This window comes from Peribacillus faecalis, assembly GCF_014712675.1.
GTDB lineage: Bacteria > Bacillota > Bacilli > Bacillales > DSM-1321 > Bacillus_AD > Bacillus_AD faecalis.
In genome coordinates, this window is the sequence record NZ_JACXSI010000017.1 from 1 (window position 1) to 57,671 (window position 57,671).

The 57,671-nt window shown below is 39.3% G+C and carries 58 protein-coding genes, 1 tRNA gene and 2 other annotated features (1 of these 61 running past the window's edge); of the genes, 48 read left to right on the forward strand and 11 right to left on the reverse strand.

The features are described from left to right. The 14 genes from IEO70_RS20435 to IEO70_RS08260 form a co-directional block, all read left to right on the forward strand. Nucleotides 1–70, forward strand: a 70-nt coding sequence (locus tag IEO70_RS20435) for an IS3 family transposase (RefSeq protein WP_407948906.1), incomplete at its 5' end; no start/stop codon positions are given. A gap of 83 nt (nucleotides 71–153) precedes the next feature. Next, a complete protein-coding gene (gene mutM / locus IEO70_RS08200; protein WP_190997893.1) occupies nucleotides 154–984 on the forward strand; it encodes a DNA-formamidopyrimidine glycosylase in 831 nt (276 codons plus the stop codon). A 68-nt stretch (nucleotides 985–1,052) separates the two neighbouring features. Next, nucleotides 1,053–1,706: a sporulation membrane protein YtaF gene (gene ytaF / locus IEO70_RS08205; protein WP_190997894.1), complete on the forward strand. Its 654-nt coding sequence runs from the start codon at nucleotides 1,053–1,055 to the stop codon at nucleotides 1,704–1,706. Nucleotides 1,707–1,751: 45 nt separating this feature from the next. Beyond that, complete coding sequence (gene coaE / locus IEO70_RS08210) at nucleotides 1,752–2,351, forward strand: dephospho-CoA kinase (protein WP_190997895.1); 600 nt, start codon at nucleotides 1,752–1,754, stop codon at nucleotides 2,349–2,351. 420 nt (nucleotides 2,352–2,771) lie between these two features. Beyond that, nucleotides 2,772–3,803, forward strand: a complete 1,032-nt coding sequence (locus tag IEO70_RS08215; protein ID WP_190997896.1) for a glyceraldehyde-3-phosphate dehydrogenase — start codon at nucleotides 2,772–2,774, stop codon at nucleotides 3,801–3,803. Nucleotides 3,804–4,031: 228 nt separating this feature from the next. Then, nucleotides 4,032–4,490: a transcriptional regulator NrdR gene (gene nrdR / locus IEO70_RS08220; protein WP_190997897.1), complete on the forward strand. Its 459-nt coding sequence runs from the start codon at nucleotides 4,032–4,034 to the stop codon at nucleotides 4,488–4,490. Nucleotides 4,491–4,519: 29 nt separating this feature from the next. Then, entirely contained in the window at nucleotides 4,520–5,947 is a 1,428-nt protein-coding gene (locus tag IEO70_RS08225) for a replication initiation and membrane attachment family protein (protein WP_190997898.1), read from the forward strand. A gap of 5 nt (nucleotides 5,948–5,952) precedes the next feature. Further along, nucleotides 5,953–6,882: a primosomal protein DnaI gene (dnaI, locus tag IEO70_RS08230; protein WP_190997899.1), complete on the forward strand. Its 930-nt coding sequence runs from the start codon at nucleotides 5,953–5,955 to the stop codon at nucleotides 6,880–6,882. Nucleotides 6,883–7,360: 478 nt separating this feature from the next. Further along, the gene (ytxC, locus tag IEO70_RS08235) at nucleotides 7,361–8,215 is read left to right on the forward strand and encodes a sporulation protein YtxC (protein ID WP_190997900.1); all 855 of its coding nucleotides are present in this window, start codon (nucleotides 7,361–7,363) and stop codon (nucleotides 8,213–8,215) included. Between the two features lie 65 nt (nucleotides 8,216–8,280). Next, nucleotides 8,281–8,518: a binding site (T-box leader), on the forward strand. Between the two features lie 72 nt (nucleotides 8,519–8,590). Next, complete coding sequence (thrS, locus tag IEO70_RS08240) at nucleotides 8,591–10,522, forward strand: threonine--tRNA ligase (protein ID WP_190997901.1); 1,932 nt, start codon at nucleotides 8,591–8,593, stop codon at nucleotides 10,520–10,522. 164 nt (nucleotides 10,523–10,686) lie between these two features. After that, nucleotides 10,687–10,825 (forward strand) — a sequence feature (ribosomal protein L20 leader region). Nucleotides 10,826–10,898: 73 nt separating this feature from the next. Further along, entirely contained in the window at nucleotides 10,899–11,402 is a 504-nt protein-coding gene (gene infC / locus IEO70_RS08245; protein ID WP_190997902.1) for a translation initiation factor IF-3, read from the forward strand. A gap of 30 nt (nucleotides 11,403–11,432) precedes the next feature. Beyond that, nucleotides 11,433–11,633, forward strand: a complete 201-nt coding sequence (gene rpmI, locus IEO70_RS08250) for a 50S ribosomal protein L35 (protein WP_034309070.1) — start codon at nucleotides 11,433–11,435, stop codon at nucleotides 11,631–11,633. A gap of 36 nt (nucleotides 11,634–11,669) precedes the next feature. Then, entirely contained in the window at nucleotides 11,670–12,029 is a 360-nt protein-coding gene (gene rplT / locus IEO70_RS08255; protein WP_190997903.1) for a 50S ribosomal protein L20, read from the forward strand. 462 nt (nucleotides 12,030–12,491) lie between these two features. Further along, complete coding sequence (locus IEO70_RS08260) at nucleotides 12,492–12,749, forward strand: DUF1294 domain-containing protein (protein WP_190997904.1); 258 nt, start codon at nucleotides 12,492–12,494, stop codon at nucleotides 12,747–12,749. Between the two features lie 2 nt (nucleotides 12,750–12,751). Here IEO70_RS08260 and IEO70_RS08265 read toward each other — a convergent pair whose 3' ends face one another. After that, nucleotides 12,752–13,111 (reverse strand): sigma-w pathway protein ysdB, encoded by a 360-nt coding sequence (locus tag IEO70_RS08265; protein ID WP_190997905.1) that lies wholly within the window; start codon nucleotides 13,109–13,111, stop codon nucleotides 12,752–12,754. A gap of 120 nt (nucleotides 13,112–13,231) precedes the next feature. Between IEO70_RS08265 and IEO70_RS08270 the strand changes: the two genes are divergently transcribed. Both IEO70_RS08270 and IEO70_RS08275 read left to right on the forward strand, forming a co-directional pair. Then, complete coding sequence (locus IEO70_RS08270; protein WP_190997906.1) at nucleotides 13,232–13,672, forward strand: hypothetical protein; 441 nt, start codon at nucleotides 13,232–13,234, stop codon at nucleotides 13,670–13,672. A gap of 79 nt (nucleotides 13,673–13,751) precedes the next feature. Beyond that, a complete protein-coding gene (locus tag IEO70_RS08275) occupies nucleotides 13,752–14,837 on the forward strand; it encodes a M42 family metallopeptidase (RefSeq protein ID WP_190997907.1) in 1,086 nt (361 codons plus the stop codon). Between the two features lie 125 nt (nucleotides 14,838–14,962). On the opposite strand, the gene sspI is transcribed toward IEO70_RS08275, so the two are convergent. Continuing rightward, nucleotides 14,963–15,172: a small acid-soluble spore protein SspI gene (gene sspI / locus IEO70_RS08280; protein WP_190997908.1), complete on the reverse strand. Its 210-nt coding sequence runs from the start codon at nucleotides 15,170–15,172 to the stop codon at nucleotides 14,963–14,965. A gap of 116 nt (nucleotides 15,173–15,288) precedes the next feature. On the opposite strand from sspI, the gene IEO70_RS08285 reads away from it, so the two are divergent. From IEO70_RS08285 to brnQ, 5 genes are all read left to right on the forward strand, one after another. Then, nucleotides 15,289–16,035, forward strand: a complete 747-nt coding sequence (locus IEO70_RS08285; protein ID WP_190997909.1) for a TrmH family RNA methyltransferase — start codon at nucleotides 15,289–15,291, stop codon at nucleotides 16,033–16,035. A 541-nt stretch (nucleotides 16,036–16,576) separates the two neighbouring features. After that, the gene (gene pheS / locus IEO70_RS08290; RefSeq protein WP_190997910.1) at nucleotides 16,577–17,617 is read left to right on the forward strand and encodes a phenylalanine--tRNA ligase subunit alpha; all 1,041 of its coding nucleotides are present in this window, start codon (nucleotides 16,577–16,579) and stop codon (nucleotides 17,615–17,617) included. A 21-nt stretch (nucleotides 17,618–17,638) separates the two neighbouring features. Then, complete coding sequence (pheT, locus tag IEO70_RS08295; protein WP_190997911.1) at nucleotides 17,639–20,053, forward strand: phenylalanine--tRNA ligase subunit beta; 2,415 nt, start codon at nucleotides 17,639–17,641, stop codon at nucleotides 20,051–20,053. 425 nt (nucleotides 20,054–20,478) lie between these two features. After that, nucleotides 20,479–22,893, forward strand: a complete 2,415-nt coding sequence (locus IEO70_RS20355; RefSeq protein ID WP_190997912.1) for an N-acetylglucosaminidase — start codon at nucleotides 20,479–20,481, stop codon at nucleotides 22,891–22,893. Between the two features lie 252 nt (nucleotides 22,894–23,145). Beyond that, entirely contained in the window at nucleotides 23,146–24,477 is a 1,332-nt protein-coding gene (gene brnQ / locus IEO70_RS08305) for a branched-chain amino acid transport system II carrier protein (RefSeq protein WP_190997913.1), read from the forward strand. A 46-nt stretch (nucleotides 24,478–24,523) separates the two neighbouring features. Here the strand turns inward: brnQ and rnhC are convergent, their stop codons facing one another. Then, nucleotides 24,524–25,480, reverse strand: coding sequence for a ribonuclease HIII (gene rnhC / locus IEO70_RS08310; protein WP_190997914.1), 957 nt, complete (start codon nucleotides 25,478–25,480; stop codon nucleotides 24,524–24,526). Nucleotides 25,481–25,669: 189 nt separating this feature from the next. Here rnhC and zapA point away from each other — a divergent pair, with 189 nt between their 5' ends. The 12 genes from zapA to uvrC all read left to right on the forward strand — a co-directional run bounded on the left by zapA (nucleotide 25,670) and on the right by uvrC (nucleotide 39,153). Then, a complete protein-coding gene (zapA, locus tag IEO70_RS08315) occupies nucleotides 25,670–25,930 on the forward strand; it encodes a cell division protein ZapA (RefSeq protein ID WP_190997915.1) in 261 nt (86 codons plus the stop codon). A 5-nt stretch (nucleotides 25,931–25,935) separates the two neighbouring features. Continuing rightward, a complete protein-coding gene (locus tag IEO70_RS08320) occupies nucleotides 25,936–26,481 on the forward strand; it encodes a CvpA family protein (RefSeq protein ID WP_190997916.1) in 546 nt (181 codons plus the stop codon). Between the two features lie 143 nt (nucleotides 26,482–26,624). Next, complete coding sequence (gene polX, locus IEO70_RS08325) at nucleotides 26,625–28,343, forward strand: DNA polymerase/3'-5' exonuclease PolX (RefSeq protein ID WP_190997955.1); 1,719 nt, start codon at nucleotides 26,625–26,627, stop codon at nucleotides 28,341–28,343. A 31-nt stretch (nucleotides 28,344–28,374) separates the two neighbouring features. Further along, nucleotides 28,375–30,726 carry an endonuclease MutS2 gene (locus IEO70_RS08330; RefSeq protein WP_190997917.1) on the forward strand — a complete coding sequence of 784 codons (2,352 nt, stop codon included), beginning with the start codon at nucleotides 28,375–28,377 and terminating at the stop codon, nucleotides 30,724–30,726. A 31-nt stretch (nucleotides 30,727–30,757) separates the two neighbouring features. Next, the gene (locus IEO70_RS08335) at nucleotides 30,758–31,162 is read left to right on the forward strand and encodes a DUF350 domain-containing protein (RefSeq protein ID WP_190997918.1); all 405 of its coding nucleotides are present in this window, start codon (nucleotides 30,758–30,760) and stop codon (nucleotides 31,160–31,162) included. Nucleotides 31,163–31,585: 423 nt separating this feature from the next. Further along, entirely contained in the window at nucleotides 31,586–33,283 is a 1,698-nt protein-coding gene (locus IEO70_RS08340; RefSeq protein WP_190997919.1) for a long-chain-fatty-acid--CoA ligase, read from the forward strand. 127 nt (nucleotides 33,284–33,410) lie between these two features. Next, nucleotides 33,411–34,007, forward strand: a complete 597-nt coding sequence (locus IEO70_RS08345; RefSeq protein ID WP_190997920.1) for a TetR/AcrR family transcriptional regulator — start codon at nucleotides 33,411–33,413, stop codon at nucleotides 34,005–34,007. A 105-nt stretch (nucleotides 34,008–34,112) separates the two neighbouring features. Next, nucleotides 34,113–34,886 (forward strand): enoyl-CoA hydratase, encoded by a 774-nt coding sequence (locus IEO70_RS08350; RefSeq protein WP_190997921.1) that lies wholly within the window; start codon nucleotides 34,113–34,115, stop codon nucleotides 34,884–34,886. Nucleotides 34,887–34,942: 56 nt separating this feature from the next. After that, nucleotides 34,943–35,716, forward strand: coding sequence for an electron transfer flavoprotein subunit beta/FixA family protein (locus tag IEO70_RS08355; protein ID WP_190997922.1), 774 nt, complete (start codon nucleotides 34,943–34,945; stop codon nucleotides 35,714–35,716). A gap of 33 nt (nucleotides 35,717–35,749) precedes the next feature. Further along, entirely contained in the window at nucleotides 35,750–36,727 is a 978-nt protein-coding gene (locus tag IEO70_RS08360) for an electron transfer flavoprotein subunit alpha/FixB family protein (RefSeq protein WP_190997923.1), read from the forward strand. A gap of 184 nt (nucleotides 36,728–36,911) precedes the next feature. Further along, on the forward strand, nucleotides 36,912–37,226 hold the full coding sequence (trxA, locus tag IEO70_RS08365) for a thioredoxin (protein ID WP_190997924.1): 315 nt from the start codon (nucleotides 36,912–36,914) through the stop codon (nucleotides 37,224–37,226). A 148-nt stretch (nucleotides 37,227–37,374) separates the two neighbouring features. Further along, entirely contained in the window at nucleotides 37,375–39,153 is a 1,779-nt protein-coding gene (gene uvrC, locus IEO70_RS08370) for an excinuclease ABC subunit UvrC (RefSeq protein ID WP_190997925.1), read from the forward strand. A 519-nt stretch (nucleotides 39,154–39,672) separates the two neighbouring features. Here the strand turns inward: uvrC and IEO70_RS08375 are convergent. Further along, nucleotides 39,673–40,131 carry a YslB family protein gene (locus IEO70_RS08375; RefSeq protein ID WP_190997926.1) on the reverse strand — a complete coding sequence of 153 codons (459 nt, stop codon included), beginning with the start codon at nucleotides 40,129–40,131 and terminating at the stop codon, nucleotides 39,673–39,675. Nucleotides 40,132–40,689: 558 nt separating this feature from the next. Between IEO70_RS08375 and IEO70_RS08380 the strand changes: the two genes are divergently transcribed. The 5 genes from IEO70_RS08380 to IEO70_RS08400 all read left to right on the forward strand — a co-directional run bounded on the left by IEO70_RS08380 (nucleotide 40,690) and on the right by IEO70_RS08400 (nucleotide 44,825). Then, nucleotides 40,690–41,301 carry a succinate dehydrogenase cytochrome b558 subunit gene (locus IEO70_RS08380; protein ID WP_190997956.1) on the forward strand — a complete coding sequence of 204 codons (612 nt, stop codon included), beginning with the start codon at nucleotides 40,690–40,692 and terminating at the stop codon, nucleotides 41,299–41,301. A 68-nt stretch (nucleotides 41,302–41,369) separates the two neighbouring features. After that, entirely contained in the window at nucleotides 41,370–43,121 is a 1,752-nt protein-coding gene (gene sdhA / locus IEO70_RS08385) for a succinate dehydrogenase flavoprotein subunit (RefSeq protein ID WP_190997927.1), read from the forward strand. Nucleotides 43,122–43,144: 23 nt separating this feature from the next. Further along, complete coding sequence (sdhB, locus tag IEO70_RS08390) at nucleotides 43,145–43,906, forward strand: succinate dehydrogenase iron-sulfur subunit (RefSeq protein WP_190997928.1); 762 nt, start codon at nucleotides 43,145–43,147, stop codon at nucleotides 43,904–43,906. A gap of 82 nt (nucleotides 43,907–43,988) precedes the next feature. Beyond that, a complete protein-coding gene (locus IEO70_RS08395; RefSeq protein WP_190997929.1) occupies nucleotides 43,989–44,453 on the forward strand; it encodes an acyl-CoA thioesterase in 465 nt (154 codons plus the stop codon). Nucleotides 44,454–44,600: 147 nt separating this feature from the next. Next, nucleotides 44,601–44,825: a helix-turn-helix domain-containing protein gene (locus IEO70_RS08400; protein ID WP_042345475.1), complete on the forward strand. Its 225-nt coding sequence runs from the start codon at nucleotides 44,601–44,603 to the stop codon at nucleotides 44,823–44,825. Between the two features lie 206 nt (nucleotides 44,826–45,031). On the opposite strand, the gene IEO70_RS08405 is transcribed toward IEO70_RS08400, so the two are convergent. The 3 genes from IEO70_RS08405 to IEO70_RS08415 all read right to left on the reverse strand — a co-directional run bounded on the left by IEO70_RS08405 (nucleotide 45,032) and on the right by IEO70_RS08415 (nucleotide 46,451). Continuing rightward, on the reverse strand, nucleotides 45,032–45,394 hold the full coding sequence (locus IEO70_RS08405; RefSeq protein ID WP_190997930.1) for a hypothetical protein: 363 nt from the start codon (nucleotides 45,392–45,394) through the stop codon (nucleotides 45,032–45,034). A gap of 197 nt (nucleotides 45,395–45,591) precedes the next feature. Next, nucleotides 45,592–46,230 carry a hypothetical protein gene (locus IEO70_RS08410; protein ID WP_190997931.1) on the reverse strand — a complete coding sequence of 213 codons (639 nt, stop codon included), beginning with the start codon at nucleotides 46,228–46,230 and terminating at the stop codon, nucleotides 45,592–45,594. Nucleotides 46,231–46,256: 26 nt separating this feature from the next. Then, the gene (locus IEO70_RS08415) at nucleotides 46,257–46,451 is read right to left on the reverse strand and encodes a hypothetical protein (protein ID WP_190997932.1); all 195 of its coding nucleotides are present in this window, start codon (nucleotides 46,449–46,451) and stop codon (nucleotides 46,257–46,259) included. Between the two features lie 431 nt (nucleotides 46,452–46,882). Between IEO70_RS08415 and IEO70_RS08420 the strand changes: the two genes are divergently transcribed. From IEO70_RS08420 to IEO70_RS08450, 7 genes are all read left to right on the forward strand, one after another. Next, nucleotides 46,883–47,323 carry a MarR family winged helix-turn-helix transcriptional regulator gene (locus IEO70_RS08420; protein ID WP_190997933.1) on the forward strand — a complete coding sequence of 147 codons (441 nt, stop codon included), beginning with the start codon at nucleotides 46,883–46,885 and terminating at the stop codon, nucleotides 47,321–47,323. Between the two features lie 9 nt (nucleotides 47,324–47,332). Beyond that, nucleotides 47,333–48,136: a glutamate racemase gene (racE, locus tag IEO70_RS08425; protein ID WP_190997934.1), complete on the forward strand. Its 804-nt coding sequence runs from the start codon at nucleotides 47,333–47,335 to the stop codon at nucleotides 48,134–48,136. Nucleotides 48,137–48,274: 138 nt separating this feature from the next. Further along, complete coding sequence (locus IEO70_RS08430; protein WP_190997935.1) at nucleotides 48,275–49,354, forward strand: GerMN domain-containing protein; 1,080 nt, start codon at nucleotides 48,275–48,277, stop codon at nucleotides 49,352–49,354. A 102-nt stretch (nucleotides 49,355–49,456) separates the two neighbouring features. Beyond that, nucleotides 49,457–50,212 (forward strand): ribonuclease PH, encoded by a 756-nt coding sequence (rph, locus tag IEO70_RS08435; protein ID WP_190997936.1) that lies wholly within the window; start codon nucleotides 49,457–49,459, stop codon nucleotides 50,210–50,212. Beyond that, complete coding sequence (locus IEO70_RS08440) at nucleotides 50,209–50,802, forward strand: XTP/dITP diphosphatase (protein ID WP_190997937.1); 594 nt, start codon at nucleotides 50,209–50,211, stop codon at nucleotides 50,800–50,802. Before rph ends, IEO70_RS08440 begins: the two co-directional genes overlap by 4 nt. A 16-nt stretch (nucleotides 50,803–50,818) precedes the next feature. Beyond that, nucleotides 50,819–51,334, forward strand: coding sequence for a metallophosphoesterase (locus tag IEO70_RS08445; RefSeq protein ID WP_190997938.1), 516 nt, complete (start codon nucleotides 50,819–50,821; stop codon nucleotides 51,332–51,334). 140 nt (nucleotides 51,335–51,474) lie between these two features. Next, a tRNA-Arg gene (locus tag IEO70_RS08450) sits at nucleotides 51,475–51,548 on the forward strand. A gap of 192 nt (nucleotides 51,549–51,740) precedes the next feature. Here IEO70_RS08450 and IEO70_RS08455 read toward each other — a convergent pair. Then, nucleotides 51,741–52,022 carry a cation:dicarboxylate symporter family transporter gene (locus IEO70_RS08455; RefSeq protein ID WP_407948909.1) on the reverse strand — a complete coding sequence of 94 codons (282 nt, stop codon included), beginning with the start codon at nucleotides 52,020–52,022 and terminating at the stop codon, nucleotides 51,741–51,743. A 515-nt stretch (nucleotides 52,023–52,537) separates the two neighbouring features. Between IEO70_RS08455 and IEO70_RS08460 the strand changes: the two genes are divergently transcribed. Next, nucleotides 52,538–54,211 carry a peptide ABC transporter substrate-binding protein gene (locus IEO70_RS08460; RefSeq protein ID WP_190997939.1) on the forward strand — a complete coding sequence of 558 codons (1,674 nt, stop codon included), beginning with the start codon at nucleotides 52,538–52,540 and terminating at the stop codon, nucleotides 54,209–54,211. Between the two features lie 206 nt (nucleotides 54,212–54,417). After that, the gene (locus IEO70_RS08465; protein WP_190997940.1) at nucleotides 54,418–54,636 is read left to right on the forward strand and encodes a hypothetical protein; all 219 of its coding nucleotides are present in this window, start codon (nucleotides 54,418–54,420) and stop codon (nucleotides 54,634–54,636) included. A 151-nt stretch (nucleotides 54,637–54,787) separates the two neighbouring features. On the opposite strand, the gene IEO70_RS08470 is transcribed toward IEO70_RS08465, so the two are convergent. Then, nucleotides 54,788–55,954, reverse strand: a complete 1,167-nt coding sequence (locus tag IEO70_RS08470; RefSeq protein ID WP_190997941.1) for a C40 family peptidase — start codon at nucleotides 55,952–55,954, stop codon at nucleotides 54,788–54,790. A 250-nt stretch (nucleotides 55,955–56,204) separates the two neighbouring features. Further along, complete coding sequence (locus IEO70_RS08475) at nucleotides 56,205–56,753, reverse strand: cysteine hydrolase family protein (RefSeq protein ID WP_190997942.1); 549 nt, start codon at nucleotides 56,751–56,753, stop codon at nucleotides 56,205–56,207. 313 nt (nucleotides 56,754–57,066) lie between these two features. On the opposite strand from IEO70_RS08475, the gene IEO70_RS08480 reads away from it, so the two are divergent. Further along, entirely contained in the window at nucleotides 57,067–57,267 is a 201-nt protein-coding gene (locus IEO70_RS08480; RefSeq protein ID WP_190997943.1) for a cold-shock protein, read from the forward strand. Between the two features lie 260 nt (nucleotides 57,268–57,527). On the opposite strand, the gene IEO70_RS08485 is transcribed toward IEO70_RS08480, so the two are convergent. After that, nucleotides 57,528–57,671, reverse strand: the final stretch of a protein-coding gene (locus tag IEO70_RS08485; RefSeq protein ID WP_190997944.1) for a YeiH family protein. 870 nt of this gene lie beyond the right edge of the window; 144 of the gene's 1,014 nt are visible here — the last part of the coding sequence; the start codon falls outside the window, past its right edge; it ends in the stop codon at nucleotides 57,528–57,530.

The window sequence follows — 57,671 nt, forward strand, 5'->3', positions numbered from 1 at the left end:
CAGATATCAATGGAAATTAAATAAGATGACCCCTGTACAATACAGAGATCATCTTAATCAAGCAGCCTAAGGGCCTTTTTTATAAATGTCCTTTACAAAGGGTACATTTCAAAAAAGGACCGGTAACGGTTTTTATGATAGGGGGATTTTTCAGTGCCTGAGCTTCCAGAGGTTGAAACAATCAGGAAAACGTTAGAGCATTTGACAATCGGCAAGCAAATAGAGGATGTGACGGTTTACTGGCCGAAAATCATTAAAAAGCCGTTTGAACATGAGCAGTTTATTGATGCTCTCAAAGGGCAAACTATTGAATCCGTCGGCAGAAGAGGAAAGTTTTTAATCTTTTATTTGACAGACTTAGCACTCGTCTCGCATCTCCGCATGGAAGGGAAATACGGTGTTTTCCCTATTGATGAGGAAATAGATAAGCATACACATGTGCTATTCACTTTCACGGATGGAACGCAATTAAGATATAAGGATGTGCGTAAATTCGGTACGATGCATCTGTTTTTAAAAGGTGAAGAGTTATCTTCTTTGCCGCTATCACAATTGGGACCGGAGCCGCTGTCGGATGAATTCACAACGGAGTATATGATACAGAAACTGGGAAAAACAAGCCGCAACATTAAAGCGGTCTTGCTAGATCAAACAATTGTAGTCGGCGTCGGCAATATTTATGTGGATGAGTCATTATTCAGGGCGAAAATTCACCCGCAAAGAATGGCTTCATCGCTGACGAACGAGGAAATCGAGCGAATTGTCGCCGAAGTGAAAGCAACCCTTGCTGAAGCGATTGAGCAAGGAGGCAGCACGATTCGAACATATATTAATTCACAAGGGCAGATAGGCATGTTTCAGCAGCAATTGCTCGTTTATGGGCGCAATGGCGAACCATGCAAGGAATGCGGAAATGAAATAGAAAAATTGAAAGTAGCGGGCAGAGGCACTCATATTTGTCCGTCGTGCCAAAAGAATCTATAGACTTGCAACAATGTTTGGGCTCCCCCATATATTATCGTATTGATGGTAAGGGGGGAGCTTTTTTAGTTATGACGAACATAATGGCATTGATGCTACTAGCTTTTGCCGTCAGTCTTGACAGCTTTAGTGTGGGCTTTACGTATGGAATCAGAAAAATGAAAATCCCTTTATTTTCGATATTAATTATCGCCTGTATGTCTGCAATTACGCTTTTGGCAAGTATGCTCATAGGCGAATTAATAAGTAATCTACTTTCCCCGATGGTTGCAAGCAGAATCGGGGGGATTATCATTGTCGGTCTTGGTTTATGGATTGTTTGGCAAACGCTGAGATCGCCGGATGATCAGCGAGAGGAGCAACAGACATCAGCGGTCACGGAAGAAAAGGTAATTGCGACAATAGAAATGAAGTATTTTGGCATTGCAATTAATATTTTGAAGAAACCGATGGAAGCGGATATTGACCGGTCAGGGACTATTAATGGATTAGAGGCCATCTTACTTGGCTTAGCTCTTTCTTTAGATGCTTTTGGAGCGGGCATTGGTGCAGCGATGCTTGGCTTTTCCCCATTGATCTTGTCTGTGAGTATCGGCATTATGAGTTCTTTATTTCTGCTTATGGGCATGATTTTCGGAAATAAATTATCTTTTAGTAAAGCGGTAGGCAAGCTAACTTTCTTGCCTGGTGTTTTACTGATTGTCATCGGTATATTAAAATGGTAAACATAAAAACGGTCATAGCAATTTTGGAGAAGGAGAATTGTCTATATGTATAAAATCATCGGATTAACAGGCGGCATCGCAAGCGGAAAAAGTACGATCAGCAAAATGATTGAACAGCTTGGCTTTACTGTGCTGGATGCGGATATTGCTTCGAGAAAAGTGATTGAGCCGGGCGAAGAAGCGTATACAAAAGTGAAGGAAGCATTCGGGGAGCATATTTTCAATGAAGATGGAACATTGAATCGCGCGGAGCTGGGGAATGTAATTTTCAATAATGAAGAAAAGCGTTTATTATTAAACAGCATTATGCATCCGGCAGTTCGCAAATGGATGAATGATCGTCAGGAAGAAGCATTCAAACGTGGAGAGAAGGTTGTTTTTCAGGATATTCCGTTATTGTTCGAAGGAAATATGCAAAAAAGTTTCGATCATACTATTCTTGTGTATGTTGAGGCGGATGTACAGTTGCAGAGACTGATGGAAAGAAATAATTTCTCAAAGGAAGAGGCATTGGCACGAATTCGCTCACAAATGCCGCTATCAGAAAAACTGGCATTGGCTGATGAAGTCATTAATAACAATGGAACTGAGGAAGAATCTAAGCAGCAGTTATTGAATATTTTAAAAAAGCTGGAACTTCTATAGCTGGATAAAAGCGGTATCAGCATACATATTGTTGATGCTGCTTTTTTATTTGGGTTCCAATTAATCAAAAATATGTATGAATCGACGTCCAGCACCTAGCACCTAACGCACTTCCGCAACCTTCCTTCGATTAGTTAACATTGAATCACATGCGTTCTTCGTGTTTCCTTTGTCTTTGAAGAAAGGGTGGAACAAAGACTAAAACCGCCACATTCCTGTGGCAACGTCTTTGTGACTCTCATCCTGAGAGCCTCAGTTCATACGGTGCTAAACAGGATGCTTTCGCCTTTGTTTAAAAGTTATGAATTTTATAACTATTTAGGTTATCGCACATTTTAGTCGCATTTAAATCGATATATGTTATACTATTAATATCGAGTTGGATAAAAAGTATAACATTTATTCGGGAGGGGCCGAACAATGAAAGCAAAAATTGCGATTAATGGTTTTGGAAGAATTGGGAGAATGGTATTTCGTAAGTTAATGTCTGAAGATTCAGTTGAATTAGTAGCTGTAAATGCATCATATCCTGCAGAAACTTTAGCACACTTAATCAAATACGATACAAATCACGGGAAATTTGATGGGGATATTATTGCAGACGACAATGCATTAATCATAAACGGGAAACGTGTTGCGCTTGTAAACAACCGTGATCCAAAAGAACTGCCATGGAAAGAGCTTGGCATTGATATTGTTATTGAAGCGACAGGTAAATTTAACGCTAGAGAAAAAGCAGCATTACATTTGGAAGCTGGTGCGAAAAAAGTTATTTTATCTGCTCCAGGCAAAAATGAAGATGTAACGATTGTAATGGGTGTTAATGATGAAGTGTTGAACATCGAAGAGCATGACATTATTTCGAATGCTTCTTGTACAACAAACTGTTTAGCTCCGGTAGCGAAAGTGTTGGATGAGCAATTCGGAATTAAAAATGGCTTAATGACTACAATTCATGCTTACACAAACGACCAAAAGAACTTGGACAATCCTCATAAAGATTTAAGACGAGCTCGTGCATGCGCTCAAAGCATCATTCCGACTTCTACAGGTGCTGCTAAAGCTTTAACGTTAGTACTTCCTCAATTAAAAGGAAAGCTTCATGGTATGGCATTGCGTGTACCTACTCCTAACGTTTCGTTAGTGGATTTAGTCGTGGATGTAGAGCGTCCTGTAACTGCTGAAGAAATTAATCAGGCATTTGTTACAGCATCTGAAGGTTCATTGGAAAATATTTTGGCTTATACAGAAGAGCCATTAGTATCAATCGATTTTAATACAAATCCAAATTCAGCTATTATTGATGGCTTATCAACAATGGTTATTGGAGACAATAAAGTGAAAGTACTTGCTTGGTATGACAACGAGTGGGGTTACTCTTGCCGCGTTGTTGACTTAACAAAATTAGTGGCTGAAAAGCTCCTTCAAAATGAGCAAGTAGCAACACGATAAGAAAATAGATTATCGATCAGGCTAAAGACTATTGCGTCTTTAGCCTTTTTGTTATGACTTTGAATCTATTTTACAGAGGTCCGTTTAAACGTTAGAATAAAGGTAGCGAATGTATATTACATTTGTTTTTGGCTATTGTGGAAAGATATTGTTTTTAATAAGATAAATATACAAAATCTTGTATTTGTTTATGATAACGTTTGAAAAAGATAACGGAGTTGATAATATATGAAATGCCCTAGTTGTCAACATAATGGAACTAGAGTTTTGGATTCGCGTCCGGTTGATGAAGGGCGCGCCACACGAAGAAGAAGAGAATGTGAGAAGTGCGGATATCGTTTTACGACATTCGAAAAAGTTGAAGAAACTCCATTAATCATTGTGAAAAAAGGCGGCACACGCGAAGCTTTCTCAGGTGATAAAATTTTGCGCGGATTAATTAAGGCGTGCGAGAAGCGCCCGGTACCGCTAAAGGATTTAGAGGAACTGACGATGGAAGTCGAGAGAGAATTGCGTAGTAGCGGATCGTCTGAAGTGCAAAGTGAAATCGTCGGCGAAATGGTTATGAACCGTTTGGCAAAGTTGGATGAAGTATCATATGTACGCTTTGCTTCCGTTTACCGACAATTTAAAGATATTAATGTTTTTATCGATGAATTGAAGGATTTAATCAATAAAGAAAGATAAGAGCGAGCGAAAGAAAGGTTTGAATAGTAATGATCAATCATTGGCAACAACTGCTTCCGGTCGATGCCTATCGGGTGGCGACAAAAGGCATGCTAAGCGAATATGACCGGAAAATCATTGCGATGCTTTATCAGCCTTTAATCGGACCGATCAGCATTAGCTTATACATGACATTGTGGAGTGAGCTCGAAAGCAATCGGGTATGTTCGCAAGAAAGTAACCATTACGGGCTAATGAACATATTGGGATTGCCTTTAAATGAAATTTACGAAGCAAGAAAAAAGCTTGAAGGAATAGGGCTGTTAAGGGTATACAAAAAGAAAGTCGATGGAGAATCGGCTTCTTTCCTATATGAATTGATGGCTCCGCTTAATCCGGAGCAGTTTTTTACGGACGGCATGCTCAATATATATTTGTATAAAAAGGTTGGAAAAGCTCATTTCGCTAAGCTGAAACGTTTTTTCTCCGATGAAAATATAAAAAGTGACGGTTATGAAGAATGCACAAAATCGTTTACCGACGTTTTCACATCAGAACATATGGATTCGTTGTATATTTCAGATGAAGCGAAAGCGGACTTGGAAGCGGGCGAAGGGCAAGTTTTTGTCAGCAGTCAAGAGGCTCAAGAGCTTGAGGGCTTTATGGAGCATTTTGATTTTGGTCTGTTTTTTGCAGGAATTAAATCCGCGTTCCTTCCCGAAGAAGCTTTCACAAAAGAAGTACAGACAGCAATTGCCAAGTTGGCATTTATATACGGAATTAATCCGATTGCGATGCAGTCTGTCGTCATGAGCGCTGTGAACAACAATAATGAAATCGATATTGAAGAATTGCGGAAATCAGCTAGGAACTGGTACCAAATTGAATATAACAGCGAATACCCTTCATTAAGCGACCAAGTGCAGCCGGCTAAATATAGAACGGAAGCATCGGACAAGCCGCTTACGAAAGAAGAAGAGCGAATTCAACATCTTGAGCAAGTTTCGCCAAGGGAACTGCTTATACAACATAGCGGCGGCGGTGAGCCTTCGAGAGCGGATCTGCAAATCATTGAAGAAGTGATGCTAAAGCAAAAGCTTACGCCGGGAGTCATGAATGTATTGTTGGAGTATGTCATGATCATGACGGATATGAAGCTGTCTAAGTCTTATATTGAAAAGATTGCCGGACATTGGGCAAGAAAGAACGTCAAGACCGTAAAAGAAGCTATGGAATTAGCTAAAAAAGAATATAAGCAAGCGCAAAATAGAACAACTAAAAGCAATGTGAAGAATACCGGCGGCAATACTAACAAGAAGATTGTCCGTACGGAAATTGTGCCTGAGTGGCTGAAGAATAATGAATCAAAGGCGCAGAAAGCAGATTCCGGACAAAATACGAAGGAAGACAAAGAGTTTCTGGAAAGAAAACAAAAGCTGCAAGAGAAACTGAAAGAGAAATATAAAAAGAAAGGGTGAACTATATGAAGAAAATCAGTCAGGCCTTAACAGGTCTCACCCGTTCGAAAGATTTTTCGTCCCGATATGAGGCGTTGAAGAAGGAGACTTTAAGTCATCCGGATATACAATCGTTTTTGAAAAGCCATAGTTCTTCAATAGATGAAGAAATGATCGAAAAAAGCTTGATGAAGTTTTATGATTATACGACTCAGCAAAAGAGTTGCTCAAATTGCCCTTCATTGGATGAATGCAAAAACACAGTGAAAGGGTATATTCCTCATATGAGATTACAGGGCAGGTCGATTGATTTATTTTATGAACCTTGTGAAACGAGACGGAGAGTCGATCAACAGCGACAACGGGAGAAGCTGATTCAAAGTTTGTATATACCGAAAGATATTTTGCGGGCAACTTTATCTGAAATTGATATTAATAGCGAGCAAAAGGAAAATGCGGTATTGGCTGCCGATCGATTCATCGATGATTATATAACGGGCAAAAAACCGAAGTCACTTTATTTATATGGATCGTTCGGTGTCGGTAAAACGTATTTACTTGGGGCAATCGCAAATGATCTTGCGGATAAAGGCATTTCCAGCTTGCTTGTGTATGTGCCAGATTTTCTACGTGAAATCAAATCTGCAATCGGCGATAACACATTGAATGAGAAGCTCGACTATGTCAAAAAAGCGCCGATTTTGATGCTTGATGATATCGGAGCGGAAACGATGACGAGCTGGGCGCGCGATGAAATACTTGGTCCGATTTTGCAGCATAGAATGGCTGATGAGCTGCCGACATTCTTCTCTTCTAACTTCGATTTTAACCAACTGTACAATCATTTGACTTTCTCACAAAAAGGAGAAAAAGAAGAAGTGAAAGCTGCGCGCATTATGGAACGGATTAAAACGTTGGCTGAACCGTATTTTCTTGATGGGGAAAACCGTCGTTAATAAAAAGATGATCTCTTATGAGGTCATCTTTTTTATTGAAATTATTGAGTAGTACTTAAAAAGGACCGGTAACGGTTTTTTCTAGCTTCTTAGAAAGGATAAAATTTTCGAACGCAGATTGCTGTCTAACCTTATACCTGCCATGCTCGGTCCTAAGCCACCCCGCCCAAGAAACCAAGACCGGGTTTCTTGGGCGGTTCGTCTTAGTCCTTGTCTAGCTGCAGCGGCCAGCCCCTCGAGGTCATAAGCCAAATCACTCCGGAAATTTTACAATTTCCTGCGTGATTCGTCTTATGCTAGTCGGGGCTGAACGGGCCGCTTCCGCATTTCGGTTCCCGCATGGCTCCTTTTCCATTGAAGACAAATCAAGGAGTTAAATCAAAAATGAAAAAGGACCGGTAACGGTTTTTCTTTACACTTCTAAACAAGCTTCGAAACCCATATACATGTATAGAAGGTTCGTTTAGGGGGGGTTGAATTGATACAAATTCAATTTGATACAGAGAAACAAGCATCAAGAATACAATCAATATTAATAAAACAGCATGTTTTCGAAGAACAGCTTTCAAATATAAGTTATGATGGGAAAAACATGATTGCGATCACATTTACCGAAAGCAATATGGCTTCGATGATTCAGCTTATTAGAGATGGAATTTTAACATTCATCCAAGAAGATTTATTGCCGCAGTGGCTTTATAAAATTGTTTCGGAAAAATACTATTTTAGTGAAATGGATGAGTGTCGTGAGATTGTAGAAATCGCTTTAGCGATGATGGGAGAGAATGAAGCGCCATTTGAGGATTTTTGGAATGAACTGCAGTTGAAAGTACAGTATGGGCTTGTGCTCGTTTTCGAGAAGAAAATCTCATTTTCTTTTCCGTCTTTTTTGACATTCAGGATGCGCGGGGTGATGGATCATTTAATTGAATTTGTTGGAGATGCTATTTATGAATACAAAATGGAACAGGAATATCAAAGTTTTGTATATGCGCTCAGAAATCATATGCGTTCAGTTACGCCGAAAATGAAGCAATTGCATGTCTTGCATCAATATTACTTTCATTTTTATACGGAACAATTTTCAAAAATTGAACGATCACAGTTAAGGAAGTATATTGATAAAAAGCTACAATCGACTGTTCCAATGTATACAGATGAAAGCGTTTTGTCACCTCTCATCTCGATTGCACCTAAGCATTTGTTTATTTACAGTGACGAAGAAAATCATCCGCTCATCTTGACAATTCAGCGTATTTTTGAAGAAAGGGTGAGAGTGCTTCCATATAGAATGTTCAATATGAGGCAGAAGTTCTCGGGTGTCAAAAAATAAAAGCGGGGCTCTTGATTTTGCACATATAACAAATTATAATAACTTACATATTGAAGCAATATACGAAAAAAGTAATGATGAGGACATGAGTGATTTGTAACGGTTTTTTCAGAGAAGGAAGTCATCGGCTGCAAGCTTCCAAACTAGTGCTTATTGCTTACCACCTCTAAACTTCAGCTGTGAAACGATAATAGTAATAGCTGACGGTTGCTGCCGTTATCAGTATTTTTAAAGTGTCATTCTTATTTTGGAATGAAACAAGGGTGGAACCGCGGGTTATAATAATAGTAGCTCGTCCCTGTATTTTGTATACAGGGACGGGCTTTTTGTATGGATAAAAACTGATCCCTGTGAAAAACAAGAGGAGGAAAATATATGTCTGAAATGTTGAAAATCACTTTCCCGGATGGAAACGTGAAGGAGTTTGCCAAAGGAACTACTACAGAAGAAATCGCTGGTTCAATCAGCCCGGGTCTAAAGAAAAAATCAATCGCAGGTAAGCTGAATGGCGAATTATATGATTTAAAACGCTCGATTTTAGAAGATGGAGCGATTGAAATTATCACTCAAGATTCCCCGGAAGCATTGGAAATCTTACGTCACAGTACAGCTCACTTAATGGCGCAAGCGATCAAGCGTATTTACGGAAAAGATAATGTGAAGCTTGGTGTTGGTCCGGTAATTGAAGGCGGCTTCTACTATGATGTTGATGTTGATCAACCAATCTCAACTGACGATCTTGCTGCTATTGAAAAGGAAATGAAAAAAATCGTTAATGAAAACATTGAAGTTGTTCGTAAAGAAGTTTCTCGCGATGAAGCTCTTGAATTCTTCAAAGACGATGAATACAAAGTGGAACTGATTGGCGCAATCCCGGCTGATGAAGATGTGACAATCTATGAGCAAGGCGACTTTGCTGACCTTTGCCGCGGTGTGCACGTTCCTTCTACAGGTAAAATTAAAGAGTTCAAATTATTGAGCGTTGCCGGCGCATACTGGCGCGGAAACAGCGATAACAAAATGCTGCAACGTATTTACGGAACTGCTTTCTTTAAGAAAGAAGATTTAGCTGAGCATCTACGTTTATTAGAAGAAGCAAAAGAGCGTGATCACCGTAAAATCGGTAAAGAGCTGAACTTATTCACAACTTCGCAAAAGGTAGGACAAGGTCTGCCACTATGGTTACCAAAAGGCGCGACAATCCGCCGTGTAATCGAGCGTTACATCGTTGATAAAGAGCAACGTCTGGGCTATGACCATGTTTATACACCGGTATTAGGAAGCAAAGAGCTATACCAAACTTCAGGCCACTGGGACCACTATCAAGATGATATGTTCCCGCCGATGGAAATGGATAACGAAACACTTGTTATGCGTCCGATGAACTGTCCGCATCACATGATGGTATACAAAAATGATATCCACAGCTATCGTGAACTTCCAATCCGTATTGCGGAACTTGGCATGATGCACCGTTATGAAATGAGCGGAGCGCTATCAGGTCTTCAACGTGTACGCGGAATGACTTTAAATGATGCGCACATCTTTGTTCGTCCAGATCAAATCAAAGACGAGTTCAAACGTGTAGTCAACCTTATTCTTGAAGTATATAAAGATTTCGATCTAAACGACTACTCATTCCGTTTATCTTATCGTGATCCTGAAAATACAGAGAAGTATTATGATGATGATCAAATGTGGGAAAGAGCGCAAGCGATGCTGAAAGAAACAATGGACGAGCTTGGTCTTCCATACTTCGAAGCAGAAGGCGAAGCAGCATTCTACGGTCCTAAAGTCGATATTCAAGTGAAAACTGCACTAGGAAAAGAAGAGACACTTTCTACAGTTCAGCTTGACTTCTTATTACCAGAACGCTTTGATTTAACGTATGTTGGTGAAGACGGCAAGCAGCATCGTCCGGTTGTAATTCACCGCGGTGTTGTATCAACTATGGAACGCTTTGTTGCCTTCCTGATTGAAGAATATAAAGGTGCATTCCCGACTTGGTTAGCACCAGTTCAAGTTCAAGTGATCCCTGTTTCTCCTGAAGTACATCTTGACTACGCGAAAGAAGTACAAGAGCAATTGCAAGCTGCTGGACTTCGTGTCGATTTAGATAGCCGCAACGAAAAAATTGGCTACAAAATCCGTGAAGCGCAAATGCAAAAGATCCCTTACATGCTAGTTCTTGGAGATAAAGAAGTGGCAGAAAAAGCAGTCAATGTACGTAAATACGGCGAGCAAAAATCAGAAACAATGTCATTTGAAGACTTCAAAAACATGATTACTGCTGAGGTTGCGCGCTAAGCGAGAAGTATTTGTGAAAAATATATTGCAAAATACGACAGTATTTGATAACATAAGTTTTGTTGTTAAAACAATCTAGTCTAGTGAGAAGGCAGTTAATATATGATGTTGACATGTCTGAGTTACTATGATATAGTTCTAAGGTAGAAATTGAATACCAAGTTTGAGGAAAGAAGAGGCACCCGCTTCTCACCTGCTGACACGATTATGTAGTTTACAGGTCTTATGGTTTGATTATTTGACGTATGTCTAATTAGTCTATCATCAGTGTGGGTGTGCAAACATCCACACTTTTTTTATTGCGGATTAAATTCTTCAGTACGCAAACGAATGTATTCGAAAATAACCTTGGAGGTGGCTAACTATTAGTAAAGACATGATGGTAAACGAGGGCATCCGTGCCCGCGAAGTTCGTCTGATTGACCAAAATGGAGAACAATTAGGTATTAAGACAAAATTTGAAGCGCTGGAAATTGCCGCTCGTGTAAATCTTGATGTTGTGCTAGTTGCTCCTAACGCAAAACCCCCAGTAGCCCGTATTATGGACTATGGAAAATTCCGTTTCGAGCAGCAGAAGAAAGACAAAGAGGCGCGAAAAAATCAAAAGATCATCAGTTTGAAAGAGGTTCGTCTGAGCCCTACAATTGATGAGCATGACTTTAATACAAAGCTTCGTAATGCTCATAAATTCCTGCAAAAGGGAGATAAAGTTAAAGCATCCATTCGCTTTAAAGGTCGTGCGATTACTCATAAAGAAATCGGACAGCGCGTATTGGACCGCTTCTCTGCGGAGTGCAGCGAACTGGCTACGGTAGAGCAAGCTCCTAAGATGGACGGACGCAGCATGTTCTTAATCTTAGCACCGAAAAACGAAAAGTAATTTTTAGATTGTATTGAGGAGGAAATCCATATGCCTAAAATGAAAACTCACCGCGGTTCTGCAAAGCGTTTCAAAAAGACAGGATCTGGTAAGCTTAAGCGTTCAAACGCATATACTAGTCACTTATTCGCAAACAAATCTACTAAGCAAAAACGTAAACTACGTAAAGCTAGCTTAGTAAGCAAAGGCGATTTCAAACGCATTCGCCACATGTTAGACAACATTAAGTAATTAATCGTTCGATCGATTTATATAGGAGGGAATTACATGCCACGTGTAAAAGGCGGTACTGTTACTCGCAAACGTCGTAAAAAGGTTCTTAAATTAGCTAAAGGTTATTATGGTTCAAAACATACATTATTCAAAGTTGCTAACCAACAAGTAATGAAATCATTAATGTATGCATACCGCGATCGTCGCCAAAAGAAACGCGACTTCCGCAAACTATGGATTACTCGTATCAATGCAGCTGCTCGTATGAACGGTCTTTCTTATAGCCGTTTAATGCACGGCTTAAAGCTTGCTGGTATCGAAGTTAACCGTAAAATGTTAGCTGACCTTGCAATTGCTGACGCTGCTGCGTTCACTGAATTAGCAAACGTTGCTAAAGCTCAACTTGAAAAATAATTCTCATTCATATTAATGAATAGAGAATAGATAGCCATTCTCTTTTGAGGATGGCTTTTTTGCTTCTATACAAAGTATAATTTCTAGAAGAAAATTACTGTCTAACCTTATACCTGCCACGCTCGGAGGCCAACAGGATGTAGGTCATATCGGCGAAGACATGCGGACGTGGCGTTCTTAGCCGATGCTCCTTTTTTCCACCCCACCCAAGAAACCAAAATCGGGTTTCTTGTGCGGTTCGTCTTAGTCCTTGTCTAGCTGCAGCGGCCAGCCCCTCGAGGTCATAAGCCAAATCACTCCGGAAATTTTACAATTTCCTGCGTGATTCGTCTTATGCTAGTCGGGGCGGGCCGCTTCCGCATTTTGGTTCCCGCATGGCTCCTTTTCCATTGAGGTGAAATCAGGGAGTGAAATCAAAAATGAAAAAGGACCGGTAACGGTTTTTCTATTGGAGGGATACTTATGAAGTTTGTGTATTATTATATGATTGCGGTCAATATTGTCGGATTTGCTATCATGGGCAGAGATAAGCAACTTGCCAAAAAGAAGCAATGGCGGATTTCTGAGGCGGCACTTTGGTCAGTCGCTTTCATTGGAGGTAGCATTGGAGCGACAATCGGCATGCGCTATTTCCGTCATAAAACTAGACATACGGCTTTTAAAATGGGGTTGCCAATCTTAGCAGCTATACAAATAGCGCTCATAGTTTTTCTTCGTTAAATTTAAATATCTGATTCGGCTCTTCTCCAGTCAATAGTTGCAGACGGGTAATGCCGGTATAGAATTTTTTCAATTTCATCAACATCATCCGAATTAAGATTTCTTTTTGATTGCCAGTCATGAAGCCAAATGAAAATCGATGTAACCTCACTAGTTTCATTCGGATATTTCTCTCCTTCAAACAGCAGGCCTTTATAAGTCAGAAGAAAATTTTTACGTACATCAGCGGGGTCATCGAGCATATAGAAGGCTTTTCTTTTTTGTGCCGATTTTAATTTTCTGAGCGGTTTATTTACAAATTTTATGGTTATATATAATACAATAAGAAAAATTAGCACCAGAAAACTATAGATTAAAATCATGCTATACACCCCTAGACAATAGATTTGTATCTTTTTTACGTATAATACAATTAAAAGTTTCGGAATGTTGAAAAGAAATGGGACTTCCAGTCGCAAATTTATTCAGAAAAGAGGGCCGACATGCATATTACCAAAATAGAGGATTTAAAGACGCTTCATCATCAGTCGTTGGACTTGGGAAATGAAGTGCTTGAAAATAGATATTTACATATTATGATCGTATTAGCAAACCTTGCGAATACAATGACTAGTCTTGAGAGTGAAGAAAATACCGCTGTTTTGCGAACAGAACTGCTTTCTCAATATAAAGAAGGTATTCAGTCAATTTTGTTGCTTGGAGAAGAGTGCGGTTTTGAGGCGGAGTGGATGGAGGACTATCCGCATATTAAAGTGAATGGAGACTTGTCAACTCACTTAATGCAACTGCTGGAGGCTATTGCATTATTTAGGGTGAAAAAATCTGCGATTATGTATAAAGCGTTGTTGTCACAATACTTGCAGCTCGGAAAAATGTTAGGGATTGAATTGGAAGATATCACGATTGAATCGCTTCAGAGTTAAGGAAATTAGAAATTGTGCAACTGATTGTTCGTTTGTATATAATAGCTGTATGAGTCAAATTTTTTCAGGAGGCACTTGAATGACTAAATTAGATGAAACTTTACATATGCTTAAAGATTTAACAGATGCCAAAGCGATACCAGGCAATGAAAAAGAAGCGCGTGACGTTATGAAAAAATATATATCGCCATATGCAGATGAAATAAGCACGGATGGCCTTGGCAGCTTAATCGCGACAAAAACAGGTGAAGAAAATGGTCCGAAAATTATGATAGCTGGCCATTTAGATGAAGTCGGCTTCATGGTTACACGTGTGGATGACAAAGGTTTTGTTTATTTCCAAACAGTCGGCGGCTGGTGGTCTCAAGTTATGTTGGCGCAACGCGTTACGATCGTGACGAAAACAGGCGAGATTACAGGTGTGATCGGTTCAAAACCGCCGCATATTTTATCGCCTGAAGCGCGTAAAAAAACGGTTGATATTAAAGACATGTTCATTGATATCGGCGCTTCTGCAAAAGAAGAAGCGAAAGAATGGGGCGTTCGCCCGGGAGATATGGTCGTCCCTCATTTTGAATTCACAGTGATGAACAATCCGAAAATGCTTCTTGCTAAAGCGTGGGATAACCGTATCGGCTGTGCAATTGCTATTGATGTATTGAAAAACTTAAAAGACGAAAAACATCCGAATGTTGTCTACGGTGTCGGTACAGTGCAGGAAGAAGTAGGCTTGCGCGGAGCAAAAACATCTACGTTCAAAGTTCAGCCGGATATCGCGTTTGCAGTTGATGTCGGTATTGCCGGGGATACACCGGGAGTTACCGATAAAGAAGCGATGGGCAAACTGGGCAACGGTCCTGCTATTGTTTTGTATGATGCGAGCATGGTATCTCATAAAGGGTTGCGTGATTTCGTGACAAATGTTGCCGATGAAAAAGGCATTCCTTATCAATTTGACGCAATACCGGGCGGAGGAACAGACTCCGGAAGCATTCATATAACTGCTAACGGTGTTCCTGCTTTATCAATTACAATTCCAACTCGCTACATTCATTCGCATGCAGCCCTATTGCACCGTGATGATTATGAAAACACAGTGAAGCTGATTACAGAAGTTGTTAAAAAACTAGACAGAGAAACAGTCAATCGAATTACGTTTGATTGATTAATTGCAGTAGCCGTGATTGCGGCTGCTGTTATTTATTTTGTTCCAGGTACATAAAACAATGAAAATAACCGTTGAGAATGTCTTTTCTCAACGGCCTGGAATAGCAGTCGCACTCACGATTGCTATTTGCTTAATCCGCTTTCTAATACAGTGAGCATTTCTTTCTTTTCTTCATCACTGGCATTTTGCCAAATGACCTCGAAAAGCACGCCAAGTCCGGGCAACATTTTTTCCTCGCCGCTTTGAATAGCATCGGCAATTGTGTTCTTTAGCTGTTCCTGACTATTTCCTGATACGTTATGAAGTATTGCATGGCGCAAGTTCAAACCCATAAATAATCCCTCCATTTCCTTGCATTTATTATTTTTTCACAGCTATTGATTTATTATGTATGCAGTTTAGGCTATAATAGGACAATCGTAAAAGAAGAAAAGGAGAGGATGAAAGGATGAACTTCATTCAATCTGCCAAAAATGAAAAGGTAAAAGCATGGAAGAAGCTTCTGACGAAGAAAGGCCGTGACAAATCAGGACAATTTCTCGTTGAAGGTTTTCATTTAGTGGAAGAAGCTTTAAATAAAGATTATGTAATCGCTATTATCGCTGATGAAGAAACAGCGATCCCGCGCACATGGAATGTGGATGGTATCGATTTATATACAACGACAGCGGCGGTTGTAAAGGAACTTGCTGAAACAGAAACTTCACAAGGTATTTTTGCTGTTTGCGAGAAAAGAGAATGGAAGGACGCAGATTATCGTAAATTATTATTGTTAGACGGTGTGCAGGATCCAGGTAATATCGGAACTATTATTCGAACAGCGGATGCAGCAGGTGTAGATGCGGTCATTTGCGGCGATGGCTGTGTAGATGTATACAACAGCAAGGCGCTTCGTTCGACGCAAGGGTCCATTTTTCATCTGCCGGTCATTAAATCAAATCTGCCTCAATATATCGAATCGCTTCAAAGCAGAAACATCCTGGTCTATGGTACATCTTTGCAAAATGCAGCAGATTACCGTGAGACAGCGCCACAAGAAAGCTTTGCTTTAGTCGTCGGTAATGAAGGAAACGGTGTCAGCGAAGAAGTGCTGAATTTGTGCAATCAAAATCTTTACATCCCGATCCACGGCGGAGCAGAGTCATTAAACGTAACAGTGGCAACCGGGATTTTGTTGTATCACCTATATAAATAAAGCTTTTTGCTGTCGATTGGAGTGGAGGGCAGCGACTCCTGCGCTGTAAGGAGGTTTGACGCAACGCCTCAGCACGGAAGCGTCCGTCTGTAACGGAATCGACAGTGCGCAAATTGATAAAATAGACGCGCACAGTTGCAACTGCGCATAAAAGTCTCTATAATATGATGGTATAATAATATAAGCAAAAGCTATGACAGAGAAAAGTAACTCTTTACGGACCATACAGGGAGGAAATGCCGTTTGATTGAGAGCATTTTCATGATGAAGAAAGAGCGAAGTTCACCTCTCGAGCTGACATCGGGACCGCAAATTTTTGCGTAAAGATGCTCCGGTTGTAACAACCGTTAAACCAATGAAGCAGTGTGCAGATTATTTGTACATTAACAAGGGTGGTACCGCGACGATTATACCTCGTCCCTTATATGGGAACGAGGTTTTTTTGCGTCTAAAATTACCTGCTTACAACCGAAGATAAAACTATTCAGTAATGAAGTGACATACCGATGATTGAATCGGAAAACAAAGGAGGAAATGAACGATGCAGGAAACATTAAAACAACTGCAAGCAGAAGCGCTTCAAAAGATTGAAGCGGCAACTGATTTAAAAGAACTTAATGATGTTCGTGTTGCTTATTTAGGGAAAAAAGGTCCAATTACAGAAGTGCTACGTGGAATGGGCAAACTTTCAGCTGAAGAACGTCCCAAAATGGGTGCATTAGTAAACGTCATTCGCGAAGAAATTTCAGCAGCAATCGAAAGCAAACAAACAGTTTTAGAAGAAGCAGCAATCAATGCGAAATTAGCGGAAGAAACAATCGATGTTACACTTCCTGGCTATGAAGTGAAAGTTGGTAACCACCATCCTCTAACAAAAATCGTTGAAGAAATGGAAGACCTGTTCATGGGAATGGGCTATGAAGTGGCAGAAGGACCTGAAGTAGAACAAGACTACTATAACTTCGAAGCGTTGAACTTGCCTCAAGGTCATCCGGCGCGCGATATGCAAGACAGCTTCTACATTACAGAAGATACGTTAATGCGTACGCATACATCTCCTGTTCAAGTTCGGACAATGTTAAAGCATGCAGGCAAAGGTCCTGTTAAAATCATTTGTCCTGGTAAAGTGTATCGCCGCGATAATGATGACGCGACTCACTCTCACCAATTCATGCAAATTGAAGGTCTGGTAGTAGATAAAAACATTTCAATGAGCGATTTAGCGGGTACGCTTGAAGTGTTCGCGAAGAAAGCATTCGGCCAAGAGCGTGAAATCCGTATGCGTCCAAGCTTTTTCCCATTCACTGAGCCATCTGTTGAAGTAGATATTTCTTGTAAAATTTGCGGAGGTAAAGGCTGCAGCGTATGTAAAGGAACTGGCTGGATTGAAGTATTAGGTGCAGGTATGGTTCACCCGAACGTATTAAGAATGTCGGGCTTCGATCCGGAAGTATATTCTGGTTTTGCCTTCGGTATCGGTGTGGAACGTATTGCGATGCTGAAGTACGGTATTGACGATATCCGTCATTTCTACAGCAATGATATTCGTTTCTTAAAACAATTTCACACTCATGAAGGATAATTAAAGGAGGGAAAACAGACAATGTTTGTTTCATATAAATGGTTACAGCAATATATTGATTTAGATGGAATTTCAGCTGCTGAGCTTGCTGATAAAATTACGAAAAGCGGCATCGAAGTTGAAGGAGTAGAACAAAAGAGCGAAGGCATTAAAGGTGTAGTCGTTGGTCACGTTCTAGAAAAAGTAAAACATCCTGAAGCGGATAAATTAAATGTGTGCCAAGTGGATATCGGTGCAGAAGAGCCAGTGCAAATCGTGTGCGGCGCAGCAAACGTTGACGCAGGGCAAAAAGTAGCGGTTGCAACAGTGGGTGCTGTTCTTCCAGGCAACTTTAAAATTAAAAAAGCGAAGCTTCGCGGTCAAGCTTCTCACGGTATGATTTGCTCGCTTCAAGAATTAGGCTATGAAAGCAAGCTAATCGCAAAAGAATATAGCACTGGAATTTTCGTATTCCCGAACGATGTCGAAGTAGGAACGGACGCTCTTGGGCAACTGAATCTGGATGACGAAGTGCTAGAACTTAGCTTAACGCCAAACCGTTCTGACTGCTTAAGCATGCTAGGTGTGGCTTATGAAGTTGGCGCGATTTTAGGAAAAGACGTGAAATATCCGGAAAGCACTTATACAGCAGGCTCTGAAAAAGCATCTGATTATGTTTCTGTTGAAGTGGAAGCGAATGAAGAAAATCCGCTTTATACAGCAAAAATCATTAAAGATGTGAAAGTCGGGCCATCTCCGTTATGGATGCAAAATACGTTAATGGCTGCAGGAATTCGTCCGCACAATAACGTAGTGGATATTACAAACTATGTATTATTAGAATACGGTCAACCTTTACATGCATTTGACTACGACAAGCTTGGTTCTAAAAAAATCGTTGTCAGAAATGCAAATGAAGGTGAAACAATCATGACGCTTGATGATGCTGAGCGCACATTAAAAGCGCACAATCTTGTAATCACTAACGGCACAGAGCCAGTAGCTCTTGCTGGTGTAATGGGTGGAGCAAACTCAGAAGTGAGCGATGAAACAACAACTGTATTGTTAGAATCAGCATACTTCGCGGCATCATCTGTTCGCAAAACGTCTAAAGAGCTTGGTCTTCGCAGTGAAGCAAGCGCTCGTTACGAAAAAGGTGTTGATCCAAACCGTGTTCGTGCAGCAGCGGAACGTGCAGCAACTTTAATGGCTGAATATGCAGGCGGCACAGTATTAGAAGGAACAGTTGAAGTCGACACATTAACAGTTGAGCCTGCTGTTGTTTCAATCACTCTTGAAAAAATCAACACATTATTAGGCACTGCTTTAACAATGGCTGAAGTAGAAGCGATTTTTGCGAAGCTGAAATTTGAAACAACTGTAAATGGTGATGAAATTACTGTTACAGCGCCAACTCGCCGCGGCGATATTACGATACCGGAAGATTTAGTAGAGGAAGTTGCTCGTCTTTACGGATACGACAACATTCCTAAAACACTTCCAAACGCAAGTGGAACAGTAGGGAAACTTTCTGACTATCAAGCGAAACGCCGTGCAGTGCGTCGTTATTTAGAAGGAGCAGGTCTATACCAAGCAATCACTTACGCATTAACTTCTCCTGCAAAAGCACAAGCATTTGCTCTTGAAGTGAAAGATACAGTGAAGCTGTCAATGCCAATGAGTGAAGAGCGAAGCGTTCTGCGTCAAGCAATAGTACCTCAACTTCTTGAAGTATTAAAATACAACGTAGCTCGTCAAAATGATTCTGTTGCTTTATACGAAACAGGCACAGTTTTCTTGCACACAGCAGACAATGAGCTGCCGGAAGAAAGAGAGCATGTGGCAGGTGCATTAACTGGACTATGGCACTCTCAAGCTTGGCAAGGTGAGAAGAAAGCATTAGACTTCTTTGTAGCAAAAGGCATCCTAGAAGGCTTATTTGAAAAGCTTGGCGTAAGCGGACAAATTGCATTTGCTGCAGCGCAAATCGATGGTATGCATCCTGGTCGTACAGCGAGCGTATCACTAAATGGCACTTACATCGGTTATGTCGGTCAAGTGCATCCGAAAGTGCAACAGCAATATGATATTAAAGAAACATATGTATTCGAATTATCATTACAAGCATTGCTGCAAGCGGAAGTAGCTCCAATCGCATATACTAGCATTCCGCGTTTCCCTTCAATCACTCGTGATATCGCATTAGTCGTAGACTCTGCGACAGTTGCAGGTGATGTGCAAGCAATCATAACAGAAGCGGGCGGCAAATTGCTGAAAGAAGTTTCTGTATTTGATGTGTACGAAGGAGAACATATGGAAGATGGCAAGAAATCCCTTGCATTCTCGCTTAAATACTTCGATCCGGAAAAAACATTAACAGACGAAGAAGTAACAAAAGCACATACAAAAGTATTGGATGCAGTAAAAGAAAAAGCAGGCGCTGAATTGCGCGGTTAACAAATAGAAAAGGCCTTACTTACAATTATTTTCCAATTTGTAAGTAAGGCTTTTTTGTAGGGAAAAGTAAGTGTTATCATTGGGAAAAGGAGAATCATTGTTATTTAGTGCAGTTAATCTAGGAAATTATAACTAAGTATTCATTATTATTGAAAATGATGATATAATTGCTGAGGTATTTCTCTCATGAAATTATTGGTGTATAAGTAATTCTCTTGTATATGAAACTTCAACTCTTTAGCTATTATTACTTTCAAAGGCTCTTGTCAAACTTTTGTCTAATTATCTATTCGTTCTGTTTGTAATGTGAAATATAAGGTGCATATGCTTTTAAATCTCCCGTTATTAAAGATTCAAATAAATAAAGCTTCCAATTTTTGAAGCTTGAGAGAAGATGTTGCGTTAAAAAGGGGGGATTTACATCTGTGAAAATACACAAAGGGCTAATATTAATAGGCACACTTATTTTAGCTTTAGTTAATTTACCTAAGATTACATATGCCAATACTGATTATTCAATATACAGCATTGAAACAGGTGAATTTTTGGGGGAAGAAAATGTTAGAAACGCATTGTACAAATTGCAGGCAGATACAGGATGGTATGCACAATATCAATCAACAGGTAAATCTATACCATACTATCAAGTAATTTCAGATGAAATAATTGGTGAAAGCAATGCTCGAGAGCAACTAAATAATATTGAAAGAAATTATGGTGTTAGTGGGACTTATAGTCCTGTGGGGCTACAGGCACCTTCCTATAAAATAATTTCTGGAGGATTTAAAAAAGATATTATTCAGGGTGTCTTAGAAGATTTTAAGCAATCTACCGGTATTTCGGCAACAACTGAACCAACGGGTCAGAGAAAAGCTAAAGAGAGAATAGTAACAGGTGGTTTCTACGGAGAGAATGCGGTAAAGGATGTTGTTTATCAATTTACACAGGCTACAGGAATAGATGCCACGTATCGACCGATGGGGGAATACAAAGAGTATAAGCAAGTCCTATCTGGCGGGTTTTATGGAGAAGAAAATACCAAATTAATTTTACAGGAATTCGTAAAATCAACAGGGGTAGATGCTACGTATGAAGCTGTTCAATATTCAGAAACATACAATGTAATTACTGGCGGTTTTTACGGAGAAGAAACAGTCCAATCGGTGCTCAATAGAATTAATAGTGATTTAGGTGTAACCGGAACCGTCCTCCAAACAAACTTAGAGAATATCTATCAAATTAAATTTGATTCTTTATCAGAAAGTATGATGACTAAGCTTTCGAAATATCTGAATGATAATAATTGGTGGTATTCTGCAAGTTCTAATGGGAAAATTGGAGTGGTTTTCCGGATAGTATCTGAACCTCTATTAAATGAAGGAAAGTTAACGGAAGCATTGAACTATTTTACTAGTCGTAATTGGTGGGCTACCATTAGTCCTACAGGGATGAAAGAAAATATGACGTTTCAGATTGTCTCTTCTCCAATTGATGACCAATCAAAGTTAGATGTTGCGTTAAACTTTTTTAAAGAAAAAGGTTGGTGGGTGACCAAGGAAACAACTAACGAATATTATTATCCTTATTACCAAATAGTAACTGAACCCATAGTTGAAAAAGATAAATTGAATGCAGGATTAGCATTCTTTAAAACTAATAATTGGTGGGTTAGTACAGCTCCTACTGGTAATAGTGGTTATACAACGTTCCGTTTAGTAACAAATCCGATTTTGGGTTATGAGAAAGCAAGTAATATCAAGAACAGCCTAGAAAATAATGGTTATAAAGCGACAACACAAGCTACAGGAGATAAAGAAGGTTATTATAAAATTGTTACTGGCGGATTTTTAGGTTATGAAAATGCTAATGCCAATGCGCAAATGCTTACTGAACGCTATGGTTGGTGGGTAACTACCGTATTAATTAAATCTGGTCCGACAATTACTAAAACATTTTATGATGTAACTTTGGATTCAGTGCTGAATGCTCAAATGAAAATGTCACCTCAAACAGATTTGTATCGAAATGATTCAGCGTGGGTTTCCTTGCAATATATTGATTCAAATAATAAAGTTACTGCTACTAGTCTTAATGTAAGAAGTGGACCTGGAACGAGCTATGACGTAGTAGCAAGTCTTTCGAATGGCAGTGGAGTGACGATTTTAGAAAGAAAAGATGGTTGGGCAAGAATTTTGCTAACTTGGAGAAATGCAAAGCGTGAAGATGTTCTCTATTATCTAAACCCCAACAATTTTCAACAAGGTACCAATTCGTATTATCAGTTCTTAGATTTATCTAAAAGTGCAGGTTTAAATGTTTCAGAAGTTAATCAAAAGATTTTGCTGAATAAAGGTATTTTGACTGGTAAAGCACAAGCTTTTGTTGATGCATCTAAAGCGTATAATATTAATGAGATATATTTAATGTCTCATGCATTCTTAGAAACTGGTAATGGAACATCTCAATTAGCAAAAGGTGTATTAGTGAGCACAGTTGATGGAAAACCTGTAACACCAAGATGGGTTTATAATATGTATGGAATAGGTGCTTACGATGGCACGGCTTTACGAAGCGGATCAGAGTATGCATATAAACAAGGATGGTTCACTCCTGAACAGGCAATAATCGGAGGAGCCAAGTTTATTTCTGAAAGATATGTAAATCATGCTGTCTATAAACAAAACACTTTATATAAAATGAGATGGAATCCCTCACAGCCTGGCATTCATCAATATGCAACAGATATTGCGTGGGCATATAAACAGGTATCCAATATTAGCAAGTTATATGATTTGTTAGATACATATAAATTAGTATATGATGTGCCAGTTTATAAATAATTTGATATTACTTAAACGAGAAGAGTTTAACCGCTTCTCGTTTTTATATTTAGGGAAAGGGGAAGAGGTTACGCTGCAAAATATGAAAATTAACTACTATTACTATGACATTAAAAAAAATATAATTAAAATTTTCTAAATATTTTTACAAATCGTTTTTTTATGTTATTATAGTGTAAGTTTCATAAAAAACGTATGGCAATATAACTTTTACAACTAGACATCACATTCATACTTATTGGGGGAAATTTTATGAAAGAACAGAATCAATCTTTTACAGTTGCAATTGGGTTTATGTTATTCGCATTATTCTTTGGGGCAGGAAACCTGATCTTTCCTGTAATGATGGGGCAAATGTCTGGAATAAACAGCTGGGAGGCTAACGCTGGATTCATTGTTACCGGTGTAGGGTTGCCATTGCTTGGAGTTTTAGCATTTGGTTTCTCAGGAAAAAGCGACCTGCATTCATTAGCAAGCCGAGTGCACCCTGTTTTTGGAGTTGTGTTCACAACGGTACTATATTTAGCAATCGGACCTTTATTCGCTATACCTCGTACGGGGAGCGTATCATATGAAGTTGGAGTAAAACCATTATTAGGAAATACTGATAGTGCATTACCATTATTATTCTTCACAATCGTATTTTTCACCATTACATGTTTCTTTTCTTTAAATGCATCAAAAATTGTTGATGTTGTCGGGAAAATTTTAACACCATTATTATTAATTTTCATTGCGATTCTAATTGCTATAGCTATTTTTAAACCTATGGGTGATTTTTCAGCACCTACTGAAAGCTACATGAGCAATTCATTCTTTAAAGGCTTCCAGGAAGGATACTTAACGATGGATACATTGGCTTCCTTCGTATTCGGTATCATCGTAATCAATGCTATCAAGGAACGCGGTGCAACTACGAAGAAAGCATTAATGAAAGGCTGCTTGAAGGCTGGAACAATTGCAGCTGGACTTCTTGCAATTATTTACACAGCCTTAACATATATTGGGGCTTCAAGCGTGGAGCAACTTGGGTACTTAGAAAATGGTGGAGCTGTACTAGCTGGTGTATCTACACATTATTTTGGCTCATTCGGCGGACTGCTACTTGGATTAATTGTTATCGCAGCGTGTTTAACGACAAGTATTGGACTAGTCAGCGCATGTGCTTCTTATTTTCACAAAATGGTACCAAAAGTATCATACAAACTATTCGCGATTATTTTATCTCTTTTCAGCGCAATTATTGCTAACGTCGGCTTAAATGAATTAATTGCAATTTCAGTTCCGGTACTTTATGCGATTTATCCGCTTGCTATTTGTTTAATATTCTTAACATTCACTCATCCGCTTTTCAAAGGGAATTCGGAAGTATATATTGTCAGCTTATCGTTGACGTTCCTTATAAGTTTATTTGACGGATTAAATGCAGCAGGTATTGAAATTGAAGCAGTGAATCAATTATTCTCTGTGTTGCCTCTTTATTCGGTAGGATTAGGATGGTTGGTGCCGGCAATTGTCGGAGCTTTCATCGGTTACGGATTCTCACTGACGAGAAAAGCAAAACCGGAAGAAGTAGTAGAATAAGAGTAACAAAAGGACCTCTCGCATTTTGAGAGGTCCTTACTATTTTTTACTTCATGTGGCCTTTCTTTTGCAACAGTTTCTTTGCTTTTTCTGTATTGGCAAAGTGTTGTTTTGTAAATGTATTCAGACTGGCTATGCCTTTTTGCTGAATCAGTTTAGCAGCTGCCTGATCCACTGCCGGACCGGCGCCTTTCGGAATGACGAAACCTGCTTGTTTGCTAAGCTCCTCGAATTTTTTCACAAATGCGGCCCTTGCCAAAATCGAAGCTGCTGCAACACTGACATGGATACTTTCTCCGCCGGTACTTAAATAAATATTGTCGGCTTCAAACATTTCTTGGTCTTTTAAGTAGCCGAAGAAAATATCGGGTTTAGCGAATTGATCAATCAATATTCCTTCTGCTGTGACAGGTTTTATTTTTTCAATCAATTTTTTGATAGCGAGATTATGTAAGTATGCTTTCATTTTCCCTTGAGACATGCCTTTCGCTTGCAATGCATTGTACTTAGTGTTATCTAGGCTTAGCAGCGAAAAAGGTACAGCATGCTTTAACTGACCGGCAATTTGTAGAATCTCAGGATCTTTAATATTTTTGGAATCTCTTACGCCTAATTCCTTCAAGAGCGGAATGGTTGAACGGTCGGCATAGACGGCTGCAACCGTGATCGGTCCGAAATAGTCACCTGTTCCGACTTCATCTGAGCCGATAATGTTTAATTGGCCGATGTTGGCAGGAGGTGAGTACGAATGCTGTTTTACGGATGATTTTTTGACAGCAGCAGGACCTGCTTGTATTTGTTCTTTCTGCCAGTTCATCGCTTCACTCTCAGCACCTGCTCCTTGGAATAATACTTTTCCTGATTTATAGGCGGTTATATTGCACTTCGGAGTTTTGGCGGTAAACACGCTTCCCGGCGGTAATTTATCTCCAAGTTGGTTTATATAATAGTGCTTCATTTCTTCTATAGTAGCTGCTTTCATTTGCAGAACAACATTTGCCATTAAATTAGCTCCTTTTTCTATGAATACATCTATTTTAATAAAATTCGTCTGCAATAGCCAATAGACAAAAGGTCTTGCTTGATGAGCGCAGGCCAGAAGAATGAGCTCTTTCTTATTAATGCTTTCAAGCTGAAACTATAGTATGTTATTATATACATTAGGATTCTTATAAGGGGGGTAGGGGTGCCCATGTCAGACAATGAAAAGAATAAAATTACAGTGGATATCTATGGCCAACAGTATACGATTGTCGGCACGGAAAGTGCTAGTCACATTCGATTAGTGGCCTCTTTAGTAGATAGTAAGATGCGTGAAATCGCAGAGAAGAATCCGACTTTGGATATCAGCAGGCTGGCTGTATTGACAGCTGTAAATACAATAAATGATTATATTAAATTACAAGACCAATTAAGCATTATCCAGATGGAACAAAAGAAGGAAAAGGACTGAGAACTATGTTTACCTTCATCTTATTCGCTTTATTACTTATTGGCATCGTGGTAGGACTTAGAAGAGGATTTATTCTGCAAATTATACATATGACCGGTTTTATTGTTGCGTTTATTGCGGCCTCCATGAATTATGATAAATTGGCGGGTAAGCTTATACTATGGGTTCCGTTTCCGAAAATGGGGGACAGCTCAAGTTTTTCTTTGCTGCTTGGCAGTGAGGGTGTTGAAAATGCATACTACAATGCAATTGCTTTTTTAGTTATTTTCTTTGCCGTTAAGATTATATGGCAAATCATTGGGTCGATGCTTGATTTTATTGCTCAATTTCCGATTCTCAATGTGCTGAACCGTTGGGGAGGCGGCGTTTTAGGTTTTTTGGAGACATATTTGATTATGTTTGTTTTATTATATTTGGCGGCGCTTCTGCCAATCCAGGCTGTTCAGGAACAAATTCAAGGTTCATTTTTGGCAAAATCAATCATTATGAATACACCTTATTTTTCTGAGAAGATTAAAGAATTATGGTTTCATTATATGTCAGCAATGTAGGCTGATCCGAAAAGCTGAACGTGTCGGTTGTTTCGGACAGCTTTTTTCTGTTACATTTGCTTATGAACCGCTTAGTTTTTGTATGAAAGATGCACAATGATAACCATCATTTAAGAAGAATTTTTGGAAAAGGATGATAAATGGTGACAGTCAATAAGAAAGATTTAATAAAATTGCTAGAAACGATTGCATTATACATGGAGTTAAAAGGTGAAAATCCGTTTAAAATATCCGCATTCCGTAAAGCTGCCTCCGCACTTGAGGGCGATCAGCGCAGTTTATCGGAAATAGATGATTTCACAGCAATCTCCGGTATCGGAAAAGGGACGGCTGCTGTCATCTGCGAATACATGGAAGAAGGAAAGTCGCAAACGTTAGCGGAGCTTCAGGAGCAAGTGCCGAGCGGCTTGGTCCCTCTTCTGAAAATCGCCGGATTAGGCGGCAAAAAAATTGCCAAGCTTTATAAAGAACTTGGCATTACAAACAAGGATGAGCTGAAGGCTGCCTGTGAAGAAAAGAAAGTGCAGGCATTAGCCGGTTTTGGCGCAAAAACAGAAGAAAAAATTTTAACAGCTCTAAACGAAGATACGAGCCGTCCGGAGCGATTACCGCTATCATTTGTTATGCCGATTGCCGACAGTATTGAGTCTTACCTGGGAACGATTGCCGATATTGAACAATTCTCCCGCGCAGGAAGCTTGCGCAGAATGCGGGAAACAGTGAAGGATCTGGACTTCATTGTTAGTACTGTAAATCCAACAGCGGTGAAAGAGAAACTTTTAAGCATCCCGAACGTAAAGAATATAATTGCAGCCGGGGATACAAAGGTTTCCGTGACGCTTGAATACGAATATGATTTGTCTGTTGATTTCCGTTTGGTCAAGCCAGAGGAGTTTGCGACGACACTGCACCATTTCACGGGCTCTAAAGATCATAATATCCGAATGCGTCAGTTGGCAAAAGAACGTGGAGAGAAAATTAGTGAATATGGCGTTGAAAATGTCGAGACCGGAGAGATTCATACATTCGATAGCGAGGAAGCCTTTTTCAGTCACTTCGGATTGCCGTTCATACCGCCTGAGTGCCGGGAGGATGGCAGCGAGATTGACCAATTATCGGTAGAAGAGCTGATTTCGCCGCCTGATATAAAGGGTGATTTGCACATGCACTCTACTTGGAGTGATGGAGCATACTCCATTGAGGAGATGATTGAAGCTTGCCGTGCGAAAGGCTATCAGTACATGGCGATAACCGATCACTCGCAATATTTAAAGGTCGCAAATGGTTTAACGCCGGAGCGGCTAAGAGAACAAATCCGGGTAATTAAAGAGTACAATAAGAAGTACGATGATATTATCATATTATCGGGTATTGAAATGGATATATTGCCGGACGGAAGCTTAGATTATGATGATGACTTATTAAGCGAAGTTGATTTTGTCATTGCCAGCATTCATTCTAGTTTCTCTCAGAGCAGAGAGAAAATTATGGAACGCCTGAAAACAGCGCTTAATAACCCGCACGTGGATTTGATTGCTCATCCAACGGGGCGTTTGATTGGCCGACGTGATGGCTATGATGTGGATATTGATGAATTGATTGAATTGGCGAAGGAAACGAATACAGCGCTCGAGCTGAATGCCAATCCGCATCGACTGGACTTATGTGCGGAATATTTAAAGAAAGCGCAAGAAGCCGGTGTATCCATCATGATTAATACGGATGCACACAATATAGATATGCTCAATCATATGAGTATCGGCGTTTCTGCTGCAATGAAAGCCCATTTGCACAGAAGTACAGTTTTAAATACGAAGAGCATTGATGAACTGCTTGCTTTCCTTCAAAGAAAAACAAACTAGAATTTAAAGAGTATAAGGGGGAACATTCTCCGTGAATAAAAAAAGTCTGCACGCGCTAGAATTTCATAAAATACGCGAACAATTATATCCTTTTGCATCTTCTGCATTAGGGAAAAAAAGAATAGACCAATTACAGCCATCAACTTCTTTAGAAGAAGTAACAAGATGGCAGGAAGAAACGGATGAAGGTGCTACTGTCATCCGATTGAAGGGCAATGTGCCGTTGCAGGGCATTCACGATATTACGCCGCATGCGAAACGAGCAAGAATCGGCGGTATGCTCAGCGCGATGGAACTGAAAGAAATCGCTTCAACGATCCGTACAGGAAGAGGTTTACAGAAGTTCATTGCTGAAATGGTGGAAGAAGATGCGGAACTGCCTCTTCTGCATGAGCAAATCGAATCTTTATATGACTTGTTTGATATGCAAAAATTAATCATGAATGCTATTGGCGACCATGGAGAGGTATTGGATTCGGCAAGTGATAAGCTTCGTACGTTAAGAAATCAGCTGCGGACAAATGAAGCGAGAGTCCGTGAAAAGCTCGAGAGTATGATCCGATCATCTTCTGCTCAAACGATGCTCTCAGACAGCATTATTACAATCCGAAACGACCGCTTTGTTATTCCGGTTAAGCAGGAATATAAAGGTGTATACGGCGGAATTATTCATGACCAGTCTTCATCAGGTCAAACATTGTTCATTGAGCCGCAAGCTATTGTAGCTCTCAATAACTCGCTTCAGGAGATAAGAGCGAACGAACAGCAGGAAATCGAACGGATATTAATCCAGCTGTCAGCAACTGTCGGAGAATATACGACGGAGTTGCTGCACAATCTGGAGATACTGGAACAGATGGATTTCATTTTTGCTAAGGCACGCTATGCGAGCAGCATAAAAGCGTCGAAGCCGAGCTTAAATAATGAAGGCAGAATGAAGCTGAATAAAGCAAGACATCCTTTAATCGATCCTAAGCAAGTTGTCGCGAATGATATCGAGATTGGGCAAGACTTCTCGGCTATCGTTATTACCGGTCCGAATACGGGCGGTAAGACAGTTGCCTTAAAAACAGTCGGTTTATGTACTCTGATGGCGCAGGCAGGGCTTCAGATTCCTACATTAGACGGTTCTGAAGTATGTATTTTCGATAAGATATTTGCTGATATCGGTGATGAGCAATCTATTGAGCAAAGCTTAAGTACCTTCTCTTCACATATGGTAAATATCGTTGAAATTCTTCAAGATGTCGACGATCGAACGCTTGTATTGTTCGATGAGCTAGGTGCCGGCACTGATCCGCAAGAAGGTGCAGCTTTAGCGATTTCAATTTTGGATGAAGTGCATGGACGCGGAGCAACTGTAATTGCGACAACGCATTATCCTGAATTGAAGGCTTACGGATACAATAGAGAAGGTGTTGTCAATGCAAGTGTAGAATTTAATGTGGAAACTTTAAGCCCTACATACAAACTGTTGATTGGTGTTCCAGGGCGAAGCAATGCATTTGAAATTTCGAAACGACTTGGTCTGCAGCCTCATATTATCGCAGAAGCAAAAAGCTATATAGGCGAAGATACGAATAAAGTCGAGAATATGATTGCTTCATTGGAAAAAAGCCGTAAAGAAGCGGAAGATGAGAGACTAGAGGCGCGTGATTACTTAAGAAGTGCCGAAAAGCTTCATCATGATCTGCAGCGCGAGATGGTTTCGTTCTACGAGCAAAAAGACGAAGAAATCGAAGCGGCTAAAGAAAAAGCGAAGGAAATTGTTGAGAAGGCGAAAGAAGAAGCTGAGCAGGTCATCAGCGATCTTCGCAATCTTCGCATTCAAAAGCATGCTGAAGTGAAGGAGCATGAGCTGATTGAAGCAAGAAGAAAGCTAGAAGAAGCAACGCCGACATTGACGAAAAAGAAAGCGCAGGTCGTGAAATCTGATCATGAATATCAAGTTGGTGACGAAGTGAAAGTTCTTAGCTTCAACGGAAAAGGTACATTGCTTGAGCAGACAGGAAATGCGGAGTGGCTTGTCCAAATTGGGATTCTGAAAATGAAAGTGAAAGAAACGGATATGGAGTATGTTAAATCTCCGAAAGTAAAAGAAACAAAACCGCTCGCTATTATTAAAGGCAAGGATTATCATGTCAGTCTTGAGCTTGATTTGCGCGGTGAGCGATATGAGAACGCGCTTCTGAGAGTCGAAAAGTACATTGATGATGCTCTTTTAGCAGGTTATCCACGTGTATCGATTATTCATGGAAAAGGGACTGGCGCTTTGCGTCAAGGTGTGCAGGAATACTTGAAAAACCATCGCTCCGTGAAAAGTTTCCGCTTCGGTGAGGCTGGCGAAGGCGGAAGCGGTATTACTGTTGTTGAGTTAAAATAATAGTTTGTAATTTGAAAGAGGAGTATGGCAGATGGATATTTGGTCGAATGAATATGTGTATATTGCCGCCTATTGCAGCGTAGTTCTCCTTTGCACTGTCGTTTTTCTTGCGGTTTTCGAGCTTGTCACAAAATATAAAAACTGGACTGAAATCAAGAACGGAAACTTGGCAGTGGCAATGGCGACCGGAGGGAAAATATTAGGTATCGCCAATATTTTCCGGCACTCGATCATGCAGCACGACAGTTTAGTGGATATGATTTATTGGGGGATATTCGGCTTTATATTATTAATAGCTGTTTACTTTATTTTTGAATTTCTGACTCCAGGCTTCAAAGTCGATGAAGAAATTAAAAATGATAATCGGGCAGTGGGACTGATTGCCATGGTCATTTCAATCAGCGTATCCTATATTATCGGCGCAGGAATATCTTAAAGGGGAGAGAGATATTGGAAAAACTGGCTAAGGTGTTAATAGCTGTTGCTTCATGCTTCGTTGTTATCGGGGTTGTTTATTTGATTATCAATTAACTGAGCTTCTAAAGAGTCACTTGCTGACTTTTTAGAAGCTTTTTTATGAATTTCTGATGATTGATCTGAAGCTGGTAGTGAATTTTTCTTTCATTCTTGAATCACTGTGAAGGCATTATTGATTGGAGTGTGGAGTGTAAGTGCGGGGAGGCTTTGTTACCCCTTGTAAAAAGTATCTGTCCGGAGCGGAAATCAATAAGCCACTTGTCATATTCCTGTATAAATATATACATATATTCAATATTTTTTCATAATTGTCATAATTTAGTTAATATAATATAATGGGCGTAACACCGTTTTAAACATTTTATTGGATGGAGGTAATTGAATGACAGATAAACCATGGTTAGCCCAATATCCAGAAGAAATACCGGCATCGATTGATTATGACAACATTCCATTGCAAACGTACTTGCAAGAAACAGGGACAAAACATCCTGACAAGACTGCCATTCATTTTATGGGGAAAGATCTTACTTATGATGAAGTGTATAAGTCCTCCCTTAAGTTCGCTAATTACCTGAAGAAATTAGGTATAAAAAAAGGCGACCGCGTTGCAATCATGCTTCCGAATTCGCCGCAATCTGTTATTGCCTACTATGGAATTTTGTTTGCCGGAGGAACTGTTGTTCAGACAAATCCTTTGTATGTAGAAAGAGAACTGGAATATCAAATGAAAGACTCAGGAGCGAAAGTCATACTGACAATGGATATTTTATTCCCGAGAGTTTCCTCAATCAGAAACAATACCAGTCTGGAACATGTTATTGTTACTGCCATCAAAGATTACCTGCCATTTCCTAAAAACCTTATTTATCCTTACATTCAAAAGAAACAATATGGAATTGTTGTAGATGTGAAGCATGAGGGCAACAATCATTTATTTACCGAAATTATGAAAACGTCTTCAACAGAACCGATACCTATGGAAGTGGATGTGGACAATGATTTAGCCCTTCTGCAATATACGGGTGGTACGACAGGCTTTCCAAAAGGTGTTATGCTGACACATAAAAACTTAATAAGCAATACATCGATGTGTAATGCTTGGATATATAAATGCGAGCCCGGCAAAGAATCGATATTGGCTGTTTTGCCTTTCTTCCATGTATATGGAATGACGACTGTTCTCATATTGGCCGTTATGCAGGGATATAAAATGATCATTTTGCCGAAGTTTGATCCTGAAACAACCCTCAAAACGATTCATAAACAAAGACCGACTTTATTTCCCGGTGCTCCGACCATTTATATTGGCCTATTAAACCACAAAAATTTGAGCAAGTATGATTTATCCTCTATAAAATCTTGCATGAGCGGATCGGCACCATTGCCGGTTGAGGTGCAGGAGCAATTTGAGAGAGTTACAGGAGGCAAACTAGTTGAAGGTTATGGTTTGACGGAGACATCGCCTGTCACACATTCTAACTTTTTCTGGGACCGTCCACGTGTCAAGGGCAGCATTGGTGTTCCGTGGCCTGATACTGATGCCGCAATTCTTTCAATGGAAACAGGTGAAGTGTTGCCGCCTGGGGAAATGGGTGAAATCGGTATAAAAGGACCTCAAGTAATGAAAGGTTACTGGAACCGTCCGGAAGATACTGAGAACACTTTCAGAGATGGTTGGTTTTTAACAGGTGATCTTGGTTACATGGATGAAGACGGTTATTTCTATGTTGTTGACCGCAAGAAAGATATGATTATTGCCGGAGGATATAATATTTACCCTCGCGAAGTTGAAGAAGTGCTTTATGAGCATGAAGCTATTCAAGAGGTCGTTGTTGCCGGCGTGCCGGATCCTTACAGAGGCGAGACAGTTAAAGCATATGTCGTACTGAAGGAAGGAGCCAATGTATCTGAGAAAGAATTGAATGAGTTCACGCGTAAGCATCTGGCTGCCTACAAAGCGCCAAGACTGTATGAATTCCGTTCAGAACTTCCGAAGACAGCAATCGGCAAAATATTAAGAAGAAATTTAGTGGAAGAGGAAAAGAAGAAGCTTTCAGATGAAATTAAGCAAGCATAAGTAGTATAATAGAAAAAGATAAAAATCCTTCCTCCATTTTTGTTTTTTCTTGACAAAAGTAATGTAAGAGAATATTATAAAAATATGAATGATGGTTCATTCATTTCTCTGAAAGGGGAAGGATCCTTTGAAAAAAAATAAACCAAAGTATAAACAAATCATTGATGCGGCTGTTATTGTAATTGCAGAGTACGGCTACCATCAAGCCCAAGTTTCAAAAATTGCTAAGCAAGCCGGTGTTGCAGACGGTACTATTTATCTTTATTTTAAAAATAAAGAAGATATTTTAATATCATTGTTCCAGGAGAAAATGAGTGAGTTCGTGGAGAAAATTGAAGGCAAAGTGGCCGGTATTCATAGCGCTTCAGAGAAACTATCTCTGCTTATAACGAAACATTTTGATATACTTGCTAGCGATCCGCATTTGGCGATTGTGACACAGCTGGAATTAAGACAATCCAATAAAGAGCTCCGCTTGAAGATTAATGCTGAACTTAAAGGTTACTTAGCCTTGATAGACAGTGTTTTAAAAGAAGGAATGGAGAATGGTGAATTCAAGTCCGACTTGAACTACAAGCTTGCGAGACAAATGATATTCGGCACCTTGGATGAAATTGTGACAACATGGGTCATGAACGAGCAAAAATATCAACTTCAAAGTTTATCAACAGACGTACATAACCTAATACTTGCTGGACTTGCACAGGCAGAAAAAAAATCTTAAGAGCTTCATAATATTTGTTGCTCTTTTTTTTAAACTGTTGAATTGTTATTTATTAACTTATATACTTATATTTGTGAAATAAAGGTAAAAAAAGGGGGAAGGCAGATGGGGTTTGTTACTAAAAGTATAGAAGATCGTGTTGCGGTTTTAACAATAAATAAGCCGCCGGCAAACGCTTTATCATCAGCATTAATACAAGAAATATCCTCTATCTTTAATGAATTGGAGCACGATGAGAATGTTCGGGCGATTGTTTTGAAAGGTGATGGCCGCTTTTTCTCAGCAGGCGCAGATATTAAAGAATTTACAACAATCAATACGGCGGATGATTTCGCAAAGCTGGCGGAAAATGGACAAGAAATTTTCGAAAAAATCGAAAAGTTTAACAAACCTGTCATTGCCAGTATTCATGGTGCAGCGCTTGGCGGTGGCCTAGAGCTTGCGATGGCCTGCCATATCCGCTATGTTGCTGATAACGCAAAGCTTGGTTTACCGGAATTACAGCTTGGCTTAGTGCCCGGGTTTGCCGGTTCTCAAAGATTGCCGCGTTACGTGGGCATGGCAAAGGCAGCGGAAATGCTGTTTACCAGTGAGCCGATATCTGGTAAGGAAGCGGTCCAATGGGGGCTTGCCAATGCAGCTTTCCCGGAAGAAGAACTTCATGAAGCTTCTATTAAACTGGCGAAAAAAATAGCGGCGAAAAGTCCGCTTGCCTTAAGTAAAGCTATTGAACTGTTAAACTATAGCAAACATGAGAATTACTATGCAGGAGTGAAAAAGGAAGCGGATTCATTTGGTGATATTTTTGTATCTGCTGATGCTAAAGAAGGTATTTCTGCATTTATCGAGAAAAGGCAACCACAATTCACTGGAAAGTAATTGTGTTCCTAATATTTATAATATTCATAATTTAATGCGTAACAGGAGGGTTTGGAATGAACATTTATGTTTTGTTAAAAAGAACTTTTGACACAGAAGAAAAAATCACTTTGTCTAACGGGAAAATAAACGAAGACGGTGCAGAATTTATCATTAATCCTTATGATGAATATGCTGTCGAAGAAGCAATCGTAAAACGAGACGAGCTTGGCGGAGAAGTAACAGTTATTTCTGTAGGTTCAGAGGAAGCTGAAAAGCAACTTCGCACAGCTTTAGCTATGGGTGCTGACAAAGCGGTGCTTATTAATACGGAAGATGATCTAGAAGAGAGCGATCAATATTCAACTGCAAAAATTATTGCTGAATATTTAAAAGATAAAGATGCTGACTTAATCATCGCCGGTAATGTAGCGATTGATAGCGGTTCAGGTCAGGTTGGCCCAAGGGTGGCAGAACTCCTTAATATCCCTTATATCACAACAATTACAAAATTAGATATTGACGGAACGAATGCAACTGTTGTACGCGATGTTGAAGGTGATTCAGAAGTAATCGAAACATCTCTTCCGTTGTTAGTAACAGCACAACAAGGTTTGAACGAGCCTCGCTACCCGTCACTTCCGGGAATCATGAAGGCGAAGAAAAAGCCTTTAGAGGAATTAGAGTTGGATGATCTTGATCTGGATGAAGACGATGTGGAAGCAAAAACAAAAACAATCGAAATCTTCCTTCCTGCTAAGAAAGAAGAAGGACGAATTCTTGAGGGCGATATCCAAGACCAAGTAGTGGAACTAGTAGGTCTTTTGCATAGCGAAGCGAAAGTAATTTAATTCCAACAGGATGTAATTTAGGAGGGTATTGAAATGGCTAGAAAAATTCTTGTACTAGGTGAAGTTCGTGATGGAGCTCTTCGTAATGTTTCTTTTGAAGCGATCGCTGCAGGTAAAGTAGCGGCAGACGGCGGAGAGGTTGTTGGTGTACTATTAGGAGAATCTGTTCAATCATTAGGAAATGAACTGATTCAATACGGTGCGGACCGCGTTGTAACAGTCGAAGATGAAAAACTGAAGCAATATACTTCAGATGGCTATTCCCAAGCTTTATTGCAAGTGATCGAAAGTGAAAATCCGGAGGGGCTAATTATCGGTCACTCGGCTCAAGGCAAAGATCTTGCTCCTCGTATTGCAAGCAAACTTGATTCCGGCTTGATTTCGGATGTAACAGCTATCGAAGAAGCAGGCGGTAATGTAGTATTTGTTCGTCCTATTTACTCAGGTAAAGCATTCGAAAAGAAAATCATTAAAGACGGCTTAATTTTTGCGACTATCCGTCCGAATAATATCGCGCCATTGGCAAAAGATGAATCTCGTACAGGTGAAGTTTCTTCACTATCTGTTGAGATTAAAGACTTGCGCGCTATCATTAAAGAAGTTGTTCGCAAGGCGACAGAAGGCGTTGATCTATCGGAAGCGAAGATTGTTGTAGCTGGCGGTCGCGGTGTGAAAAGCACTGAAGGTTTCGAACCTTTGAAAGAACTGGCTGATGTGCTTGGTGCGGCTGTAGGGGCTTCACGCGGTGCGTGTGATGCGGAGTATTGCGATTATTCACTTCAAATCGGCCAAACCGGTAAAGTTGTAACACCGGATTTATACATTGCTTGTGGTATTTCCGGGGCTATCCAGCACGTTGCCGGAATGTCAAACTCTAAAGTAATCGTAGCGATCAATAAAGACCCTGAAGCAAATATCTTTAAAGTAGCGGATTATGGAATTGTTGGCGACTTATTCGAAGTAGTACCGAAGCTGACGGAAGAATTCAAAAAGTTATTGGTTAATGCCTAATAATAGATTCAAATGGGGACTTTCTCAAATGAGAGGTCCCTGTTCTAATGATTGGCGGAATTTCTGTTTTCAGAGTGTAAATGGTGATGTTTTGCGACCATAGTACAAATGAATAGCATCTTATGGAAGAACAGTGGTATACTAAATTATAGTTTATTTATGTATTTATTAGGAGGTCATTCTTATGGCAATTGTTAAAGCTACTGATCAAAATTTCTCAGCTGAAACATCTCAAGGTTTAGTTCTTGTGGATTTCTGGGCACCTTGGTGTGGACCTTGTAAAATGATTGCTCCTGTTTTAGAGGAATTAGATAGCGAAATGAGCGATGTTGTAAAAATCGCTAAAGTAGATGTAGATGAAAATCCAGAAACTGCAGGAAACTTCGGTGTTATGAGTATCCCTACTTTAATCCTTCTTAAAGATGGAGAAATTGTAGACAAAGCAGTTGGATTCCAACCAAAAGAAGCATTAGCTGAATTAGTGAAAAAACACGCTTAATTTTTTTATAAAAAGCTGCTCCTGAAGTGAAGGGGCAGCTTTTTATATTTATTTGCCTCAGAAGACATGTTCGTGTTTTAGATTTTCTCTTTAGCATTGTATAATAGTTGAACAAACATAGAAACTAACGAAGGAGGCGAACACGAGTATGAATGAACTTATAAAAGCAAAACTTGCTTTGCTGCCGGATCAGCCGGGCTGTTATTTAATGAAGGATCGGCAAGGGACAATTATATATGTAGGTAAAGCAAAAATTTTGAAGAACCGTGTTCGTTCTTATTTTACCGGATCGCATGACGGAAAAACGCTCCGTCTCGTAAACGAAATTGAAGACTTCGAATATATAATTACTTCATCTAATATAGAAGCTTTACTGCTCGAGCTGAATTTAATCAAAAAGTATGACCCGAAATATAATATTATGCTGAAGGATGATAAAAGCTATCCTTTTATTATGCTCACCAATGAAAGACATCCTCGCCTTATTATCACGAGAAAAGTAAAACGAGGCAAAGGGAAATATTTCGGACCGTACCCGAATGTCCATTCAGCGAATGAAACGAAAAAACTTCTCGATCGATTATACCCACTTCGCAAATGCACAAAGCTTCCCGACAAAGTTTGTTTATATTATCATATTGGACAATGTCTTGCTCCATGTGTTTATGAGGTGCAAGAAGATCAATATAAGGAAATGACGCAAGAAATTACGAAGTTTCTGAATGGCGGTTATGAAGACATTAAGAAAAGCTTAGTGAAAAAGATGGAAGAGGCTGCAGAGAATTTGGAATTTGAACGGGCGAAGGAGTACCGCGACCATATTGCACATATTGATGCGACAATGGAGAAACAAAAAATGATCAGCACCGATTTCACGGATCGCGATGTTTTCGGCTATGCGGTCGATAAAGGCTGGATGTGTGTGCAGGTATTTTTTGTGCGCCAAGGAAAGCTGATTGAACGGGATGTGTCCATGTTTCCGTTATTTGATGAACCTGAAGAGGAATTCTTGACGTATCTCGGACAATTCTATGATAAAGAAAACCATATAAAACCTAAAGAAGTTTTGCTTCCAGCTTCTATCGATATCGAGATGGCGAGCGAACTGCTGAAGGTGAAAGTATTGCAGCCGCAGCGGGGACAGAAAAAGGACTTACTTAAGCTGGCCAATAAAAATGCAAAAAATGCACTGAACGAAAAGTTCTCTTTAATAGAAAGAGATGAAGAGAGAACAATCAAAGCAGTGGAGAATTTAGGAGAAATACTCGGCATTTATACACCGCACAGAATTGAAGCTTTTGACAATTCCAACATTCAAGGAACAAATCCGGTTTCGGCGATGGTTGTGTTTACAGACGGCAAACCGGATAAGAAACAATATCGTAAGTACAATATTAAAACGGTTGACGGTCCCGATGATTATGAATCGATGCGCGAAGTCGTCAGAAGACGATATTCACGAGCATTAAAGGAAGGAACGCCTTTGCCGGATTTGATTATTATTGATGGCGGGAAGGGACATATAGAGGCAGTAAGAGATGTTTTGGAAAATGAATTAGGTTTGGATATACCATTATCCGGCTTAGTGAAGGATGAAAAACATCGCACGTCTAACTTGTTGATGGGAAATCCTTTGCAGGTTGTTCCGCTTGACCAACGCAGTCAAGAATTCTATTTGCTGCAGCGCATACAAGACGAGGTTCATCGATTTGCGATTACGTTCCACCGTCAAATTCGCGGCAAAAATGCCTTTCAGTCTATGTTGGATGATATCCCGGGAATTGGAGAAAAGCGTAAGAAGGAGCTGCTGAAAGCTTTTGGTTCCGTTAAAGCGATGAAAGAAGCGAACCTTGAGAATTTTACGGAAATAGGTATCCCGCAAAAAGTAGCTGAACAGCTAATGGAGAAGTTAAAAGATAATAAGTAAGATTCATATACAAAAGGGGCCGCAGAAAAAGTCTTTGCAAAAAGACACTTTCCGTGGCCTCTGTTTTTCTTACGCTATAAGAAAGCATATAACAAGATGGAAAATTCGACGTAAACGCCAATTTTTAGTCTATAGTATAAGTGCAAATAGACCTTTGCCTTATCAGGCTTGCCAAAGGCAAGTTTTCTTTAAAAGAGAAAGTGTATATTTTTGAACTTAGATAGCTGTCAACCTTACACCTGCCATGCTTGGAGGCCTACAGGATGTAGGTCATATCGGCGAAGACATGCGGACGTGGCGATTTTAGCCGATGTTCATTACTTGCTGCCTCTCCCAAGAAACCAAAGGCGGGTTTCTCGTGTGGGGCTCTCACGATGAGAGTCACAGCGATGAAGATATGCGGACGTAGCGCTCTTAGTCGCTGTTCCTTTTTAACAGATCCTCCCGCATGTCTCCTTTTTCATCGTAGTGAATCTGAGTAGTATACTCATGATGAAAAAGGACCGGTGACGGTTTTTCTTACTCTATTATATCTTTCGGATCCCATCTGACGATAATCTTGACCTTGCCGGATTTGCGTTTTGTTTCAAAAGCAGCTTCTGTAATTCGCTTCTTTTGAGTCTGGATCTGTTCAGCGAGGAAACCGGATTCTAATTGGAATTCGCAGTCTGCATTTAAATCAAATCTTCTTGCAACAATCGGCCCGTCCAGAATGAATTCGGACTCGTTTTTTGTTTTCTTTATTTCTTCGAGGTTCCCCCAGCCAGCATTGCGAAAAAACTCAGCTATTTCTTCTATGCTGCTTAACGGGAATTTTCTTGCTAGCTGTTTGCCTGACCAATAGAGAATTTGTGCATGCTCCTTGCCTAAAAGGTCCGGAATTAACAGGTCGCGCAAGAGCTCTTTGCTGAATATAGTAACTGTTTCTTCGTCTGATACATGTTGTGGCGTACCTTCTATTTGGCTGTTTTTTTGCATAATAGCCCCCTCTTTCCTATCTAACATTATATACAATTTTCTTTAAGACTAGAACTATTAATAAACAACTTTTCCCTTGGAAAGTTGTTATTTTTAAATAATGATATAAAAGTATTTTTTTTGGGTATAGGGATAATAGAAATGTCCCTATAAGGCGTTAAGGTTTTTAGAGCTAGTAATCTAATAATACAGAGGTGATGAAAAAAGAAGATTCCAATACATATTAATTATTATTCTATTATCGTATGAAGGCTGGTTATTGATACTATTTTTTTATTCATGTATAACGCCGAAAGGGGAAAGTCATTCAATTTTTCTATCTTATTTTGTATGCCCGTTTTCTTGACGATGCCTATTTTACAGAGTAAAATGAACATGTCATTAAATTGTACGAAAATCTAGAAATTTTTAAATGAACTATTAAATTAGTAATTATTTAATTATTTCGAGATTTTTTTATGATAAATGGCAAAATTATTGCACTTTTTTATTCTTGCTTGAGCGGGTGAACCATGCCATGTAAGAAAAGATTATTACACAATTTAAGGGGGGTACATGATGGCAGGGAATAGTGAGTTTTCAAAGCGTAAATTACATTCATTATTGGGAGTAATTCCAGTTGGATTGTTCTTGACGCAGCATTTAATTGTTAACAGTTTTGCAAAAAGAGGTCCGGAAGCTTTCGAAGCTGCAGCTCATTTTATGGAAGCGTTACCGGCCCGTATCTTTTTAGAGATTTTTGTGATTGCACTGCCGCTTCTGTTTCATGCAATTTATGGAGTTTATATTGCATTCACAGCAAAATCTAACTTAGGGAGATTTGGTTTCTTCCGTAACTGGATGTTCGTCTTACAACGTGTAACGGGTATTCTAACGTTCATCTTTGTAGTTTGGCATGTATGGGAAACGAGAATGCAGGTTGCTTTAGGCAACGATACAGTGGATTTCAACATGATGGCAGAAATTCTATCTAATCCAGCTATGTTAGCATTTTATATTATCGGTGTAGTTGCAGCTATTTTCCACTTTGCTAACGGATTATGGACATTCTGTATTACTTGGGGTATCACAGTATCTAAACGTTCACAACAAATTAATACGTATGTGACAATGGCTATTTTCTTAATCCTATCTTATGTAGGCGTTACAGCATTATTAGCATTCGTTTAATGTAAAAGTTTGAGAGAAACTTTTATTTCATAGAGTTTATAGACAAGAAGTCAAGGGAGTGAGGAAGGTTGAGTAAAGGTAAAATTATCGTAGTTGGCGGCGGTTTAGCAGGTTTAATGGCTACTATTAAAGCTGCAGAAGAAGGAACACCAGTAGATTTGTTTTCACTTGTTCCGGTAAAACGCTCTCACTCAGTTTGTGCACAGGGCGGTATAAACGGTGCCGTTAATACAAAAGGTGAAGGGGATTCTCCTTGGATCCACTTTGACGATACAGTATACGGTGGGGACTTCTTAGCGAACCAACCACCAGTTAAAGCAATGTGTGAAGCAGCTCCATCAATTATACATATGATGGACCGTATGGGTGTTATGTTTAACCGTACACCAGAAGGATTACTTGATTTCCGTCGTTTCGGGGGAACTCAGCATCACCGTACAGCATTCGCTGGCGCAACTACAGGTCAACAATTATTGTATGCATTGGATGAGCAAGTTCGTCGTTTTGAAGTAGAAGGCTTAGTTACGAAATATGAAGGTTGGGAATTCCTTGGAGCAGTTCTTGACGATGCAGGTGTTTGTCGTGGTATCACTGCGCAAAACTTATCAACAATGGAAATTCAATCATTCCCGGCTGATGCTGTTATTTTAGCTACAGGTGGTCCTGGTATCATCTTCGGTAAAACAACAAACTCAATCATCAATACAGGTTCAGCAGCATCAATCGTATATCAACAAGGTGTTTATTATGCGAATGGTGAAATGATTCAAATTCACCCTACAGCGATTCCTGGGGACGACAAAAACCGTCTGATGAGTGAATCTGCTCGTGGTGAAGGTGGACGTGTTTGGACATATAAAGATGGTAAGCCTTGGTACTTCTTGGAGGAAAAATATCCTGCATATGGTAACCTAGTTCCACGTGATATCGCAACTCGTGAAATCTTTGACGTGTGCGTAAACCAAAAATTAGGTATTAACGGCGAAAACATGGTATATCTAGATCTTTCTCATAAAGATCCAAAAGAATTGGATATCAAATTGGGCGGTATTATCGAAATCTATGAAAAATTCACAGGTGACGATCCGCGCAAACTTCCAATGAAGATTTTCCCAGCAGTTCACTATTCAATGGGCGGACTATGGGTAGATTACGATCAAATGACAAACATTCCAGGTCTATTTGCAGCTGGTGAGTGCGATTACTCACAACATGGTGCAAACCGTCTAGGCGCTAACTCTCTATTATCTGCTATTTACGGTGGTATGGTAGTTGGCCCTAACGCAGTTCGTTACATTGACGGACTTGATAAGACTAGTGATGCGGTTTCTTCTAATGTTTATAACAGCCATGTTATGGAACAACAAGAGAAATGGAATAACATCATGAATATGAACGGTACGGAAAATGCGTACGTTCTTCATAAAGAGCTTGGTGAGTGGATGACTGATAATGTAACAGTTGTTCGTTACAATGACAAGCTTCTGAAAACAGATGAGAAAATTCAAGAGTTAATGGAACGTTACCAAAACATTAACATTAACGATACAGCTAAATGGAGCAACCAAGGCGCAATGTTCACTCGTAACTTGGAAAACATGCTTCAACTTGCCCGCGTAATTACAATCGGTGCTTATAACCGTAACGAAAGCCGTGGCGCGCACTATAAACCAGAATTCCCTGAGCGTAACGATGAGGAATTCCTAAAAACAACGATGGCGAAATTCACTGGAAGTACAACTGCTCCTGCATTCCACTATGAGGATGTTGATGTTTCATTGATTCAGCCACGTAAACGTGATTATACGAAGAAACATTAATTTTTAAGGGGGGAAATTAAATCATGGCTGATCAAAAAACTGTAAGGTTTATTATTACTCGTCAAGATTCACCGGACAGCCCTTCTTATACTGAGGAGTTCGATGTTCCATATCGTCCGAATATGAACGTTATTTCGGGATTAATGTACATCCGAAGCAACCCAGTTAATGCCAAAGGGGAAAAAACAACACCAGTAACATGGGATATGAACTGTTTGGAAGAAGTATGTGGAGCATGTTCAATGGTAATCAACGGAAGACCGCAACAATCTTGTTCTGCGCTAGTAGACAAGCTTGAGCAACCAATCCGTCTAGCACCAATGAGCACTTTCCCTATCGTGCGTGACTTGCAAATCGACCGTAGCCGTATGTTCGATTCATTGAAGAAAGTAAAAGCGTGGATTCCAATCGACGGTACTTACGACTTAGGTCCTGGACCTCGTATGCCGGAGAAAAAACGCCAATGGGCTTATGAACTTTCAAAATGTATGACTTGTGGTGTATGTTTGGAATCTTGTCCGAACGTAAACAGCGGTTCTAATTTCATCGGTCCTGCACCACTTTCTCAAGTGCGTCTATTCAATGCGCATCCAACTGGAGAAATGAACAAAGCTGATCGTTTGAATGCTATTATGGGAGAAGGCGGCATCACAAACTGCGGTAACTCACAAAACTGTGTGCAAGTATGTCCTAAAGGTATTCCTTTAACAACATCTATTGCATCACTAAACCGTGATACAACAATTCAATCTTTCAAAAACTTCTTTGGTAGCGATAAAATCTAAAGGGTTTGGCCCTCAGTTTTCTGGGGGCTTTCTCTTAATTATAAAAATGAATGATTACTCATTCATGAAAAGGGGAATGGAAATGAGAATATCGTATATTAATGATTTACAAGCATGGGAGAAAGAATTTACTTTTAGTTATCCTTTTGTTGTCCGTTTTTCAGAAACGGATATGTTTGGCCACTTAAACAACACGGTACCATTTACATATTTTGAAACAGCAAGAATCAACTATTTTAAACATATCAACTGGATTACAGACTGGAGAGATACGCAATCAGAAACAATCCCAGTTGTGGCTGACTTGCAGTGCGATTTTTTAAAGCAAGTCTATTTAGATGAGCAGGTTGATGTGTATGTGAAAACGAATAAAGTCGGTAGTTCGTCTATTGATTTGCACTATATGGGGAAAAATCAGCTTGGACAAATTGTTTTCACTGGTCGGGGCACAGTTGTGCAAATATCGCGTTTTACAGGCAAAGCTGTCGCTTTTGATGAAGAGAATATCAGTAAAATTAAAGAACCGCAAGCAACGATAAAAAAATGAAGAGTTCGGAAAAGTTCATTACTGTAATATTTACTCAATTGTAGCGAAAATCCGTCACTCTTAATCCCCTATGCACATAATATATTTTGACTAAATCTATACCCATTCCTAGGTTACAGCTGGTCAAGGCAAGGAGGGTTACAATACTTGAAGGAGAATGAATTCACACACAAGCCACTACTAACGAAAAGAGAAAAAGAAGTGTTCGAGTTGTTAGTTCAAGATAAAACAACGAAGGAAATTGCAGGTGAATTATTCATAAGTGAAAAGACAGTAAGAAACCATATCTCGAATGCAATGCAAAAACTGGGAGTGAAGGGTCGATCACAAGCGGTTGTAGAGCTCCTTCGTATGGGAGAGCTTCACTTATAGTATATATTGCGTGCAATTCTTGCCGAAAGACAGTATTACTATTTGATATGCAGTCTGTTATTTAATGAATAAATGGCAGGCTGATTTTTTTTGTTTTCGGTTTCAAGCTGGATGTGTTAATTTGCTAGGGGGCTTAATCGGCTAAATGGGCTGCCGTAAAATGTAAGTGATTTTACAGTAGCTCTTCCATAATTTCAGACAAGCCCTTATCGAACAATCAATTCATAAAGCTCATCTATAAATAGGTCCTCAAGCCATAGGAAGATTCTTGATAACAGCATATATACAATTATCGAAGCGATGATAAACAGCAGTATATATCCCATCAATAATAAACTTCTTTTAAACATGTTGTATCGGATAACGCGTTTGCCGGCCCAATATCCAAAGCCCATAAATGTAATTAAAAAAGCGTTCGGTATTTTTAAATACCAATGGTTCTTTGCATCTTCGAAATAGCCCCATTCGTAATACTTCAGCATAATTTCTCCAAGGAAAAGCACACAAACTGCGTAGGCTATTTGGGACCCGATAATGGCTCCGACAATCATATTCAGTAATTCTGCCAATTTATAATTCTCCTCGTTCTATTTATTGAGTATGACACGTGCATTTATTAAACTTGCAGTGAATAAATAGATATTTTCTATGTATTCATCCCATTCTTGTGCGCTTGCCAGTTTGACATGGACAGGGGTCCTGGATTCCGGTTCATATTGGGTAAGCCAAATACCTTGATTGGAAAGGAAGATAAAGCCTATATTTTCTAAAAGTAATTGTTTTTTTCATTAATGTAGAAAACAGATATATTTTCCGTTTTATCCCATTGAGCGATTAAGCCTTTCTGAAATACGGAAAAAGCCTCTAAATCGAGACCTTCTAATTCACTCTTGATTTTTTTAACGTTTTTTGGCTTTTTCAAAGAATCAAATTGATGATCAGTCAGCGAAAAGGATAAATTGGAATCGGTAGTCCAATTTGTCTGGAAGTTATAGAAATTTTTGATGTGATTCGGGATGTTTTTTTCGGATATAAAAGTAAAACGTTGGATGCTGTTTTCTTCTACATAGTGATAGAGCCATTTATCAAAATCAATATAATGAAAGATAAGCAGAGCTTTTTGTTCTTCGTGTGTTGCTCTAATCAAAAATCGGGTGTTTGCGTATATTTCCAGGAAGGAAATGACCTCATCGGCTAAAGGGTTGATTTCTTGCTCTTCTTTTTCTTTGTCCCAAATGCCTTTCATTTTCAATCGAGCTATAGTTGACTTAAACATTACTTCTAATTCCTTTGTGCCGGTCGATATAGAAGCATTCTCGACCGAAGATTTTGCTTCTTCATCAAAACCGGCAACAGATAACATGACAATTAACTCTTCTGCAGTAAAAGTGAAAGTGTTTTCCATATATTTATCCTCCGTTAAGAATGAAGTCATTTAAACCAGCTGCCTATAGATTTGAAAGCCTTCCCGACTCCTTCTTCTATTTTATTGACCGTTTTGCCTACAATTTCTGTTGCGGTCCGGTAGGCATTGTTGCAGGTGGAGCTGTCGGAGCCGTCGCCGGCACTTAAAGCAGCTCCAAGTGTTCCGCCGATTTTTGCACCGGCTGCTGCATCAAAATCCATAACCGTGCCTGCGCTTTTTGTATTTTATGAATCGCGTTTGCGATTGTATTTGAATAGCGCGAACTTGCTTTTCATGAATTGCCGGCAGTCAATGTGAACTTGTTGCCTGGTTTTATATCAGTACTTTTTCAACAACAGCAAATTTGACTTTAATCTCATTGCTCATCTCAAAAGTTCCTTTCTTCAAGATTATCTTTATTGCCTATACAAGAATGCTACTAAATAACCGAAATGTGGTAAATGTGAAAAAAGACCTTTTATTGCACTTCTATCCTCTTTGATTCCCGAGGTTCCTTCAGAAGATGTTAGTGTTGTTTAACAAAACTCCTCATAACTCTCACTTATGAGGAGATATGGAAGGGTGAAATTGCTTTTCTTTTTCATGAAAATATTAGATAATATTGCATAAGAATGAATCAGGAGTTGTGCATATGTCTACCATTAATCAAGAACAAGTAGCGTCAATTGAAAAAGAACTTCGTTACATATCGGCACTGGTAAAGCAAAAAGGACGAGAAATATTGAATAACTATCCGATTACTCCTCCTCAGTTCATCGCTCTTCAATGGCTTCTTGAAGATGGTGATATGACAATTGGAGAGCTTTCTTCAAAAATGTATTTAGCTTGCAGCACGACGACAGATTTAGTGGACCGGATGGAGAAAAATAATTTAGTTCAACGTGTAAAAGCTGAGCATGACCGCAGAGTGGTACAAATACACTTGCTTGAAGAAGGAAAGCGTATAATAGATGAAGTAATTGAAAAAAGACAATCCTACTTGAAAAATGTTTTAACAAATTACAGCGAGGATGAAATTCTGTCTTTAAACAACAATTTGCAGAAACTGCATCATGAAATGAAGGAAGATTGAGGCGATTTTTTGAAACAGGCAATTGGGATCATTGACTCGGGCGTCGGCGGATTGACCGTTGTGAAAGAGATTATGCGTCAGCTGCCGAATGAGTCAGTTATATATTTAGGCGATAATGCCAGATGTCCATACGGACCGAGGACGAAGGAAGAAGTACAGCAGTTTACGTGGGAACTGACGAAGTTTCTATTGAAGAAAAAGATTAAAATGCTGATTATTGCATGTAACACAGCAACTGCAGTAGCGTTAGAGGAAATCAAACAGGCTTTGCCGATTCCTGTTTTGGGTGTTATCCAGCCCGGAGCAAGGGCTGCTATTAAGCATTCCAAACAGTTGAGAATCGGTGTGATTGGAACGGAAGGAACGGTGCGAAGCAGAGCATACGCTGCAGCGCTTCATGATATCAATGAACAAGTGCATGTAACGAGCATAGCCTGTCCGAAGTTTGTTCCGGTTGTGGAGAGCGGTGAGTACAACAGTGCGCTAGCAAAGAAAGTGGTGGCTGAATCATTGCAGCCGCTAAAGATTACGGGCATTGATACGATTATATTAGGATGCACTCATTATCCGCTTCTGGGGCCTATTATTGCGTCAACGATGGGAAAACATGTGAAAGTAATTTCTTCAGGCGATGAAACCGCCCGGGAGACAAGTGTCATTCTTGAGTATCAAGGTTTACTGAATAAACATGCTGAAAAGCCTGTCCATCATTTTTATACGACAGGCTCAAAAGAAATATTTAAAAGAATTGCGACATCCTGGCTTGGCTCATGCGTCGAAAATGTGAGCGCGATTAAATTGGATGAACATTGATAAAAACGGCTGAATACTTTTCGGCCGTTTTTATTTTTGACGAAAAAGGACCGGTTCTGTTTTTTCGATATTTGTTAGTCTATTTTTCCGTAGGGCTCGTATACATAGTAGTACAAACCATATTGGAGGGAAAATAAGATGTTTAAACGTAAAAGCATGCCTTTTTTTATAGTATTGTTGTCATTTGCTATCATACTTGGGGGATGCGGTCTGCTGAAGGGAGGCAATCAGGAAATCGATCCACCTCAGTCGGAGTCCATTATCGAGGATGAATCGGCACTTGAAGAAAGTGGTGTTGAGACTGAAGACAAGGATGTGTCAGATTCGAAAGAAACAGCAGACCAAAGTGTGATGACTGAGTTATATTTAATTGATAAAAATGGGTATGTCGTTCCACAGACGATAGCCTTGCCTAGTCAGCAGGGGGTCGCTAAACAAGCATTGGAACACTTAGTGGCAGACGGACCTGTAACCGATCTTTTGCCTAACGGTTTCAGAGCCGTTTTACCGGCAGGCACGCAAGTTGATGTAGACATTAAAGATGGTAAGGCAACGGTTGATTTCTCAAAAGAGTTCGCTAACTATAACAGCGAAGATGAACTGAAAATCCTTCAGGCAGTCACTTGGACATTAACGCAATTTGATTCTGTAGAAACAGTTAAGCTGCAAATGAACGGACATGAGCTGAAGGAAATGCCTGTCAATAAAACACCGATCTCAGAAAACCTTACAAGAGCAAACGGTATTAATATTGATACATCCAGCACAGTCGATATTACCAATTCAACAGCTATGACATTGTATTACTTAGGTGGAGATGATAGCAACTATTATTACGTGCCGGTGACGAAGAGGGTAGATGTGAAAGGAAATGATATGGTGTCGGCTGTTGTGAAGGAGCTGGTCAAAGGTCCGGGATCATCCTCTAAGCTGCTGACAGAGTTTATGCCTGATGTGGCTTTGCTTACTGAACCTAAAATAGATAAAAAAGAAGCTAAAATATCTTTGAACTTCAACGAAAATATTTATGGAAGTTTTGATGAAAATATAGTTTCTCAAAGTTTGATTGATGTGCTTGTTCTGTCATTGACTGAGCAAAAAGGAATCGAAAGTGTAGAAGTGTTGGTGAATGGTAAAGCGTCGCTTGTGACTGAGGATGGAAAAGAGCTGTCAGCGCCGGTAAATCGTCCGGAAAAAGTAAACCGCAGTAGTTTGTAAAGAGAAATATTTGTTATACTAAATAATAGTCATATAGAGGTAGGCTATCCGATTAGCCGCCTCTTATTTATTGAGCTAACATTTCTTAGAGGAGGAATACATATGCGCCATGATGGAAGAGTAAATAATCAATTACGACCAATTCAAATAGAAACGGGTTATATTAAGCATCCGGCAGGTTCTGTATTAATTACGGTAGGAGACACGAAAGTAATATGTACAGCTACAATTGATGACCGTGTGCCACCTTTTATGAGAGGACAAGGCAAAGGCTGGGTTACGGCTGAATACTCGATGCTGCCTGCAGCAACTGAGCAACGAAATATTCGTGAAGCAGCAAAAGGGAAAATTACAGGACGCACAATGGAAATCCAGCGCTTAATTGGACGAGCACTGCGAGCAGTAGTCGATTTAGAAGCAATGGGCGAACGTACAGTTTGGGTAGACTGTGATGTTATTCAAGCTGATGGAGGCACACGTACAGCGTCTATTACGGGAGCGTTTGTGGCGATGACTTTGGCTTTTGAAAAAATGTACAAAGAAAAGAACTTGTCTGTTTTTCCTGTAAAAGATTACTTAGCTGCAACAAGCGTAGGTATGATTGAAAGTCATGGAGCTGTTCTTGACTTAAACTACGTAGAAGATTCTCAAGCTTTAGTGGATATGAATGTCATTATGACAGGAAATGGTGAGTTTGTAGAGCTGCAAGGCACAGGAGAAGAAGCGACTTTTACATATAGCCAACTGCAAGAGATGCTAGGTTTGGCATCTGAAGGCATGAAAGAACTTTTTGCAATCCAAAAGGATGCATTAAAAGAAACAGCTCAGTTAATTCAAAATGGGGGAAGTTCAAAGTGAAGAAAATCATTATAGCAACAGGTAATAAAGGGAAGGCGAGAGAGTTTGCGACACTATTCTCTCCGCTGGGTTATGATGTTTTAACATTGCATGATTTAGAAGGTGCGACAGACGTAGAGGAAACAGGATCGACATTTGAAGAAAATGCAATTTTGAAAGCGGAGGCTCTTTGCGAACAGTTCAATACAATGGTCATTTCGGATGATTCCGGCTTAATGATTGATGCGCTTGATGGCAGACCGGGTGTTTATTCTGCACGCTATGCAGGTGAACAGAAAAATGATGATGATAATATTGACAAAGTGTTGGAAGAATTGAAAGGTGTGCCGGAAGAAAAACGGACAGCCCGTTTCTATTGCGCATTGGCTGTAGCTATCCCAGGTCAAGAAACGATTACAGTTTCCGGAACTGTTGAAGGACGCATCGCTAATGCACGTCAAGGTGAAAATGGATTCGGTTATGATCCGGTATTCTATGTGCCGACTTTAGGGAAAATGATGGCGGAATTGAAGCCAGAAGAAAAAAATGCAATCAGCCATCGTGCTAATGCATTGAAAAAACTTAAAGAATTATTGCCTACACTTTTATAGAAAGAAGATGTTTAATATGAAAATCCTAGTTGTCAGTGATTCTCATGGAGACCGTCAGGCATTATTGCGTTTAAAAGAACAGTATGAGCATGAAGTAGATGCGATGATTCATTGCGGAGACTCCGAGCTTCAGCATGATGACTCCGTCTTGGAAAATTTCATTTATGTAAGAGGTAACTGCGATTATGATTCGAATTTTCCCAATGAGTCAATTCGTGATTTAGGCGGTTATCGCTTCTTTATTACGCATGGTCACTTGTATAATGTGCGCATGACTTTGCAAAGCCTTTCGTATAAAGCCGAAGAAACAGGTGCAAATATTGTCCTCTTTGGCCATACGCATCATGTAGGCAACGCAATGGGAGAAGATAAGGTGCTATACATCAATCCGGGAAGTATTCTGTTGCCGCGCGGCCGTAAGGAAAAAACGTATGCCATCCTTGATTTGAAGGATAAGCAAGTAGATGTCCAAGTTTATGACGATGAAGGGCATTTCTTAAAAAATTTATCAGCTTCTTACCAAATGAATTGAAATCATGTATAATAATTAGCAGGGAGTAAAATCTCTGCTAATTATAAAAAAAAGTTTTCGAAAATGTATTGACTTTACCTTGTTATGTTACTATAATAAGAATTGTCCTTAAGAAAATGGATAGAAAAAATTTAAATAATGTCCTGGTAGCTCAGCTGGATAGAGCAACGGCCTTCTAAGCCGTCGGTCGGGGGTTCGAATCCCTCCCAGGACGCTTCTGAAGACAGCCTAATTCCTGCTTGAGGGGTTAGGCTGTTTTGTTTTTTGCAGAATGTAACTGATAGCGGGACAAACTAAAAAAGCTCTGTAGTAAATGTAAAACTACAGAGCTTTTGTTAATTACATATAAATTTTATGCAGCATTCTTTTGCAACGCAAGCTTCTCTGCTTCAGGATCGAACTCTTTTTACATTTTAGCTACAACAACTGTTGCAACGCTGTTACCGATAATGTTTGTGATAGCAAGCGCTTCAGACATAAAGCGGTCAACACCAATCAATAGCGCAATTTCTTCAACAGGGATCATCGGGAATGCCGCTAAAGCTGCTGCAAGCGTAATGAAGCCTGTTCCGGTAATACCGGCTGCGCAGCTAGATGTCAGCATTAAAATTTCAAGTAAAGTAATCTGTTGCCATATTGCATTTGATGCTTTGCAGGAGGTTAATAGAGATGTTAAGAAAGTGTATATTAGCATAAATCAGGATGATGAGGCACTTTTTATATTAATTGAGGATAATGGCATCAGGAAAAAATAGTCTCTTTCATAGAAGGACAGACAATTCCGATTTCAGCGGAAGAAATAGCTAATGGAGTCGGTCTTGCGCGAGTGACCTCAGGGAAGGTGTTTGGATTATTTACAGAAGCGAAGCAAAGTTAAAATCGTTATTGAGTATGTCAGAATCGGTCATCCGATTAATTAATATATAGCGATAAAATAGTAAAGATACATTCATTTACAGATGGATGTTTTTTTATGCCTTGAAATGTTGTAATGACGCCTTTTAAACGTAATTGAATTATCAGTTATTTTTAAAAATACCACAAAGTGAATAAATATTATTTTAAAAAATTTCAGAATTATGTTACTATATCAAAAACTACTATTTAACTAGAATCCGTAAAGAGATTTAGGTTACTGATACTTTTGTTAATATAGTTTATTTGGCAGCAGTGCTAGACACAAAATAAAAGGAGTGCATCAAGTTGAAGAAAGCGAAATTATCAACATTATTAGCCTTCATCCTTATAATCAGTGCTTTTGCATATGGATGCGGTGGCAACGACAGCGAAAAAAGCAGCGGAGATGAAAAGTCATCTGCTCAAGAATTAAGAGTGTTAATGTCTTCAGAAATTCCGACGATGGACAGCGTTATGGCGACAGACGCTACATCATTTACAATGTTAAACAATGTTAATGAAGGATTATACGGGCTTGACCAAGATAATAATATTGTACCTGCAGTAGCGGATGGGGAACCGGAAGTAAATGCAGAGGGTACAGAATTCACAGTAAAATTGAAAGAAGATGCAGTATGGTCGAATGGCGATCCGGTTACTGCGCAAGACTTTGTATATGCATGGCAAAGAGCAATTGACCCTGAAACAGCTTCTACATATGGTCCATACATGATGGGCGGTAAAATTGCGGGAGCTGAAGAAATCACTGAGGCGGCAGCAGCTGGCAAAGCGTACGATTTAAATATGTTAGGTGTTGAAGCGGTTGATGACAAAACATTGGTTGTTAAAACATCTGCAGTTATGACAGTTGACTTCTTTAAAGGCTTAATGGCATTCGGTACATTCTTGCCACAAAATGAAGAGTTCGTTGAAGAACAAGGTGAAGACTATGCGACTTCAGCTGAAACACTTTTATCAAACGGCCCTTTCAAAATGTCATCATGGGGCGGTTCAACTGCTACAGAATGGACAGTTGAGAAAAATGAAAAATACTATGATGCAGATTCAGTAAGTTTAACAAAAATCACTTTTAACGTAGCGAAAGATTCTCAAGCAGCAGTCAACGCATTTGAATCAGGAGAAGTAGATATTACAAGCAAACTTTCATCTGACATCGTTCCTCAATATGAAGGTGATGAGCGGTTAGTAAGCTGGTTAGATCCACGTCTATCTTGGCTGAAAATAAATCAAGACAATGAATACTTAGCGAACGAAAATATTCGTCGAGCAATCGCAACAGCATTCAATAAAGATGACTTAGTTGCAGATGTTCTAAATAACGGTTCAGTTGCAGCTAACTATGTTGTACCTGCAGACTTCGTGAAAGACGAAAACGGCAAAGACTTCCGTGACGCTAACGGTGACTTGCTGACTTTTGACGCAGAAAAAGCGAAAGAATATTGGCAACAAGGACTAAAAGAATTAGGTGTAACTGAAATTACTTTATCTCTATTAGGTTCTGATACAGAAGAAGCGAAAAAGGTAGACCAATATTTAAAAAGTCAATTAGAGACTAATCTAGAAGGTTTAACAATTGAAATTTCTGATGTGCCATTTGCTATTCGGATTGATCGTGAAATTTCTCAGGAATATGATATCGTAAACTCAGGCTGGGCTCCTGACTACTTAGATCCAATCAGTTTCTCTGATTTATGGGTAACGGATGGAGAAAACAACAATATGAGCTATTCTGATCCGGCATATGACGAGTTAATCGCTAAAGCGGAACAAACAACTGATACAGCTGAAAAATGGTCTTATCTACAAGAAGCAGAGAAGATTGTGCTGGAAGAAGATGCAGCGGTAGCGCCAATTTTCCAACAGTCTTATAACATTTTAGTTGCTGACTATGTAGATGGATTCACTCATCACTCAGTAGGTACTGAATATAGCTACAAATATATTACAATCAACAAGTAATCCTTAAAAAAGGGGCCTCTCAGAAATTGAGAGGCTCTTTTTGAATTGCATTTTTGTATAAAAATTCACAGTTGCCGTGAAGTGAGGGGAAACTGTTAAGTCGAATTGAATGTTCGGCAACAGTTGGTATTATCATATTGAAATCGCTTTCCAAAAAAACTATACTATCTTTGATTTTAAATACAAAAGATTTAGTGGTGGTGGCGATGATGATGCAATATGATGAAATCAGAAAAGATATATTTAACTGTTTGAATAAAACGGGTTCTTATCCAAAAGCAATCAAACTGAATAGCGATTTATTAGTTGAATTGAAGCAAGCAGGCTATATCAGCCTATCTGCTGCTGATCCTTCGAAGATTACTTTCTTGGGAATTAAAGTAGAAGAGTTGCATGATGTTGAAGACTATGAGTTAGTGAACTGATTTTTACAAATATGATTATGATAGTGTCTTAGGTTTAATTAGCCTAAGACATTTTTTTGTTGTAATAAATATAGAAAAGGCTGAAACAAAAAGTTATATAACCTTTCGTTTCAGCCTTTTTATGTTTGAAGCTTTCAGGCGATGGGTACTATTATCTTAACACCCTAGTTGCACTAGAAAACTTAGATGGATTAAATGAAGCGATTTTTACAACATCGCCAGTTTGAGGAGCGTGAATCCATTGGCCTCCTCCGATATAAATACCTACATGATAAGCAGGTTTACCCATGAATACTAAATCACCTGGTTGAACGTTGCTTAATGAAACTTGTGTGCCGACATTTTGTTGCGCTCTTGATGTTCTAGGTAAACTGATTCCGGCTTTTTTGAAAACGTAGCTTGTGAAGCCTGAGCAATCAAATCCGCTTGGTGTAGAACCGCCCCATACATATGGAGTTCCTAAGTATTTTTTCGCTTCTGCAATAATTGCTGAAGCTGAAGCGGAAATGTTTGTTGAAGTCGCTACTTCAGTTTTGTTAGTCGTTGTTGTTGTTGGTGTGCTGCTTGAGCTATTTGAGCTATTTGAGCTATTTGAACTTGGACTGTTTGTTGCAGTAGTCGTATTAGTTGTTGTCTCTGTGCTAGTCGCATTATTAGTTGCCGCAGCGGCAGTTGCTGCTTCAGCTTGTTGACGTGCTAATTCGGCTTGACGTGCAGCTTCTTCTTCTGCAGCTTTAGAAGCTTCGACGTTTTGAAGCTCAGTTTGAACTGTTGCTTTATTTTTTTCGATTTCTTCTTGTTTTGCAATTGCTTCAGCCTTATTTTCTTCAATTAAAGCAAGGTCAGCTTTCAAGCTAGCTTCTAATGATTCTAATTCTTCTTGCTTTGTTTCTAATGTAGCAGCTAACTCTTGGTCAGATGTCATGATTTGAATTAAAGCAGTTGTTTTTTGAACGAAGTCAGAAATGCCTTCAGAAGTTAAAAGCACTTCTATAAAGTTAGATTGTGCTGAACCATTCGCTTGAATATTCGTGATACGTTCTTTTGAAAGTTCTACCGTACGATTATATGATTCTTCTGTTTTGGCAATCTCAGCTTTCGTTTCTTCAACGCGTGCTTCAGCTTCTTTCACTTCTGCGTTTAAGGTCTCTATTCTTGCTAAGGACTCGATAATTTGATTATCGTATTGTCTTATTTTTGTTTCTAATGTTTCGATTTGTTCATCGTATGTAGGAGTGGCAAATGAAGGTGTTGCTTGGAAAAGTAAAGCTAAACTTAACGACGCAGCTGCGATTTTTTTTGCAGTTGTTTTGATCATTGTATTATCTCCAATTCGCTTTTTATTTATTTATTCATTCATGTAATATGTAAGTAATGTAAGTTTACTAGATTTATTTTATTGTTATATGGTGTTGAAAACAAGGCAATAGCGTCTTATTTAAAGTAGTTGTAATAGTTTGGGGCGTTTTGTAACACTTTTGTAATATAACTATGCTATTAGAAATAATAGAAACAAAAAAAGCGATAGGATTTCTGTGAAAAATCTAATCGCTTCATGGGTATATAGTCTATTTAATAGTTGCACCTAGTGAGCTTTTGAAATGTTCTAATGCCCATTCATGGCCGGCAGGATTGAAGCTTGCGACAGCATCAGAATGAATGACAATCTTAAAGCCTTTATTATAAGCATCAACCGCTGTATGCAAAACGCAAATATCAGTGCAAACTCCGACTAAATGTACTTCTTCAATGCCTCTTTCGCGTAATTTAATCTCCAAGTCAGTGCCTGCGAAGGCGGAGTAGCGTGTTTTATCCATCCAATAAACATTCGGATGGTTTGCAATTTGTTTATAATAATTTTCGAGTTTTCCAAATAAGTTTCTTCCGGCTGTACCTTCGATATTATGAGGAGGGAATAGCTTCGTTTCCGGATGGAAAGAGTCATTTTCTTTATGAAGATCAATTGCAAACACTATGTATTCGCCATTTTGAAAAAATTGTTCTGTTATTGATACAATTCGGTCCTCGATATCCTGTCCGGGTTTTCCACAAGTTAAAGCGCCGTGATCTGCAACGAAGTCGACTGTATAATCAATATTGATTAAAGCTCTTGTCATAATTACTTCTCTCCTTCTCTCAAAAATAAAATAATTGTTATATAAAATATAGTCAAATAAATGAGTGAATACAAGGCGGATGAAGATTGTGCATAGATCGGAAGAGGAAGAAAAGTCTAAAAATTATCCGTTTTTTTCAAATTGAATAAATATCTTATTTGATATTCTTGCGTTTTTAAGAAATATCTGTTAAGCTAAAAAAGAATTATTTTTGTTCGGTTTAGATTGATAAGTGACTTTTGGTAGCTTCGTCTATAGATTTGAGCAAGGATAGTATTACATTGTGTGGATAACACACTAGGAGGCAACAAACATGGAACAAGGTAAAGTAAAATGGTTTAACGCAGAAAAAGGTTTCGGATTCATCGAGCGCGAAGGTGGAGAAGATGTATTCGTACATTTCTCAGCTATTCAAAGCGAAGGTTTCAAATCTTTAGACGAAGGTCAAAGTGTAACTTTTGAAGTAGAACAAGGTCAACGCGGACCTCAAGCTACTAACGTTGTTAAAGCTTAATTAACCAAAAGTGAAAAACAGACTCTGTTATGGAGTCTGTTTTTTTGTGTTTTTAAGAAATAGTAATGCATGATGGAAATGGGAACTGGGCTAATGCAAAAACCCTCTCCATAAATAAATGGAAAGGGCAAATATAACTACAAGTAAAATAAAATGGTAGATTAATTATAGCATACGAACGATATATTTCATAATATTTTTTGGGGGAGCACACAAAAAGTTCAATATTTTATAGTATGGCTATTGTCCTTAAATATGACTTAAAGGATGATATAAGATAATACGGATAATAGCAAAGATGTAATAATCATAGCGATTAAAGGCTTCATCGCTTTTGTACGTAACGTCTGCAAATGGATGTGCAATCCGAGACCGACCATTGCTGTCGTTAAACACCAAGTGGT

Excerpts from the sequence above, each read along its gene's own strand:
- ytaF (WP_190997894.1), top strand. The coding sequence starts at position 1,053 with ATGACGAACATAATGGCATTGATGCTACTAGCTTTTGCCGTCAGTCTT.
- coaE (WP_190997895.1), top strand. The coding sequence starts at position 1,752 with ATGTATAAAATCATCGGATTAACAGGCGGCATCGCAAGCGGAAAAAGT.
- IEO70_RS08215 (WP_190997896.1), top strand. The coding sequence starts at position 2,772 with ATGAAAGCAAAAATTGCGATTAATGGTTTTGGAAGAATTGGGAGAATG.
- nrdR (WP_190997897.1), top strand. The coding sequence starts at position 4,032 with ATGAAATGCCCTAGTTGTCAACATAATGGAACTAGAGTTTTGGATTCG.
- IEO70_RS08225 (WP_190997898.1), top strand. The coding sequence starts at position 4,520 with ATGATCAATCATTGGCAACAACTGCTTCCGGTCGATGCCTATCGGGTG.
- dnaI (WP_190997899.1), top strand. The coding sequence starts at position 5,953 with ATGAAGAAAATCAGTCAGGCCTTAACAGGTCTCACCCGTTCGAAAGAT.
- thrS (WP_190997901.1), top strand. The coding sequence starts at position 8,591 with ATGTCTGAAATGTTGAAAATCACTTTCCCGGATGGAAACGTGAAGGAG.
- infC (WP_190997902.1), top strand. The coding sequence starts at position 10,899 with ATGATGGTAAACGAGGGCATCCGTGCCCGCGAAGTTCGTCTGATTGAC.
- rpmI (WP_034309070.1), top strand. The coding sequence starts at position 11,433 with ATGCCTAAAATGAAAACTCACCGCGGTTCTGCAAAGCGTTTCAAAAAG.
- rplT (WP_190997903.1), top strand. The coding sequence starts at position 11,670 with ATGCCACGTGTAAAAGGCGGTACTGTTACTCGCAAACGTCGTAAAAAG.
- IEO70_RS08260 (WP_190997904.1), top strand. The coding sequence starts at position 12,492 with ATGAAGTTTGTGTATTATTATATGATTGCGGTCAATATTGTCGGATTT.
- IEO70_RS08265 (WP_190997905.1), bottom strand. The coding sequence starts at position 13,111 with ATGATTTTAATCTATAGTTTTCTGGTGCTAATTTTTCTTATTGTATTA.
- IEO70_RS08270 (WP_190997906.1), top strand. The coding sequence starts at position 13,232 with ATGCATATTACCAAAATAGAGGATTTAAAGACGCTTCATCATCAGTCG.
- IEO70_RS08275 (WP_190997907.1), top strand. The coding sequence starts at position 13,752 with ATGACTAAATTAGATGAAACTTTACATATGCTTAAAGATTTAACAGAT.
- sspI (WP_190997908.1), bottom strand. The coding sequence starts at position 15,172 with ATGGGTTTGAACTTGCGCCATGCAATACTTCATAACGTATCAGGAAAT.
- IEO70_RS08285 (WP_190997909.1), top strand. The coding sequence starts at position 15,289 with ATGAACTTCATTCAATCTGCCAAAAATGAAAAGGTAAAAGCATGGAAG.
- pheS (WP_190997910.1), top strand. The coding sequence starts at position 16,577 with ATGCAGGAAACATTAAAACAACTGCAAGCAGAAGCGCTTCAAAAGATT.
- pheT (WP_190997911.1), top strand. The coding sequence starts at position 17,639 with ATGTTTGTTTCATATAAATGGTTACAGCAATATATTGATTTAGATGGA.
- brnQ (WP_190997913.1), top strand. The coding sequence starts at position 23,146 with ATGAAAGAACAGAATCAATCTTTTACAGTTGCAATTGGGTTTATGTTA.
- rnhC (WP_190997914.1), bottom strand. The coding sequence starts at position 25,480 with ATGGCAAATGTTGTTCTGCAAATGAAAGCAGCTACTATAGAAGAAATG.
- zapA (WP_190997915.1), top strand. The coding sequence starts at position 25,670 with ATGTCAGACAATGAAAAGAATAAAATTACAGTGGATATCTATGGCCAA.
- IEO70_RS08320 (WP_190997916.1), top strand. The coding sequence starts at position 25,936 with ATGTTTACCTTCATCTTATTCGCTTTATTACTTATTGGCATCGTGGTA.
- IEO70_RS08335 (WP_190997918.1), top strand. The coding sequence starts at position 30,758 with ATGGATATTTGGTCGAATGAATATGTGTATATTGCCGCCTATTGCAGC.
- IEO70_RS08340 (WP_190997919.1), top strand. The coding sequence starts at position 31,586 with ATGACAGATAAACCATGGTTAGCCCAATATCCAGAAGAAATACCGGCA.
- IEO70_RS08350 (WP_190997921.1), top strand. The coding sequence starts at position 34,113 with ATGGGGTTTGTTACTAAAAGTATAGAAGATCGTGTTGCGGTTTTAACA.
- IEO70_RS08355 (WP_190997922.1), top strand. The coding sequence starts at position 34,943 with ATGAACATTTATGTTTTGTTAAAAAGAACTTTTGACACAGAAGAAAAA.
- IEO70_RS08360 (WP_190997923.1), top strand. The coding sequence starts at position 35,750 with ATGGCTAGAAAAATTCTTGTACTAGGTGAAGTTCGTGATGGAGCTCTT.
- trxA (WP_190997924.1), top strand. The coding sequence starts at position 36,912 with ATGGCAATTGTTAAAGCTACTGATCAAAATTTCTCAGCTGAAACATCT.
- uvrC (WP_190997925.1), top strand. The coding sequence starts at position 37,375 with ATGAATGAACTTATAAAAGCAAAACTTGCTTTGCTGCCGGATCAGCCG.
- IEO70_RS08375 (WP_190997926.1), bottom strand. The coding sequence starts at position 40,131 with ATGCAAAAAAACAGCCAAATAGAAGGTACGCCACAACATGTATCAGAC.
- IEO70_RS08380 (WP_190997956.1), top strand. The coding sequence starts at position 40,690 with ATGGCAGGGAATAGTGAGTTTTCAAAGCGTAAATTACATTCATTATTG.
- sdhB (WP_190997928.1), top strand. The coding sequence starts at position 43,145 with ATGGCTGATCAAAAAACTGTAAGGTTTATTATTACTCGTCAAGATTCA.
- IEO70_RS08395 (WP_190997929.1), top strand. The coding sequence starts at position 43,989 with ATGAGAATATCGTATATTAATGATTTACAAGCATGGGAGAAAGAATTT.
- IEO70_RS08410 (WP_190997931.1), bottom strand. The coding sequence starts at position 46,230 with ATGGAAAACACTTTCACTTTTACTGCAGAAGAGTTAATTGTCATGTTA.
- IEO70_RS08415 (WP_190997932.1), bottom strand. The coding sequence starts at position 46,451 with ATGGATTTTGATGCAGCAGCCGGTGCAAAAATCGGCGGAACACTTGGA.
- IEO70_RS08420 (WP_190997933.1), top strand. The coding sequence starts at position 46,883 with ATGTCTACCATTAATCAAGAACAAGTAGCGTCAATTGAAAAAGAACTT.
- IEO70_RS08430 (WP_190997935.1), top strand. The coding sequence starts at position 48,275 with ATGTTTAAACGTAAAAGCATGCCTTTTTTTATAGTATTGTTGTCATTT.
- rph (WP_190997936.1), top strand. The coding sequence starts at position 49,457 with ATGCGCCATGATGGAAGAGTAAATAATCAATTACGACCAATTCAAATA.
- IEO70_RS08445 (WP_190997938.1), top strand. The coding sequence starts at position 50,819 with ATGAAAATCCTAGTTGTCAGTGATTCTCATGGAGACCGTCAGGCATTA.
- IEO70_RS08465 (WP_190997940.1), top strand. The coding sequence starts at position 54,418 with ATGATGATGCAATATGATGAAATCAGAAAAGATATATTTAACTGTTTG.
- IEO70_RS08470 (WP_190997941.1), bottom strand. The coding sequence starts at position 55,954 with ATGATCAAAACAACTGCAAAAAAAATCGCAGCTGCGTCGTTAAGTTTA.
- IEO70_RS08475 (WP_190997942.1), bottom strand. The coding sequence starts at position 56,753 with ATGACAAGAGCTTTAATCAATATTGATTATACAGTCGACTTCGTTGCA.
- IEO70_RS08480 (WP_190997943.1), top strand. The coding sequence starts at position 57,067 with ATGGAACAAGGTAAAGTAAAATGGTTTAACGCAGAAAAAGGTTTCGGA.